Source organism: Streptomyces sp. NPDC046308 (assembly GCF_055588065.1).
This window is the reverse complement of record NZ_JBVJFB010000005.1, coordinates 1-54,410: the sequence shown is the minus strand read 5'-3', so window position 1 is coordinate 54,410 and position 54,410 is coordinate 1. Positions and strand designations below refer to the sequence as shown.

The 54,410-nt window shown below is 72.8% G+C and carries 54 protein-coding genes and 3 pseudogenes; 28 read left to right on the top strand and 29 right to left on the bottom strand.

The window, feature by feature from the left end; all coding sequences use genetic code 11:
- Window positions 1–134: 134 nt before the first annotated feature.
- Window positions 135–1,388, bottom strand: coding sequence for an MFS transporter (locus tag ACZ6JT_RS20825; RefSeq protein ID WP_469211677.1), 1,254 nt, complete (start codon window positions 1,386–1,388; stop codon window positions 135–137).
- Window positions 1,389–2,343: 955 nt separating this feature from the next.
- Here ACZ6JT_RS20825 and ACZ6JT_RS20820 point away from each other — a divergent pair.
- The 4 genes and pseudogenes from ACZ6JT_RS20820 to ACZ6JT_RS20805 all read left to right on the top strand — a co-directional run bounded on the left by ACZ6JT_RS20820 (window position 2,344) and on the right by ACZ6JT_RS20805 (window position 4,777).
- Entirely contained in the window at window positions 2,344–2,706 is a 363-nt protein-coding gene (locus tag ACZ6JT_RS20820) for a hypothetical protein (protein WP_469211675.1), read from the top strand.
- A pseudogene (locus ACZ6JT_RS20815) lies at window positions 2,703–3,146 on the top strand (carboxylesterase family protein); the annotation flags it as partial. The gene ACZ6JT_RS20820 and the pseudogene ACZ6JT_RS20815, both read left to right, overlap by 4 nt.
- Before the next feature lie 157 nt (window positions 3,147–3,303).
- Window positions 3,304–4,311 carry a LacI family DNA-binding transcriptional regulator gene (locus tag ACZ6JT_RS20810; protein ID WP_469211673.1) on the top strand — a complete coding sequence of 336 codons (1,008 nt, stop codon included), beginning with the start codon at window positions 3,304–3,306 and terminating at the stop codon, window positions 4,309–4,311.
- Between the two features lie 73 nt (window positions 4,312–4,384).
- Window positions 4,385–4,777 carry a VOC family protein gene (locus ACZ6JT_RS20805; protein ID WP_469211672.1) on the top strand — a complete coding sequence of 131 codons (393 nt, stop codon included), beginning with the start codon at window positions 4,385–4,387 and terminating at the stop codon, window positions 4,775–4,777.
- On the opposite strand, the gene ACZ6JT_RS20800 is transcribed toward ACZ6JT_RS20805, so the two are convergent.
- From ACZ6JT_RS20800 to ACZ6JT_RS20790, 3 genes are all read right to left on the bottom strand, one after another.
- A complete protein-coding gene (locus ACZ6JT_RS20800; protein WP_469211670.1) occupies window positions 4,774–4,905 on the bottom strand; it encodes a hypothetical protein in 132 nt (43 codons plus the stop codon). The two genes, ACZ6JT_RS20805 and ACZ6JT_RS20800, sit on opposite strands and share 4 nt — an antisense overlap.
- 379 nt (window positions 4,906–5,284) lie before the next feature.
- Window positions 5,285–5,458: a hypothetical protein gene (locus ACZ6JT_RS20795; protein WP_469211668.1), complete on the bottom strand. Its 174-nt coding sequence runs from the start codon at window positions 5,456–5,458 to the stop codon at window positions 5,285–5,287.
- A 218-nt stretch (window positions 5,459–5,676) separates the two neighbouring features.
- Window positions 5,677–6,630 carry an alpha/beta hydrolase fold domain-containing protein gene (locus ACZ6JT_RS20790; protein ID WP_469211666.1) on the bottom strand — a complete coding sequence of 318 codons (954 nt, stop codon included), beginning with the start codon at window positions 6,628–6,630 and terminating at the stop codon, window positions 5,677–5,679.
- Between the two features lie 330 nt (window positions 6,631–6,960).
- On the opposite strand from ACZ6JT_RS20790, the pseudogene ACZ6JT_RS20785 reads away from it, so the two are divergent.
- Both ACZ6JT_RS20785 and ACZ6JT_RS20780 read left to right on the top strand, forming a co-directional pair.
- Window positions 6,961–7,143: pseudogene (locus tag ACZ6JT_RS20785) on the top strand (ATP-binding protein); the annotation flags it as partial.
- 13 nt (window positions 7,144–7,156) lie between these two features.
- A complete protein-coding gene (locus tag ACZ6JT_RS20780; protein WP_469211664.1) occupies window positions 7,157–7,378 on the top strand; it encodes a hypothetical protein in 222 nt (73 codons plus the stop codon).
- Here the strand turns inward: ACZ6JT_RS20780 and ACZ6JT_RS20775 are convergent.
- The 4 genes from ACZ6JT_RS20775 to ACZ6JT_RS20760 all read right to left on the bottom strand — a co-directional run bounded on the left by ACZ6JT_RS20775 (window position 7,351) and on the right by ACZ6JT_RS20760 (window position 10,397).
- Entirely contained in the window at window positions 7,351–7,743 is a 393-nt protein-coding gene (locus tag ACZ6JT_RS20775) for a hypothetical protein (RefSeq protein WP_469211662.1), read from the bottom strand. The genes ACZ6JT_RS20780 and ACZ6JT_RS20775 overlap by 28 nt on opposite strands.
- Before the next feature lie 85 nt (window positions 7,744–7,828).
- On the bottom strand, window positions 7,829–8,884 hold the full coding sequence (locus tag ACZ6JT_RS20770; RefSeq protein ID WP_469211660.1) for an alcohol dehydrogenase catalytic domain-containing protein: 1,056 nt from the start codon (window positions 8,882–8,884) through the stop codon (window positions 7,829–7,831).
- A 48-nt stretch (window positions 8,885–8,932) separates the two neighbouring features.
- Complete coding sequence (locus ACZ6JT_RS20765; RefSeq protein WP_469211659.1) at window positions 8,933–9,787, bottom strand: DMT family transporter; 855 nt, start codon at window positions 9,785–9,787, stop codon at window positions 8,933–8,935.
- Window positions 9,788–9,944: 157 nt separating this feature from the next.
- A complete protein-coding gene (locus tag ACZ6JT_RS20760) occupies window positions 9,945–10,397 on the bottom strand; it encodes a DUF6069 family protein (RefSeq protein WP_469211658.1) in 453 nt (150 codons plus the stop codon).
- Window positions 10,398–10,651: 254 nt separating this feature from the next.
- Between ACZ6JT_RS20760 and ACZ6JT_RS20755 the strand changes: the two genes are divergently transcribed.
- Entirely contained in the window at window positions 10,652–11,647 is a 996-nt protein-coding gene (locus ACZ6JT_RS20755) for an Ig-like domain repeat protein (RefSeq protein WP_469211656.1), read from the top strand.
- A gap of 162 nt (window positions 11,648–11,809) precedes the next feature.
- On the opposite strand, the gene ACZ6JT_RS20750 is transcribed toward ACZ6JT_RS20755, so the two are convergent.
- Both ACZ6JT_RS20750 and ACZ6JT_RS20745 read right to left on the bottom strand, forming a co-directional pair.
- On the bottom strand, window positions 11,810–12,631 hold the full coding sequence (locus ACZ6JT_RS20750; RefSeq protein WP_469211654.1) for an ATP-grasp domain-containing protein: 822 nt from the start codon (window positions 12,629–12,631) through the stop codon (window positions 11,810–11,812).
- The gene (locus ACZ6JT_RS20745; RefSeq protein WP_469211652.1) at window positions 12,628–13,578 is read right to left on the bottom strand and encodes an ATP-grasp domain-containing protein; all 951 of its coding nucleotides are present in this window, start codon (window positions 13,576–13,578) and stop codon (window positions 12,628–12,630) included. Before ACZ6JT_RS20745 ends, ACZ6JT_RS20750 begins: the two co-directional genes overlap by 4 nt.
- A 150-nt stretch (window positions 13,579–13,728) precedes the next feature.
- On the opposite strand from ACZ6JT_RS20745, the gene ACZ6JT_RS20740 reads away from it, so the two are divergent.
- A complete protein-coding gene (locus ACZ6JT_RS20740; protein WP_469211651.1) occupies window positions 13,729–15,159 on the top strand; it encodes a HEAT repeat domain-containing protein in 1,431 nt (476 codons plus the stop codon).
- 9 nt (window positions 15,160–15,168) lie between these two features.
- Window positions 15,169–15,900 (top strand): DUF7873 family protein, encoded by a 732-nt coding sequence (locus ACZ6JT_RS20735; RefSeq protein WP_376618239.1) that lies wholly within the window; start codon window positions 15,169–15,171, stop codon window positions 15,898–15,900.
- 456 nt (window positions 15,901–16,356) lie between these two features.
- On the opposite strand, the gene ACZ6JT_RS20730 is transcribed toward ACZ6JT_RS20735, so the two are convergent.
- The 3 genes from ACZ6JT_RS20730 to ACZ6JT_RS20720 form a co-directional block, all read right to left on the bottom strand.
- Window positions 16,357–17,079, bottom strand: coding sequence for an anti-sigma factor family protein (locus ACZ6JT_RS20730; protein WP_469211649.1), 723 nt, complete (start codon window positions 17,077–17,079; stop codon window positions 16,357–16,359).
- On the bottom strand, window positions 17,076–17,687 hold the full coding sequence (locus tag ACZ6JT_RS20725; protein ID WP_469211647.1) for a sigma-70 family RNA polymerase sigma factor: 612 nt from the start codon (window positions 17,685–17,687) through the stop codon (window positions 17,076–17,078). The genes ACZ6JT_RS20730 and ACZ6JT_RS20725 overlap by 4 nt, the downstream gene beginning before the upstream one ends.
- An 83-nt stretch (window positions 17,688–17,770) precedes the next feature.
- Window positions 17,771–18,769 carry a DUF1996 domain-containing protein gene (locus tag ACZ6JT_RS20720; RefSeq protein WP_469211646.1) on the bottom strand — a complete coding sequence of 333 codons (999 nt, stop codon included), beginning with the start codon at window positions 18,767–18,769 and terminating at the stop codon, window positions 17,771–17,773.
- A 181-nt stretch (window positions 18,770–18,950) separates the two neighbouring features.
- Here ACZ6JT_RS20720 and ACZ6JT_RS20715 point away from each other — a divergent pair, with 181 nt between their 5' ends.
- From ACZ6JT_RS20715 to ACZ6JT_RS20705, 3 genes are all read left to right on the top strand, one after another.
- The gene (locus ACZ6JT_RS20715) at window positions 18,951–19,700 is read left to right on the top strand and encodes a DUF1838 family protein (RefSeq protein WP_469211644.1); all 750 of its coding nucleotides are present in this window, start codon (window positions 18,951–18,953) and stop codon (window positions 19,698–19,700) included.
- Window positions 19,701–20,096: 396 nt separating this feature from the next.
- Window positions 20,097–21,866: a S8 family peptidase gene (locus tag ACZ6JT_RS20710; RefSeq protein WP_469212536.1), complete on the top strand. Its 1,770-nt coding sequence runs from the start codon at window positions 20,097–20,099 to the stop codon at window positions 21,864–21,866.
- Window positions 21,867–22,100: 234 nt separating this feature from the next.
- Window positions 22,101–24,869 (top strand): helix-turn-helix transcriptional regulator, encoded by a 2,769-nt coding sequence (locus tag ACZ6JT_RS20705; protein ID WP_469211643.1) that lies wholly within the window; start codon window positions 22,101–22,103, stop codon window positions 24,867–24,869.
- 28 nt (window positions 24,870–24,897) lie between these two features.
- Here ACZ6JT_RS20705 and ACZ6JT_RS20700 read toward each other — a convergent pair whose 3' ends face one another.
- The 3 genes from ACZ6JT_RS20700 to ACZ6JT_RS20690 form a co-directional block, all read right to left on the bottom strand.
- Entirely contained in the window at window positions 24,898–25,815 is a 918-nt protein-coding gene (locus ACZ6JT_RS20700; protein ID WP_469211642.1) for a glycoside hydrolase family 19 protein, read from the bottom strand.
- A gap of 145 nt (window positions 25,816–25,960) precedes the next feature.
- Window positions 25,961–26,374, bottom strand: a complete 414-nt coding sequence (locus ACZ6JT_RS20695) for a rodlin (RefSeq protein ID WP_469211640.1) — start codon at window positions 26,372–26,374, stop codon at window positions 25,961–25,963.
- 173 nt (window positions 26,375–26,547) lie between these two features.
- Window positions 26,548–26,748 carry a DUF5302 domain-containing protein gene (locus ACZ6JT_RS20690; protein WP_469211637.1) on the bottom strand — a complete coding sequence of 67 codons (201 nt, stop codon included), beginning with the start codon at window positions 26,746–26,748 and terminating at the stop codon, window positions 26,548–26,550.
- A gap of 207 nt (window positions 26,749–26,955) precedes the next feature.
- Here ACZ6JT_RS20690 and ACZ6JT_RS20685 point away from each other — a divergent pair, with 207 nt between their 5' ends.
- Window positions 26,956–28,317, top strand: a complete 1,362-nt coding sequence (locus ACZ6JT_RS20685) for an FAD-dependent oxidoreductase (protein ID WP_469211636.1) — start codon at window positions 26,956–26,958, stop codon at window positions 28,315–28,317.
- 115 nt (window positions 28,318–28,432) lie between these two features.
- Here the strand turns inward: ACZ6JT_RS20685 and ACZ6JT_RS20680 are convergent, their stop codons facing one another.
- Together ACZ6JT_RS20680 and ACZ6JT_RS20675 are read right to left on the bottom strand one after the other, a co-directional pair.
- Window positions 28,433–28,951 carry a mycothiol transferase gene (locus tag ACZ6JT_RS20680; RefSeq protein ID WP_469211634.1) on the bottom strand — a complete coding sequence of 173 codons (519 nt, stop codon included), beginning with the start codon at window positions 28,949–28,951 and terminating at the stop codon, window positions 28,433–28,435.
- Between the two features lie 83 nt (window positions 28,952–29,034).
- A complete protein-coding gene (locus ACZ6JT_RS20675; RefSeq protein ID WP_469211632.1) occupies window positions 29,035–30,594 on the bottom strand; it encodes an MFS transporter in 1,560 nt (519 codons plus the stop codon).
- Window positions 30,595–30,747: 153 nt separating this feature from the next.
- Between ACZ6JT_RS20675 and ACZ6JT_RS20670 the strand changes: the two genes are divergently transcribed.
- The 3 genes from ACZ6JT_RS20670 to ACZ6JT_RS20660 all read left to right on the top strand — a co-directional run bounded on the left by ACZ6JT_RS20670 (window position 30,748) and on the right by ACZ6JT_RS20660 (window position 32,291).
- Complete coding sequence (locus tag ACZ6JT_RS20670) at window positions 30,748–31,188, top strand: MarR family winged helix-turn-helix transcriptional regulator (protein WP_362859372.1); 441 nt, start codon at window positions 30,748–30,750, stop codon at window positions 31,186–31,188.
- Between the two features lie 96 nt (window positions 31,189–31,284).
- The gene (locus ACZ6JT_RS20665; RefSeq protein WP_469211631.1) at window positions 31,285–31,656 is read left to right on the top strand and encodes a DUF4180 domain-containing protein; all 372 of its coding nucleotides are present in this window, start codon (window positions 31,285–31,287) and stop codon (window positions 31,654–31,656) included.
- Window positions 31,653–32,291 carry a HutD/Ves family protein gene (locus ACZ6JT_RS20660; RefSeq protein ID WP_469211629.1) on the top strand — a complete coding sequence of 213 codons (639 nt, stop codon included), beginning with the start codon at window positions 31,653–31,655 and terminating at the stop codon, window positions 32,289–32,291. Before ACZ6JT_RS20665 ends, ACZ6JT_RS20660 begins: the two co-directional genes overlap by 4 nt.
- Here the strand turns inward: ACZ6JT_RS20660 and ACZ6JT_RS20655 are convergent.
- Window positions 32,281–33,186: an EamA family transporter gene (locus tag ACZ6JT_RS20655; RefSeq protein WP_469211628.1), complete on the bottom strand. Its 906-nt coding sequence runs from the start codon at window positions 33,184–33,186 to the stop codon at window positions 32,281–32,283. The two genes, ACZ6JT_RS20660 and ACZ6JT_RS20655, sit on opposite strands and share 11 nt — an antisense overlap.
- Window positions 33,187–33,255: 69 nt before the next feature.
- Between ACZ6JT_RS20655 and ACZ6JT_RS20650 the strand changes: the two genes are divergently transcribed.
- A complete protein-coding gene (locus ACZ6JT_RS20650; RefSeq protein ID WP_469212534.1) occupies window positions 33,256–33,747 on the top strand; it encodes a MarR family winged helix-turn-helix transcriptional regulator in 492 nt (163 codons plus the stop codon).
- A gap of 27 nt (window positions 33,748–33,774) precedes the next feature.
- Here the strand turns inward: ACZ6JT_RS20650 and ACZ6JT_RS20645 are convergent, their stop codons facing one another.
- Window positions 33,775–35,589 (bottom strand): galactose oxidase-like domain-containing protein, encoded by a 1,815-nt coding sequence (locus ACZ6JT_RS20645; RefSeq protein ID WP_469211626.1) that lies wholly within the window; start codon window positions 35,587–35,589, stop codon window positions 33,775–33,777.
- A 216-nt stretch (window positions 35,590–35,805) separates the two neighbouring features.
- Between ACZ6JT_RS20645 and ACZ6JT_RS20640 the strand changes: the two genes are divergently transcribed.
- A complete protein-coding gene (locus ACZ6JT_RS20640; RefSeq protein ID WP_469211625.1) occupies window positions 35,806–36,459 on the top strand; it encodes a DUF4360 domain-containing protein in 654 nt (217 codons plus the stop codon).
- A gap of 113 nt (window positions 36,460–36,572) precedes the next feature.
- Here ACZ6JT_RS20640 and ACZ6JT_RS20635 read toward each other — a convergent pair whose 3' ends face one another.
- Window positions 36,573–37,616: a LacI family DNA-binding transcriptional regulator gene (locus ACZ6JT_RS20635; protein ID WP_469211623.1), complete on the bottom strand. Its 1,044-nt coding sequence runs from the start codon at window positions 37,614–37,616 to the stop codon at window positions 36,573–36,575.
- Between the two features lie 211 nt (window positions 37,617–37,827).
- On the opposite strand from ACZ6JT_RS20635, the gene ACZ6JT_RS20630 reads away from it, so the two are divergent.
- Together ACZ6JT_RS20630 and ACZ6JT_RS20625 are read left to right on the top strand one after the other, a co-directional pair.
- A complete protein-coding gene (locus tag ACZ6JT_RS20630) occupies window positions 37,828–38,769 on the top strand; it encodes an SDR family NAD(P)-dependent oxidoreductase (protein WP_469211621.1) in 942 nt (313 codons plus the stop codon).
- Window positions 38,770–38,831: 62 nt separating this feature from the next.
- Window positions 38,832–39,413 (top strand): TetR/AcrR family transcriptional regulator, encoded by a 582-nt coding sequence (locus ACZ6JT_RS20625; protein WP_469211619.1) that lies wholly within the window; start codon window positions 38,832–38,834, stop codon window positions 39,411–39,413.
- A gap of 11 nt (window positions 39,414–39,424) precedes the next feature.
- Here the strand turns inward: ACZ6JT_RS20625 and ACZ6JT_RS20620 are convergent, their stop codons facing one another.
- Window positions 39,425–39,805, bottom strand: coding sequence for a winged helix-turn-helix transcriptional regulator (locus tag ACZ6JT_RS20620; RefSeq protein WP_376619960.1), 381 nt, complete (start codon window positions 39,803–39,805; stop codon window positions 39,425–39,427).
- Window positions 39,806–39,947: 142 nt separating this feature from the next.
- Between ACZ6JT_RS20620 and ACZ6JT_RS20615 the strand changes: the two genes are divergently transcribed.
- Complete coding sequence (locus ACZ6JT_RS20615) at window positions 39,948–40,355, top strand: RidA family protein (protein ID WP_469211617.1); 408 nt, start codon at window positions 39,948–39,950, stop codon at window positions 40,353–40,355.
- 31 nt (window positions 40,356–40,386) lie between these two features.
- Here the strand turns inward: ACZ6JT_RS20615 and ACZ6JT_RS20610 are convergent, their stop codons facing one another.
- On the bottom strand, window positions 40,387–40,977 hold the full coding sequence (locus tag ACZ6JT_RS20610; protein WP_469211615.1) for a TetR/AcrR family transcriptional regulator: 591 nt from the start codon (window positions 40,975–40,977) through the stop codon (window positions 40,387–40,389).
- A 199-nt stretch (window positions 40,978–41,176) separates the two neighbouring features.
- Here ACZ6JT_RS20610 and ACZ6JT_RS20605 point away from each other — a divergent pair, with 199 nt between their 5' ends.
- Complete coding sequence (locus ACZ6JT_RS20605; RefSeq protein WP_469211613.1) at window positions 41,177–42,118, top strand: alpha/beta hydrolase family protein; 942 nt, start codon at window positions 41,177–41,179, stop codon at window positions 42,116–42,118.
- Window positions 42,119–42,188: 70 nt separating this feature from the next.
- Here the strand turns inward: ACZ6JT_RS20605 and ACZ6JT_RS20600 are convergent.
- Window positions 42,189–42,302 (bottom strand): annotated as a pseudogene (locus tag ACZ6JT_RS20600) (IS5/IS1182 family transposase); the annotation flags it as partial.
- A 206-nt stretch (window positions 42,303–42,508) separates the two neighbouring features.
- Between ACZ6JT_RS20600 and ACZ6JT_RS20595 the strand changes: the two are divergent.
- Window positions 42,509–43,234, top strand: coding sequence for a peptidylprolyl isomerase (locus ACZ6JT_RS20595; RefSeq protein WP_469211611.1), 726 nt, complete (start codon window positions 42,509–42,511; stop codon window positions 43,232–43,234).
- 73 nt (window positions 43,235–43,307) lie between these two features.
- Entirely contained in the window at window positions 43,308–44,480 is a 1,173-nt protein-coding gene (locus ACZ6JT_RS20590; protein WP_469211609.1) for a UDP-N-acetylglucosamine--N-acetylmuramyl-(pentapeptide) pyrophosphoryl-undecaprenol N-acetylglucosamine transferase, read from the top strand.
- Here the strand turns inward: ACZ6JT_RS20590 and ACZ6JT_RS20585 are convergent.
- A complete protein-coding gene (locus tag ACZ6JT_RS20585) occupies window positions 44,455–45,504 on the bottom strand; it encodes an amino acid ABC transporter permease (RefSeq protein ID WP_469211608.1) in 1,050 nt (349 codons plus the stop codon). The genes ACZ6JT_RS20590 and ACZ6JT_RS20585 overlap by 26 nt on opposite strands.
- Window positions 45,505–46,220: 716 nt before the next feature.
- Here ACZ6JT_RS20585 and ACZ6JT_RS20580 point away from each other — a divergent pair.
- The 3 genes from ACZ6JT_RS20580 to ACZ6JT_RS20570 all read left to right on the top strand — a co-directional run bounded on the left by ACZ6JT_RS20580 (window position 46,221) and on the right by ACZ6JT_RS20570 (window position 49,277).
- Window positions 46,221–47,390: an LLM class flavin-dependent oxidoreductase gene (locus tag ACZ6JT_RS20580; RefSeq protein WP_469211607.1), complete on the top strand. Its 1,170-nt coding sequence runs from the start codon at window positions 46,221–46,223 to the stop codon at window positions 47,388–47,390.
- Between the two features lie 145 nt (window positions 47,391–47,535).
- The gene (locus ACZ6JT_RS20575; protein WP_469211606.1) at window positions 47,536–48,501 is read left to right on the top strand and encodes an ABC transporter substrate-binding protein; all 966 of its coding nucleotides are present in this window, start codon (window positions 47,536–47,538) and stop codon (window positions 48,499–48,501) included.
- 23 nt (window positions 48,502–48,524) lie between these two features.
- Window positions 48,525–49,277: an amino acid ABC transporter ATP-binding protein gene (locus ACZ6JT_RS20570; protein ID WP_469212532.1), complete on the top strand. Its 753-nt coding sequence runs from the start codon at window positions 48,525–48,527 to the stop codon at window positions 49,275–49,277.
- Window positions 49,278–49,298: 21 nt separating this feature from the next.
- On the opposite strand, the gene ACZ6JT_RS20565 is transcribed toward ACZ6JT_RS20570, so the two are convergent.
- Complete coding sequence (locus ACZ6JT_RS20565) at window positions 49,299–49,538, bottom strand: hypothetical protein (protein WP_469211604.1); 240 nt, start codon at window positions 49,536–49,538, stop codon at window positions 49,299–49,301.
- A gap of 135 nt (window positions 49,539–49,673) precedes the next feature.
- Here ACZ6JT_RS20565 and ACZ6JT_RS20560 point away from each other — a divergent pair, with 135 nt between their 5' ends.
- The gene (locus tag ACZ6JT_RS20560; RefSeq protein ID WP_469211603.1) at window positions 49,674–52,244 is read left to right on the top strand and encodes an NACHT domain-containing protein; all 2,571 of its coding nucleotides are present in this window, start codon (window positions 49,674–49,676) and stop codon (window positions 52,242–52,244) included.
- A gap of 71 nt (window positions 52,245–52,315) precedes the next feature.
- Here ACZ6JT_RS20560 and ACZ6JT_RS20555 read toward each other — a convergent pair whose 3' ends face one another.
- The 3 genes from ACZ6JT_RS20555 to ACZ6JT_RS20545 form a co-directional block, all read right to left on the bottom strand.
- Window positions 52,316–52,867, bottom strand: coding sequence for a rhodanese-like domain-containing protein (locus ACZ6JT_RS20555; protein WP_469211601.1), 552 nt, complete (start codon window positions 52,865–52,867; stop codon window positions 52,316–52,318).
- A 36-nt stretch (window positions 52,868–52,903) separates the two neighbouring features.
- Window positions 52,904–53,815: a formylglycine-generating enzyme family protein gene (locus ACZ6JT_RS20550; RefSeq protein ID WP_469212530.1), complete on the bottom strand. Its 912-nt coding sequence runs from the start codon at window positions 53,813–53,815 to the stop codon at window positions 52,904–52,906.
- Window positions 53,816–53,930: 115 nt separating this feature from the next.
- On the bottom strand, window positions 53,931–54,410 hold a 480-nt coding region (locus ACZ6JT_RS20545), incomplete at its 5' end, for an ABC transporter substrate-binding protein (protein ID WP_469211600.1).

Genomic DNA, 54,410 nt, shown 5'->3' with positions numbered 1-54,410 from the left:
CGGTCCCACGGGACGGGTCGGGCGTCCCGGGGGATGAGTCGTCCCGGGGTTCCGGGGTCCCGGGTCCCCGCGTCTCGGGTCCCGGCGTAGCGCGATCCCGGCGTTTCGCGGGAGTGGGCCCGGAGGAGGGGAGGTCAGAGCACGCCGCGGATCGGGAGGATGGCGAGAGCGCCGATCAGGGAGAGGGCTCCGCCGACCAGGAAGAGCGGGGTGTACCCGCCCAGCGTGGTGACGACGGCCGAGGCGACGAAGGGGGCGATGATCTGCGGTCCCGCGTTCGCGATGTTGAGGACGCCCATGTCGCGGGCGGCGTCCTCGGCCCTCGGGAGCACCAAGGTGACCAGTGCGGTGTCGACGGCCATGAAGCAGCCGAAGGCGAGGCCGTTGAGCGCGCTGAAGACGAGCATGCCGGGCCAGGTCGGGCTGACCACGGGGACCACCATGACCAGCCCGGCGAGGGCGGCCGACACGCCGACGAACACCTTGCGGCGGTCCAGGCGGTCGGAGAGCAGCCCGCCGAGCACGGTGGACAGGGCCATCGCGACCATCGACACCGGGGTGAGGACGGCCATCGCGGCGGGCGGGGTGAGTGCGGCCGGCAGCGTGATGTGGTCGTCGAGGATGTACAGCTGGTACCCGACGACGGCGAAGTAGCCGAGGACCATCAGGGCGCGGCCGATGAAGGCCCAACGGAAGTCGTGGTTGGCCAAGGCTGAGAGAACGGCGGCCAGTTGGGCGCGCTTGGGTGCGGCCGACGCTTCGGCGGTGGGCTCGGTGCGCGGCACGTCCCGGCAGAATCCGGTGAGCAGCAGAGCGGAGACGGCGACGATCGCGCCGAGGATCAGATAGCCGGTGAGCAGGTGCTCGGAGGTGTTCGAGGCGACGAGCACGCCGACCGTTCCGCCGATGGGCAGACCGAGCCCCACCAGCGCGGACGCGGTGCCGCGACGGGCGACGGGGATCCGGTCAGGCACGATTGCGGTGACCGCGGCCTGGTAGATGTTCATGGTCGCCTGGATCAGGCACCAGCCGATGCCGACGAGCAGCGCGGCGTTCACGCTGCCGAGCAGGCCCAGGAAGGCGAGCGAGGCCAGGCCGCCGCCCAGGATCCAGGGGTTGCGGCGGCCGCTGCGGTCGGAGAGGGCCCCGGCGACCGGGTTGAAGGCGGTGGCGAAGATCGCGCTGATGCCGCTGATCAGTCCCAGGACGGCGACCTTGTCAGCGGGGGCGATCTCGGCGATCTGGGTGGGGAGCAGGACGGAGCCGACACCCATGTAGACGGCCATGAGCGCGGAGTTGGCGACCAGCAGCAGGGGCAGCAGCCCCCGCTGGCGGGCGGGTTCCGGCTGCGGAGGTACGGGTGAATCGACAGCTTCGGGCGTGGCCATGACGACTCCTCGGGGGACGGAGCGGGGAGGTGGCGGTGCGTGGGGGAGGGGGGCGCCCGCGAGCGGAGGCTGGGCGCGGTGTCACCGGGGGTGGGGCGGACGACCGCGGTTTACTTGCTGTTGTTACACGTGTCACCAACTGCGTTGGAGACTGTGTAGCACCCATTTCCGGCCGCCGCCAGAGGCTGTGGCAGGCCGTTGCGCAGATCGTGACCGACGCCAGCGCCGTTTTGCGATGACGTGTAACCACCGCGTTGAGGCCACGGCGCAGGCCGGCGTGTCGAAAAACCCTCTTGCGCTTGCGGCGGCCGTCATACATGCGCAATATTCCGTCCCGCACCGCGACGCCCCACGCGGCGGCGGCCCGTACGGCTCACGCGGCGAGCGCGCCCACCAGGCGCAGCGAGCCGGCGGAACCTCGCGACGTGCCGCGCCAAGCCCACCTGGCCCGACAGGGCACCCCTTCCCGGCTACCGCCGGGCGCGCCCGTCGATCCGCCAGCCCCCGGAAGGCGCCCATCGTGCCGCGCGCGGCGCATCAGACAGAACACCGCCTGCTCGGACCGCCCTCCGGGCGGGGCGCCGGTTTCGTCTGGTCAGGCGGGGCATCCGTTTCCGGCTCCCGCCGAGAGTTACCCGTCGGCATCCCCTAGTTGCCGCTGGGAGGTGCCGGTGATGCAGCTTCGGTCGCCCGTCCGCCCTGCTCGCGGCGCACCCGATCTAAGGCCCATTGCTTGGACCGCCCTCCGGGGCGGGGGGCCGGGCCGGCGTGTTCCGGCGACGGGTCCTTTTCCGGCTACCGCCGGGAGGCGCCCCTCGTCATTACCCAGTTACCGCTAGGGGGTGCCGACCGTGCCGACTACGTCGTCCGTCGCCCTGCAACGCAGGGCGTCCGACGGAACATCCCGACTTGGGTCGCACTCCGGGCGGGATGCCGGGCTCGTTGATCCCGCCGCGTGATCCTGCACAGCTCGCCCTTCGGTCTGGACCTGCCCGCCCCGGACGCCTATCTCGAGCGCACCGCCGCGTACCTGGAGCTGGCCGGCGCCAAGGACCTGGCCAAACTGCGCACGCTGCCCTGGCAGGAGCTGATCGGGGCGGCCGGCGGTCTCTTCGCGCGGACGATGCGGTGGGGGTACTGGCCGACGCCCTTCCTGCCGGTCATTGACGGGGTCACCCTGATGACCCACCCGGCGCAGGCGCTGCTGGACGGAGCCGCCGTCGGCATCGACGTCATGATCGGCTGGACGAGGGAGGAGGCCAACTTCGAGTTCGCCCTCGACGAGGGGTACGCCGCCCCGCCACCCGCGAGCAGGTGACCGACCGGATCGCGGACACCCTCGGGAGCGACGCCGCCGCCGACGTGTACGCGGCGTACGAGCGCGCCCGGCCCGGGGCCCGTCCGGCGGACGTGCTGATGGACCTCATCACGGACGAGCTCTTCCGGGTGCCGGCCGTCCGGCTGGCCGAGGCGCGGGCCGCGGCGGGCAGTCCCGTCTGGGCGTACCCGTTCGACCTCCCCACCCCCGCCCACGACGGCCGGCTCGGCGCCGCGCACTGCCCCGAACTGCCCTTCGTCTTCGACAACTGCGACCAGTGGGCGCACGCGCCGTTCCTGGCCGGACTCGCTCCCGCCGTCCGTGACGGACTCGCGTACGCCATGCACCGGGCCTGGATCTCCTTCGTCCGCACCGGCGACCCGAACCATCCGGACCTGCCGCACTGGCGGCCCTACGAGACCGGCCGGCGCACGACGATGCGCTTCGACTCCGTCGTCACCGCGCTCGACGACCTGGCCGGCGCCTCCCGCGTTCTGCACGGCCCCGTGCGCACGTCCGCGCAAACCACCGCTCCCTTTAATAACTCGTGTAACCTGCAGAACGGAGCAAGTCGCACACGGAGCATCGAGGGACGTCATGGCCAGAGACACTCACGTCCCCGCGTCGATCACCAGCGCCGACGTGGGCCGCCTCGCCGGGGTGTCGCGCGCCACGGTCTCCTTCGTCCTCAACGACACCCAGGGCCACCGGGTGAGCGCCGGCACCCGGGCCCGGGTGCTCGACGCGGCCCGGCAGCTCGGCTACGTCCCGCACGCCGCCGCCCGGTCCCTGCGCGCCGGCCGCAGCAACCTCGTCCTGATGCCCGCGTCGATCTCCGCGATCGGCCGCCTCGTCAGCGACTGGGTCGACGACCTGCACAGCGAGCTCGAGCACATCGGCTACACGGCCGTGCTCCATGCGGGCCGCTTCGCCGACCCCGTCGTCGCCGCCCGCGCCTGGGCCGAGCTGCGCCCCGCGGCCGTCGTCGCCCTGGACGGCGACCGCTTCACCCGGCAGGCGGCGGAGCTGCTGGGACGCGCCGGGGTACGCGGGCTGCTGGCCTTCGCGTCCCGCCCCGTCGAGGGCGTGCACACCATCGGCTTCGACCACGGCCACATCGGCGCCGCCGCGGCCGAGCACCTCATCGAGCGCGGCCGGACCAGGATCGGCGTGGTCATGCCCCAGGAGAGGGGCCTCGGCACCCTCGCGCAGCCGCGCCTCGCGGGCGCCGAATCGGTGGCGGCCCGGCGCATGGCGACCGTCACCCCCGTGGAGCTGGCGTACACGCGGGAGTCCGCGAGGGACCTCGCCCGACGCTGGCCGAGCCTCGGGCTGGACGCCGTCTTCACGTACAACGACGAGTACGCGGCCCTGCTGCTCCACGCGTTCCGGGCCGAGGGCATCGCCGTACCGGACGAGGTCGCCGTCGTCGGCTGCGACGACCTCGTCCTCTCCGCGCTCCAGCAGCCCGCGCTCACCACGATCCGCCTGGACCTGCCGTCGGCGGCACGGATCGCGGACGCCGTGCACGAGCTGATCGAGACGGGGACGGCGGCGCCGGTTCCGGCGGTGGAAGCCGTCCTGGTCCCCCGCCTGACCTCGTGAGGGGGCGGGGGAGTTCGGGAACGCGCGCCGTCCCACGCGCCGGACACCGGACACCGGACACGAGGGAGTTGACGTGCCTCCGAGGCTGAAACTGACCGCGATCACGCTCGACTGCGCCGACCCTCTGGCGCTGGCCGCGTTCTACCAGCGCGCCACGGGGCTGGAGCCCCACCCCGCGTCCGACGGTGACTTCGCCGGACTCACTGGCGAGGACGGTCTCTTCATCGGCTTCCAGCGGGTCGAGGGTCACCGCGCGCCGACCTGGCCGGACCAAGCCGTCCCGCACCAGGCCCACTTCGACTTCGACGTCGACGACCTCGACGAGGCGGAGGCGCTGCTCCTGGAGCTGGGCGCGACCAAGCCGGACCACCAGCCGGGTGGGCAGCGGTGGCGCGTCTTCATCGACCCGGCAGGGCACCCCTTCTGCGTGTGCCCTTCCAGGCGTGATCCGGAAGGCACCCCCTAGCGGGCCGGCGGCTGCCGTTCGGACGGCCCGGTGGAGTCGCCGCGCGCTCCGCGTACGCGTTCCAGGGCGAGGGCGGGTTGGAAGAGCCACCAGACGAGCAGACCCGCGCCCGCGGCGGCGCCGGCCACCGTGTCGGTGAGCCAGTGCGCGTGGAGCCAGGTACGGCTCCCATCATGGCCAGGGTGACGGCGGTGCCCCCGTACCACCAGGTCCGCCGCCGGGCGGCCGGGACCAGGAGCACGCCGACCGTGACGACGAGGAGCGCCATCGTGGCCGCGGCCGGAAGGGAAGGAGCCGTGGTCGACGCGGACCAGGGGGTCCGTCGGGCGCGGCCGGTCCACCAGGTGCTTTAGTCCCTGGATGACGAGCATGTTGCCGCCGAGCTAGCCCACGAGTAGGAAACCGGCCGACACCCAGCGCCGGCGGACGAGCAGCACGCCGGCAGGGCGAGCGGGATGACGGCACCGAGCGGGCCGCCGAACCAGTTCAGGGCCGTGGCCGCAGCAGCTACGGCCCCTCGTGGGGGCCGCCCATCCAGACCAGCCAGCGTTCGTCCAGCCCCTGGAAGGGCGGATGCGTGACATCGGCGCGGACCACGAGTGCCGGGACCACGGCGGCCGCCAGGAGCAGGAGGGCCGCGACGAGGACTCCGCGGTCGCGGCGCGGGGGTGATCCGAGCACGGCGCGGCGGGCGGCTGCGCGGGGGCCGTCGGGTCTGTCGTCTCGGGGGAGATGACCGGAGGGACGGGCATGGCGGCGCCTCTCGGGGCCGCGGGAGTGCCCGCGGCCGTTGTGCGCTGGAGGGAGGGAGGGAGTGAGGGAAGGGGGGAGGGGAACGCGGGGGATGCAGCCGGGCCGTGCCCCCCCCCGCGGTGGAACACCGTGCGCGGGACCGGCCGTCAGGCCCCCGCGCCGAGGTGCCGGGCCAGGAAGGCCACGCTCTCCTCGACGATCGACGCGATGTCCGGGGAGCCGAGGAAGATGTGGTCGGCGCCGTCCACGGGCCGCAGGGTGACCTCGCCCCCGGCACCCCGCAGGGCCTCGGCGAGGAACTCGCTCTGGCTGTACGGGACCAGGCCGTCCCGGGTCCCGTGCACCAACAGGAACGGCGGCGGGGTCGCGTCCGCCGCGTACGTCACCGGGCTCGCGGCTCGGGCCGCCTCCGGGTTCGCCGCCACGGAGCTGCCCAGCAGGGCCTCGTAGGGATCGGGGAACTCGATCCCGGACGGCATGGCCGGCATCGGGTGCGCGGCCAGGGCGACCAGGTCGGAGACCCCGTACCAGTCGACGACCGCGAGGACCCCGGTGTCGCCGGAGCCGACGCCGTGCGTGCCCTCCAGCGCTGCGGCCTGCGGGCTGTGGGGGCCGACCAGTCCGGCGAGCGCCGCAAGGTGGCCGCCCGCGGACTCGCCCCAGACACCGATCCGGTCCGGGTCGATGCCGAGGGTGTCGGCGAACGTGCGGACGTAGCGGATGGCGGCCTTCACGTCGTGCAGCTGGGCCGGGAAGGGCGCTTCGAGGCTGTGCCGGTAGTCGATGGAGACGAGCGCGAGCCCGGCCGCCAGTACCGCCCCGTGCAGGAGGGCGGCGGGCACGGTCGGCGGCGGGTAGCGGCGGTCGCCGTCCAGCCAGCCGCCGCCGTGGATCCAGACGACCGCCGCGAACGGTCCCTCGCCCGGCGGCACCTGGACGTCGAGCAGGCGCGGGCGGTAGCCGGGGGTGGTCGCGTACGTGATCCCGTCGAAGCGGCGCACGCCGTCCGCGCCCGTCACGGGCGGCACGGGTGACTGGTACGGCGGGGGCGGCCAGGTCATGTCGGCGATGTCGAACTCGGTGGGCGGGAATTGCGTCATTGCGGCCCTTCCAATGCGGCGGTCCCGGCAGGGCGGCGTGCAGGCTTCGCGTCGTATGTCCGACATGCTTGCGCGAGTCACCGGGAGAGGCGTAGCGTGTTACACGTGTAATCACGACTCTAGCGACGCATTTCCGCTGGCTACAAGCCCAGGGGTCGTCCGACTTCTGGGGCCGCTGCACGAGACGCGACAGCGGACGCGCCGCCTTCCCCTCCGCGAGCACGTCATGCTCACCACCACCGCCCGTTCCGCTCCTCCCGCGGTCCGGAGTTTCGTGCACTGGGTCGCCGACCCCGTCGCCGGGAGCGTTCCGCAGGTCAGGGCCTGAGTGTGCGCCACGCTCGAAGGCTGGCGGGTGCCGTGTGGGCGGCTGACGTCCTGTTGGTGGCCGTCAGCGAACTCGTCGGCAACGTCGTCCGGCATGCGGGAGCCGGCCGGATGCGGGTCGGGGTGGTCGTCGGCGGCGGCTGGCTCCGGCTGGAGGTCGCGGACCGGGGCGTGGGGCTGCCGCGGCTGCCGGCTCCGCGTGCCTCGGCGCCATCGGGGAGGCCGAACAGCGCTGGGCGAGCCGGTCGTCTCCGCGGCCGTCTGCGCCGCCCACCAGATGCTCCGGGCCCTGGACCTGGACGCCGTGGCCCCCGGGGCCGGCCACCTCCTGTCGGGCACGTACGCACGCGCGCCGCTGCCCGGGCAGCTCCAGGCCGTCTCCCGGGCGGCGGGCTACCGCATGGGCGGCGGCACCGTGTAGTTCGGGATCGACGGGTCCTTCGGGTCGAAAGGCGTCGGCTTCCAGCTCGCCGGCGGCGGACGGTCGGGCGCCGGCGGCGGGTTGGGGCCCCGGTTCGGGTTCTGCGGGATCCCCGACGGCCCCCCGGGGGTCCGCTGCGGGGCCGGTCCGCCGGTGGCCGAAGGCCTCGCGTCCGCGGCGGGCGTCGCGGACGGGGACGGGGACGGCGACGGCTGCGCGGTCGCCGGTTCCGACGGGGAGGGAGCCGGCGGGGCGCTCGCCCGGGTGGTGTCCGGGGCCGGGGCGCCGGGCTTCCCGGCGTCCGGTCCGGCCGCGCCGCCCGAGCAGCCGACCAGCACCAGGGCGCCCGCCAGCGCCACGGTCACGGCGCCCGCCACTCGGTTCCCGGAGCCCATGCCCACCGCCCGCCCTCGCCGTACGGTCCGTCCGTTCGGGTCGGGCGATCGTAGCTCAACCGGGCGTCGACGCCCCCGGCAGGATGATCGTGACCCCGCGCCCCGGCGACGTACCCATCGCGGCCAGCGCCGCCGGGGCCGCGTCCAGCGGGATCGTCGAGGTGACCAGCAGGTCCGGGCGCAGTGCCCCGCCCCGGACCAGTTCCATCATCGGCGGGTACGCGTGCGCCGCCATCCCGTGGCTCCCGAGGACCTCCAGCTCCCAGCCGATCACCCGCTCCATCGGCAGGACCGCCGCACCGGCCGCCGCCGGAAGCAACCCCACCTGCACGTGCCGCCCCCGGCGGCGCAGGCCGCCGACCGACGCGGCGGCCGTCGCCGGCGACCCCAGCGCGTCGAGCGAGAGGTGCGCGCCGCCGCCGGTCAGCTCCCGCACCGCCTGAGCGATGTCGGCGCAGGCCGCGGCGTCCACGCCGTGCACGGCGCCGAACTTCCGTGCCAGCTCCAGCGCCCCCGGCGCCGTGTCGACGGCGACCACCCGCGCCCCGGCCGCCGCCGCGATCATCACGGCGGAGAGCCCCACCCCGCCGCAGCCGTAAACGCTGACCCACTCGCCGGCCGCGACCCTGCCCTGCGCCACCACCGCCCGGAAGGCCGTCGCGAACCGGCAGCCGAGCCCGGCCGCCGTGGCGTACGAGAGTTCCTCGGGTACGGCCACCAGGTTCACGTCGGCATGGTCCAGGGCCACGTACTCGGCGAAGGACCCCCAGTGGGTGAACCCGGGCTGCGTCTGCCGCGCGCAGACCTGGTGGTCGCCCGCCGCGCACTCGGCGCAGCTTCCGCAGGCGGACACGAACGGCGCCGTGACGCGGTCGCCGACCCGCCAGTCGGAGACTCCGGCCCCCACCGCCTCGACCACGCCGGCCAGTTCGTGGCCGGGCACGTGCGGCAGCACGATGTCGGGGTCGTGTCCCATCCACCCGTGCCAGTCGCTGCGGCACAACCCGGTGGCCTCCACCCGCACCACCACCCCGCCCGCCGCCGGACGCGGCTGCGGCACCTCCCTGACCTCGGCCAGCTCGCCGTACCGCTCGAAGACCACCGCTCGCATGGATCCCGCTCCCACCCTCCGCTCGACTGACCGGCACGCTACCCGTCGTCAGGGCGCGCCGTCCCCGGCCCGGGCGAGGGCCAGCACTCCCGTGCCGATCAGGGCGATGCCCAGCAGTTGGGGGAGCAACCACCAGCCCGTCCGCAGGTGTTCCTCGTAGAGGACCACGCCCAGCGCGACGCTGATGCTCGCGTCGCCGAGGGTCAGCGCGGGCTGCGAGGCGACCAGCGGCCCGCCCTGCATGGCGTGTTCGAGCAGCAGCAGGGCGCAGATCCCGCTCGCGCCGAACGCGTACGTCTCCCAGGAGGTCAGGAACGCGCCGAGGCCGCCGTCGTCGAGGGCGTGCACGGAGGACTTCATCAGGGCGGCGGTCAGCGCGTAGCAGACGGCGGTGGCCGCGCCGAGGCAGCCGGCCCGCGCGCGGCCGGGCGGGCGGCGCAGTCCGGCCACGGCCAGCAGGGCCACGACGACCGCGCAGGCCGTCAGGGCCACCGCCCACCGCGCGGCCGGCACGTCCGTACGGTTGCCCTGGGGCGAGGAGGCCACCAGCGCGATCCCGAGCCCCGCCACCACCCCCGCCACGGCCAGCCACAAAGCCCCCGGCAGCCGCTGACGCGCCACCAGCGAGGCGATCAGCAGGGCCAGCGGCAGCTCCAGCACGAACAACGGCTGTACGAGGGAGAGCGCACCCGTGGCCAGCGCGACGGCCTGCCCGACCCCGGCCGCGATCACGGCCAGGATCCCGCCGACCCATACCGGCCGCCGCAGCAGGTCGAGGACCAGGCCGAAGCGGAAGCCGTCGCTCTGCGGCACGGTGAGCGCCGCCCGCCGCTGCAGCACGGTGGCGAGCGCGTTGCTCAGCGCCGCGAACAGCGCGAAGAGGACCGGCAGGACGACGCCCATCCCCCGATCCTCACCGCGCCCCACCGCGACCCCCGTCACGACACCGGCCCGGAGCCGCGCCACCGCGCGCATTCCCCCGTCCGGCCGCGTACGTCCGCCCCGCACCGGAGCCGTGAGGTTCACGGCTCCGGTGCGGGGTCGGACGGACGAGGCGGGCTCAACGCCGGCGACGGTGGAGCTCCAGGGCGGTGACGACGGCCACGCCGAGGGTGATGTGCATGAGGGCCAGGGCCGCGACGGTGCCGCCGTCGGCGTCCGACGACAGCGGGCCGGCGACCGACAACAGCGCCAGCCCGCCGCCCACGAACTGCGCGATCCGCAGGAACACCGGCTTCCACAGGGACAGCAGGAGGGCGGCGCCCATCCCGACGACCAGCGGGACGACGGATGCCCCGATGACGCCCCCGACCGTGATCGCGTGCTCTTCACCCGCGTCGACGACGACGAGCGAGGCACCGGCCAGCTCGGCGACGGCGAGAACGACCAGATTGACCACGGCCGCGCCGACCGCGGCGGCGGCCGGCACCTTCCACCAGGCGGGGCCGGAACGCTGAACCGAGGGGGCGGTGGGAACGGCGGGGCCGGAATTCGGAACGGCACTGCTCGGCATGAGATTCCTCCAACGTGAGAATTGCTGCGCCGCCGTACGGCCGGCGGCATGTGAAGAAGCCTCCGACCTCAACGTCACTTGAGGTCAAGCCCCCTGTCCCGGCCGGCTCCGGACCTCCCGGGAGGCCCAGGAGGCAGGACGGCCTTCCGAGTGGTTTCGCGGCGCGGCCGCGGTGGCGTACACCAGAGCGGCCGGCCGGCACTGTCAGAGTTCCGGTGTCCCCGGCCGGCCGACCGTGCATGCGAGGGTGCCGCGTGATCAACCTGTCCGTCCGATACCCAGCCCGAATCACCGGCTCCCGGACCCGCAGCGGGGATCCGGGCGCAGGGCGCAGGCGCAGAGGACTCCTCGCCACCGCGGCCGGCGCCGTCTTCCTTGCCGTGCTGCTCGGCGCTCCGGGGGCCCACGCCCGGGACTTCGGCCCGTCGGCCGACCATCCCGTCGGCCATGTGACGCGGTCGGTGGCGACGGGGGACGTCGTCGGGAACGGCACTCCGGCGCTCGTCGCCGCGCATGCGAGGGGGGACGGCATGGTGCTCGCGGGTACGGCCCCGGCGACCACCGTACTGGTCTCGTCGGTCAACCCGTCCGTCGTCGGCCAGACGGTGACCTTCACCGCGACGGTGACCGGTGACCAGGGCACCCCGACCGGGACGGTCCTCTTCAAGGACGGAGACACCAACCTGGGCCCCGACGCCCTCGACGGCACCGGCACGGCGTCACTGCCCATGAGCGACCTGGCCGTCGGCGTTCACCACATCACCGCCGTCTACGGCGGGAACACCACGTACGCGGCCTCCACCAGCGATACCCTCCTCCAGGTCGTGAACCCGCTGACTTGTGAGAACGCCGTCCCCACCGTCATCGGCACCAACCGTGCGGACCATCTCGTCGGCACCGAGGGCAACGACGTGATCTTCGCGCTGCGCGGCAGGGACACGGTCGACGGCCTCGGCGGCGACGACCTCATCTGCGGTGGGCAGGGCGGCGACGTCCTGGCCGGCGGCCCCGGGAACGACCGCATCGAGGGTGGCGCCGGCAACGACACGATCACGGGCGACAACGGCGACGACACCGTCTTCGGCGGCACCGGCAGGGACGGGCTCAGCGGCAACGCCGGTAACGACTCCTTGTTCGGCGAAGCAGGCGCCGACCGCCTCGACGGCGGCCCCGGTACCAACACCAACGACGGCGGCCCCGGCAGGAACACGTGCACCGCCCCCACCACCGGCCCCGGCTGCCAGCCCTGACCCGTAGGAGCCCGGCGGTCGAGGTCTCCACGAGCCGGCCTTCGCCGCCGGACGAGCGCGCCTGCGGCCTACGCGGGCGGCGCGGGGACTCCGGACGTCTGTCGTGCGGCTGTTCCCGGGGGCCGGCGGAGGGGGTTTTGGCGGGCGAAGCCGTCTCCGCTATCAGACGTGCGGGCGGCGGTGGGCCGCCGCTTTGCGCAGGGTCAGGGACGCGAGGGCCGCCGGGGCTTCGGGCTGGCCGCGGACGCCCGGGAAGGCGTTGACGTCGACGATCAGCGGGGTGCCGTCGCCGGTGTCGATGATGTCCACGCCGAAGACGTCCAGCGAGAACACCGCGCCCACCTCGCGGACCAGGCCGACCCATCCGGAGGGCAGTTCCTCCGGGGACAGCGGAAGGTCGGGGCCCCGCCCGCCGGGGGAGAGCTCGGAGCGGCGGCGGGCCGCGAAGACCTGCCCCCCGATCGCCCACAGTTTGTGGTCCCAGCCGCTGTTGGGCGCGTACTCCTGGACCACGACCGGCTCCCGCGGCCAGGCTCGCGCCAACTCGCGCAGCTCCGCGGTGTCGTCGGCGCGGGCGACGAGGTCGCCCTTGCGGTTGTGCCGGCTCTTGACCACCACCGGGGCGGCGAGGGGGGACCCGCAGGCCCACTGCGAGAAGGGCCCGACGGTACGGGTCGCGGCGAAGGGGAGACCGGCCCGCAGCGCGAGCCCGGCCATCTCCGTCCGGTCCTGGCACAGCGCGGTGGCCGCCGCGGAGTTCAGCACGGCGGCGCCCCGCCGCTCCAGCTCCCGCGCGAGCCCCACGGCGTGCGGGGTACCCGACTTGAGCAGGTACACATCGGCCGGCCGCCGGGGCACGGGTACGGGCGCGTCCCCGGCCGGGGTCGGATCGAGCGCTTCGACGACATGGTCCGTAGCCAGCAGCGCGGCGGCCCCCGCCAGCAGCGGATGCCCGGGATCCGGCGTGATCAGGCCGATCCTCATATGCTCTCGCCCGCCCTCGCCGACGCCTGCGCCGGAATCGAGACGGGCAGCGTCGGGAACGGCAGCGCCGCCGGTGCCGGTGTAGGCGTGGACGCGGGCTGCGGTGCGGTCGCCTGAGACGGCGCCGGGCGGCCGCCGCCCGTGCGCGCCAGCTCCAGCACCGCCCGGGCCACCCGCGCCGCCGCGTCCGGCACCTGACGGAAGCTCGGGAAGTCGTTCACGTCGACGACCACCGGCCCGTCCGGGCCCAGCAGGACGTCCACCCCGTACAGGTCCAGCCCGTAGACCGCCCCGACCTGCGCGGCGATCGCCGCCACCTCGGCCGCCAGGGGCACCCGGCGCTCCCGCACCGAGGGGTCCGGGTGCAGCGGGGAGCAGCGCTCGGTCGCGAACAGCTCGCCGCCGACCCCGTACACCTTGATGTCGGTGCCCGAATTGGGTACGTACGGCTGGGCGATCAGCATGCCCTCGCCCGCGAGCACGGGGAGCACCGTCTCCAGCTGCTCCGGCGAGGACACCAGGCGCACGGCCCGTCCGGAGCTGCCGTCGGCGGGCTTGACGACGAGCGGGTACTCCGCCGCCGGTACCTCCCTGAGCAGTTCGGGGCAGGCCACCGCGTACGTGGTCGGCAGCGGCAGCCCGCTGCCCCGCCCGATGGCGGCGGCCAGCGCCTTGTCCCGTACGCCCCGGATGGACCGGGCGTCGTTGACGGTGGTCATCCCGGCCGCCGCGGCGGCTTCGAGCAGGGTGAGCCCCGGGCCGCCCGAGACGGTCTTGAGCACCCAGGCGTCGTGCGCCCCCGTGTCCACGGCCTCGGACAGGCGCAGCAGCGAGCCGCCCGGCCGCACCACGTCCACCCGGTGCCCCCACGCCGTCAGCTGCCCGATCACCTCGTTCGGCATGCCGTCGTGGCGGTAGTGCTCCTCCACCAGGAAGCAGAGCCTCATCGACCTTCCCCATATTCCCCGGACGTCCGCCGATTCCGTCCGGCGAGTTGTGACGTCACAGGATGTCATGGACCGCAATGTGATGATCGGTCCGGCTGTGGGCTTCCTTGTTGTGCTGCCCGCTTCGGATCAACGGGAAAGGGATCGGGCATGGGCGACGATCGGTGGAGGGGGCTGCTGCACGGGCTCGTGGGGAACAGGGCCGCACCGGCGGACGTGCTGCTGCGGCTGCTCGGCCACGAAGACGAGCGGGTGCGACGAGCGGTTGCGCGGCGCGCGGCTCTCCCCCAGGAGGTGATCGAGGCCGTCCTGGTCCACCCGGACCGCCGCGTCCGGATCGCCTTCACCGAGAACGGCGGCGCCGACCCCGGCCAGCGCGCCCGGCTGGTCGAGGACCCGCACCCGTCGGTCCACCTCAGCCTCGCGATGGGCCCCACGGGCTACCGGCAGCGCTTCGCCCCGCTGCCCGACTGGGCCTACGAGCGGCTGCTGAGGCATCCCAAAGCCCTGGTGCGCCAGGAACTGGTCACGTGGGGCGGGCCGCCCGCCCACGTCCTGGCGGGACTCGCGGACCACGGGGACCCGCTGTTCCGGCGGGCGGCCTGCCGCGCCTGGGACCGGCTCCCGGACGAGGCCCGGGAGCGGCTCCTGCACGACGAGGACCCGGACGTGCGGCAGGCCGCGGCCCTGCAGGTCTGCCACGAGGACGAGGAGCGGACCGCCTGGCTGGTCGCTCGGTTGGGGGTGGGGGCGCAGGTGGGTGAGGTCCTTGCGAAGGGCCGGCTGACCCGGGAACTCGCCGAACGCGTCATCGCCGAGGGCGTACGGCTCGCGGCCATCGCGGGCAACCCCTGGCTCCCGCCCGACCTGGTGGCGCGGCTGGCCGTCGACCCGGACCCGCTGGTCCGCCTCCATGTCTCCGCCCGCCCCGAACTGAGCGAGTCCGAGCGCGTCGCCATCGACTTCACGGTCGGCGCCGAGGACCGGCTGCCCGTCCTCGACTGGGTGTGGGAGCGCCGCGACGACGCCGCGTTCCTTCGGGAGTGCGCCCATTCCTCGCACACCTGGCTGCGGCGCAGCGCCGCGCTCTGCCGCGGTCTGCCGTCCGACGCGGTCGAACTGCTGGCCGGGGACGAGGACTTCGCCGTACGCCTGCTGCTCGCCGAGTTCCATCCGGCGCCGCCGCCCGAGCTGCTCCTCGACCTGTACCTGCACGGCACCCACCGCGCCGTGGGCATGCTCGTCACCCGGCCGGGCTTCCCCGCCGCCGGGCTCGCCGCGCGCTTCGGCGACTCCCCTGACCCGGTGAGACGGCGCCTGGTGCTGCGCGACCCCGGGCTGGAGCCGGAGCTCCTGGACCGGCTCAGTCGGGCCCCGCAGACACGTGCGGACGCCGCCCGGGACCCCCGGCTCCCCGTCGCCCGGATCCGCGAACTGCTCGCCGACGCCGACCCGGAGGCCGCCACGGCAGCGCGGGCGGCCGCGGCCAACCCGGCGCTCCCCGCCGAGGACATGCGCCGCCTGCTGGAGCGGGCCGGGGTGCCGGAAATCCCGGTGAATGATCCGACAATCGACTGCTAGTTTGATCGCGTGCCGAAGCTGAATCAGATCATCGCAGTGGAAAAGGGCGTCAAGTCCAAGTCCCTCCAGGAGCTCACGCAGGCTCACCACGACGTCCAGAAGCCCGCCTTGCTGGCCGGCATCTCCCGGACCTACCAGCCCAAGGACGAGGAGGGCGAGCAGCTGCCGCCCGAGTCCACGCGGGTGCAGGTCAAGGCCGAGGACGTGCTGCGGGCGACCGCCGGGACCCTGACGCGGCTGTTCGACGTGACGGCCACCAAGGACTGGGCGAACCGCACCGCGGCCGCCGACGTCGTCGTGGACGGGACGGTCCTGCTGGCGCAGGTGCCCGTGCCGTACCTGCTCTTCCTCGAGAAGCAGCTGACGGACATGCACACCTTCGTACGGAAGCTGCCGGTGCTGGACGCCTCCGAGTCCTGGAACCTCGACCCGTCGACGGACTCCTGGAAGACGGACCCGGTGCGCACGATCCGCACCAAGAAGGTGCCCCGCAACCACGTCAAGGCCGAGGCCACCGAGAAGCACCCGGCGCAGGTCGAGGTCTACTACGAGGACGTCCCGGTCGGGTACTGGACGACCGTGAAGTTCTCCGGAGCGCTGCCCGCCCGCCGGGTCAACGAGCTGCTCGACCGCGTGGAGAAGCTCCAGCAGGCCGTCAAGTTCGCCCGCGAGGAGGCCAACAGCGCCGAGGTCACCGACCAGCGGGTCGGGGACGCGGTGTTCGGCTACCTCTTCAGGTAGCCCCGACATCTCCCTCCGCACGTCTGCGGGGGGTGCGCGAGAGCGCAAGCTGAAACTGAATGTCGAAGCTGAACAGGGGTGTCAGTTGGGGGTTCGAATCCCTCCCCCGGCATTGCGTGCCGGGGTGGCCCAAGCCGGTAGAGGCGGCCCCGTCAATCTCAGATTCTCGCTCCAGTCTCAGTATTCGCCGCCGAACACCGGATCGACCGAGCGTGGACGATCATCGATGGATGGGGGTTCAAGTCCCCTCTGTGCCTCTTTCATGGCGCGGTAGTTCAAAGGTAGAACACGTCGATCTAAGAATGATCCGCGACTCTTAAACGTGCCGGTGTGCGCAATTGGGTGGCACACAGGAGCCCGGGAGCTGGATATGCTCCCGGGCTCCGTCACATCCCGGCCCGCGTCAGCCGGAACCCGCCCCGGCCGCGCCGGAACCCGCCCCGGCCGCGGCTCCGGTCAGGCCGGTACCGACACGAACGTCCGGCCCGCCTCGTTCTCCACGAGGACCGCCTTGACGTTCGCCGGGTCCACCGCCGCCGAGCCGTCCAGCGACGCGCCCTTGCCCTCGCCGTTCTCCTGGCCGCCGACGACCCAGCTGCCCGCGGTGGTGCGCGTACCGTCCTTGGCGACCACCACCAGCCGGCACCGCTCGCCCTTCGGCACTCCCGTGACCGCCGCGTGCAGGCGCACCCACTTCGCCGCCGGCGTCATCTGCACGGTCATCCGCGCGCCCGTGCCCGGATCGGCCGCCGAGAGCACCTTCGTCCCGGCGGGCGGAGGCGAGGGATCCGCCGGCGCCGTCGGGGACGGCGGCACGGGCAGGGCGATGGAGTCGGGATCGCCGCCCAGCTGCGTTCCGGCCCAGAACACGGCCGCCAGGGACGCCGCCACGGCCAGTCCCGCGAGCCCCGCGCGCCGGCGCTGCGCACCGGCCCGTTCACCGCGCATCTGCCGCAGGGTGCGCTGGAGCAGCAGGTCCCCGCCCTGCGGCGGCCCGTCGAGGAACGCCTCCTCGGGCACCTCACCCAGTGCCGCTTCCATCTCGCGCAACGCGGCCACCTCCTCCCGGCACTGCACGCATCCGCTCATGTGTTCCTCGATCCGGCGGACCTCCTCGGCGTCCAGGACGCCGAGCACGTACGGGCCGAGCAGTTCCTCCTCGTGCCGCTGCCGGTTCATGCCACCACCTCACGCAGTCCGGCGGGCTGCTGGGGCGGCCTGCCCTGTCGTCTTCCGTCTCTGAAGTTGCTGTCACTCGAACGCTGGTCCCTGAAGACGTCGCGCAGGGCCTTGAGCGCGTAGTGCGCACGCGATTTGACCGTACCCGCCGGAATGCCGAGGGTGTCGGCCGCCTCCGCCACGCTGAGCTGCCGGTAGTACAACTCCTTCAGGACGTCACGGTGTTCCGGCGACAGCTGGTCGAGGGCCCCCAGGACCGTCATGCTGTCGACCACCGCGTCGGCGTGGTCCGCCTCCACCGGGGGAGTGGCCGACGCTCCGGAGACCTCCGGGGGCCGCGCAGCCTTGGCCCGGTAGCGGTCGGTGATGATGTTGCGGGCGACGGTGAGCAGCCAGCCGCGCACCGAACCCTTCCCGTTGACCAGGACCTCGGAATGCCGCCAGGCCCGGATGAGCGTCTCCTGGACGACGTCCTCGGCGGCGGCCCGGTCCCCGGTCAGCCGGGTGGCGTACGCGAGCAGGGCGTGACCGTGCTCCTCGTACACCGACTTGATCAGTGCCTCGTCGGTCGAGCCCCGCCGAGTTCGGGGCCACAGTGGTCCGGCCATCTCACCCTCTCCGTCTTCCTCGCTTGGGTGGTGCGGTCGGAACACGCCACAGGCGCCCGTCCGGTTCACGTGACCTGCGTCACTCAGATCCGGCAGGCGCGCCCCTCGTTGAGGCAGCCGACGACGACGGCCATCTGGCGGTCGGTCATCACGTTCACGAACATCGCGTGGTCGGTCTTCGGGCTGTGCCGCTGCTCGGGGAAGGAGTCGAGCGCCACCGGCACGCCCGCGGGGACCTCGTAGGCGAGGGACACGCGCAGTTCGGGCACCGGGAAGAAGTCCGGCGGGCAGACCCCGTTCGTGCCGGGGAAGCGCAGGTGCGAGCGGTGTCCGGCGCCGGCGGTGTCGATACCGTTCCAGCAGCTCGGGAACACCAGGGTACGGGTGACCCGCTCGCCCTCGGGGCAGCGCGGATAGCGGGTGGTCGGCCGGTCCGGCGAGCCGGAACACCCCCAGCGGGCCCGAACGTCGGCGTCACTGCCCGTCGTGTAGGCGACCGCGTCGCCCGTGATCCCGCGCAGGAAGCGCGGCATCGCCACCACCTTGCTCACCGGGCTGCCGCGGAACTCCACCAGGACCGAGACCTCCGGCAGGATCTCGCCCGCGTTCCCGTGCCCCGCCGAGTGCTCGTGGGGACGCGTGCCCGGCCGGTCGAGCCGCCGCAGGACGGGCCAGTAGTACGTGGACCGGTCGCCGCCCGCGCAGCTGGTGGCGGCCGCGTCCAGGGAGGCGTCGCTCGACATCGCGTCCGTGGACAGGTTCCCCACGTACGCGTGCGTGTGGTGGGCGCCGGCCCGCAGGCCCGGTGAGACCACCAGGTTGTCCTCGTTGTAGTGGCCCTGCTCGTTGCGGCCGCAGTCCACCACCACCGAGCCGGCGGATCCGTCGGCACCCGGGGCGGGAGCGGCGTTGGGGGCGCGCGGAACATCACGTATGTCCACGTAGTCGGAGGGTGCCGGACGCCCGGTCGGGGTCCCCTCGTGCGGACCGGCCGCTCGCGAGGCACCCAGCACCGCGGCGGTCAGTCCGCCCCCCAGGACCAGGCAGATGACGAGTGTGAGCAGTCGGCGTTCTTTCCCCATGGCGGTCACGGTCGCCGGTGGCGCGACCGCCGTCAACCTGGCATCCGGATGGCGGTCTCCGCCCGGTCCCGGGCCACCGGACCCACCCGTCCCCACCAGCCCCTCAAGCCCCTTGCAGGGGGCTCCGGTTGTCCTTGGGACCGCTTGCCCGGCCGGTCCGCGACCGCGCACAGTGAGCCGTATGACATCAGCCGCGACACCCGCCGAACTCCTGGAAGCCTTCGCCCGCACCCGCGCCTCGCTCGACGGCGACGAGGTCACGTTCTGGTGGACCGGTGACGTCCACTCCTGGGCCCCGGGGGAGCCCTACCGGCGCCTCTTCGGCTTCGAAGGGCTCAATGTCGCCCGCCTCGTCCCGGACGAGGAGATCGGCGGCTACCAGCTGCTCTCCAGGGAGGCCGCGTTCTACCTCGACCCCCGCACCCGGGAGATCACGGAGACCTGGGAGGGCAAGCCGGTGGTCCACGTCTGGAACGATCCGGCCAACCAGCGGTGGCGGCCGTTCCCGGTGCCCGTGACCGACCTGGGCGACCAGGTGTGCTTCAGCCTGGAGATCCCGCTCGCCTACCCCTCGCCCCTGCCGGTAGAGGAGTACCCGGACCAGTCCGCCGACGACACCTACCGGGCGCTGGAGCTCTTCCAGTTCTTCACCCCCCGGGCGGCGCTGGCCACCGACGCGGCGAGCGTCCCCTCCACGATGTCCTGGACGCGGATGTCGCCGTGGCTGCCCTGGATGGAACAGGGCGCGCGCCCCGGCGGCCTCACCTTCCACTGCCGCGGCCGCAAACTCGACGCGTACGCGCAGGTCCCCGAGCGCACCCGCGCGTACATCGCGGACCACCACCCCGAATTCGCCCACGCCCCGGAAAAGTGGAGCGAACCGAACGAAACCAGCTGGACCTACTACCGCAAACTCTTCCCGCCGAACTAGCTCCTCGCTCCCGCTCCCGGCCGCCGAGGGACCCCCGGGGGATGCGGCAGGGGGCGGACAAGGGTTTTCCCCGTATCGAGTTCATCGCCGCGTTGCCTACTGTCTGCCCACCGGCGATCTTCCCCTGACGGGGCGGTTCACACGCCAACCCCACATGGCGTGTAGGCCCCACCGTCCGGGGAAGCGCCGGGACCGCCGTCGTCCCCGCCTCGCCGTTGCGGCGGGACGACGTGGCGCGCGGCGGCGGCCGGGGCGAGACCGACCAACTCGCTTCCGGCTCCGCGGCCGCCGGAACCTCCCACACTGCACCGACCGGCCGCTCCGGCCCGCCCGGAAACGGCCCTCGAAGGGGAACACGTGCACGCTTCCAGACGTCGGCTCATATCCGTGGTGGCCATGTCCGTCACCCTGCTCGCCGGCTCCGCCACCGCCGCGGCCTCCGTGGCCGTGGCCGTCGAGAACCCCGGCGCGGCACCGGCCGCCACCGTCGCCGCCACGGCGCCCGTCCAGAACCTCATCGTCGGGTACAAGTCCTCGGCCACCGAGGCCAGCTCGAACACCGCGGCCGCCGACGACGCCGCCGCCAAGGGCAAGAAGGCCGGCAAGAAGGCGAAGTTCGACCGCCGCCTCGGCACCGGAGCGGCCCTGGTCAACCTCGGCGGAACCGTGGCCCCGGCCGACGCGGCCGACGTCATGGCCCAGTTCCGCGCCGACCCGGACGTCGCCTACGTGGAGCCGGACTCCCGCGCCTACGCCCAGGCCGTCACCCCGAACGACACCGAGTACGCCAAGCAGTGGGACCTCTTCGAGCCCACCGCCGGCATGAACGTTCCCGGTGCCTGGGACAAGACCACCGGCTCCGGCGTCACCGTCGCCGTGATCGACACCGGCTACGTCGCCCACTCGGACGTCGCCCCGAACATCGTCGCGGGCTACGACTTCATCTCCAGCGCCGCCGACGCCCGCGACGGCAACGGCCGCGACAACAACCCCGCCGACCAGGGCGACTGGAACGCCACCGACGGCGAGTGCGGCGTCGGCTCCAAGGCGAGCAACTCCTCCTGGCACGGCACCCACGTCGCGGGCACCATCGCCGCGGCCACGAACAACTCCAAGGGCGTCGCCGGCATCGCGTACGGCGCGAAGATCCAGCCCGTCCGCGTGCTCGGCAAGTGCGGCGGCGCCACCTCGGACATCGTCGACGCCATCACCTGGGCCTCCGGCGGCTCCGTGGCCGGTGTCCCGGCCAACGCCACCCCGGCCAAGGTCATCAACATGAGCCTCGGCGGCTCGGGCGCCTGCGGCACCAGCTACCAGAACGCCATCAACGCCGCCGTCGCCCGCGGTACGACCGTGGTCGTCGCGGCCGGCAACAGCAACGCGGACGCCGCGAACTTCTCGCCCGCCAGCTGCAACAACGTGATCAACGTCGCCTCCACCAACCGCGCCGGCGACCGCTCGTACTACTCCAACTACGGCGCGATCATCGACGTCGCCGCCCCGGGCGGTGAGACCCGCCGCGCCACCGACACGCCCGGCACCGTCACCACCCCCGAGAACGCCATCCTCTCCACGCTGAACGCGGGCACCACCACCCCCGGCGCCGAGAGCTACAAGCCCTACCAGGGCACCAGCATGGCCGCCCCGCACGTCGCGGGCCTCGCCGCCCTGCTGAAGTCGGCGAACTCCGCGCTGACCCCGGCGCAGATCGAGTCGGCGATCAAGACGAACGCCCGCCCGCTGGCCGGCACCTGCACCGGCGGCTGCGGCACCGGCCTCGCCGACGCCGCCGCGACCGTCGCCGCCGTCACCTCGACCCCGCCCACCCCGGGCTTCGAGAACGGCACGGACGTCACCATCGGTGACAACACCACCGTGGAGAGCCCGATCACCGTCAGCGGTGTGACCGGCAACGCCCCGGCCGCCCTCAAGGTCGGCGTGAACATCGTCCACACCTACATCGGTGACCTCAAGGTCGACCTGGTGGCCCCGGACGGCACGGTCTACACGCTCCACAACCGGGCCGGCGGCAGCACCGACAACATCAACCAGGTCTTCACCGTCAACGCCTCCTCCGAGGTCGCGAACGGCACCTGGAAGCTCCGCGTGAACGACAACGCCGGCGGCGACACCGGCAAGATCGACTCCTGGAACCTCGCGTTCTGAGTCGCTTCCCCTTCACGGGGAGTCCGTACCAACTCGGCCTGACGGGCCGATAGTACGGACCAATGGAATCCCCGGGCCTGCCGATACCGCGCGTATCGGCAGGCCTGCCGGGTTTTCCGTGCCGTGTGACTGAATTCTGCGTCACAATCCGGGTCCACCTGCCGCCCGACCTCGTATTCTCGCCTCTCACAGGAAAGGCACAGAAGCTGGGTACTGGAAGGCTGGTGGCTGTGCGTGGTGGCGGCGACGGGGAACGCTGACACGAGTGTCGGGCACGGTGAACTCATCAAGGCGGTCGACCATGCACTGACCACGCACGGCCGGGCCCTGCTCACCGGACCCGCCGGCGCGGGCAAGACCGAGATCGTGCGCGCCGTAGCGGCCGCGGCCGAATCCCGCGGCGAGAGCGTGCTCCGCCTCGCCCCCGAGGCCGCCGACCAGTGGATACCCGAAGCGTCCGCGGCCGCCCTCCTCGCCTCCGTCCCCGGCGCCGCCCTGGACCGGCTCTCCGGCCCCCAGCGCACCGCCATCGCCCTGCTGCGCCGGGAGGCCGACGCCCCCCGCGCCGGACGCGACCACATCGCGCTGCGGCTCGCCGTCGTCGAGGTGCTCCGCACCCTCGCCGCCCGCCAGCCCGTCCTGCTCGTCCTCGACAACGCCCAGTGGCTCGATGCCGAGAGCACCGACCTGCTCCGGTTCGCCCTGCGCCTCACCCCGCCCCGCGTCCGGGTCCTGGTCGCCGAATGCGTCCAGGGCGGAGCCTCCGTCGGCGAACCCCTCTGCGGCCCGGACGTCCCCGCGATACGCGTCCCCCCGCTCGGCGCCGACGAGGTCGCCGAACTCCTCGTCCGCCACTGCCTCCCCGCCCGTCTCGCCGGCCGCATCCACCAGGCCAGCGGCGGCAACCCGCGCCTCGCCCTCGCCCTCGGCCACTCCCTCGCGGAAGCCGCCGAGGCCCGCGACAGCAGTGCCCACCACGCCGACCCGCTGCCCGTCTCCGGACAGGCCCGCGAGGTGGCCCGCCGGCTCCTCGCCGGCGTCCCCGCCCAGGCCCGCCGCACCCTGCTCCTCGCCGCCCTCGCCTCCCGCCCCACCACCTCCCTGCTCCGCCGGGCCGGCCGCCCCGACGCCGAGGCCGAGCTGGCCGAGGCGGAACGAGCCGCGCTGGTCAGGGTGGGGGAGGACGGCACCGTGGAGTTCACCGCGGGCGCCCTCCTCACCGCCCTCGCCGCCGACGCGGGCTGGCCCGAACGGGCCGCCGGGCACGCGGCCCTGGCCGCCGCCGTCGACGACCCCGTCCAGGCCGTACGCCACCGGGCGCTGGCCGTGGACACCCCCGACCAGTGGCTCGCCGCGGAGATCACCGAGGCGGCCGCCGTCTGCCGCCGCCGGGGCCAGCGGGCCCTCGCCGCCGAACTCGGCCTGCTCGCCGCCGAACGCACGCCGGCCTGGCTGGCCGGCGAGGAACTGACCCGGCTCGTCACGGCCGCCGAGGACGCCGGCTGGGCCGGCCGGGCCGACCTCGCGCGCCGCGCCACCCGGGCCGTCCTGGCCCGCGACGCCTCGCCCGCCGACCGGGTACGGGCCCGGCTCGCCGTGATCGACGCCGCGGGGCAGGCCCTGGGCGCCCTCGACGAGACCTTCGCCTACGCCATGGACGAGGCGGCCGGGGACCCCTCGCTCCAGGCCGCCGTCCAGCTGCGGATCGCCTGGAAGCACAACCTCAGCGACGGCGACCCGGTCCGTTCCCGCGATGCGGCGGCCGAGGCCGGCCGGCTCGCCGCGCTCGGCGGCGACCAGACCGCCGAGGCCATGGCCCTGACCGTACGGGCCCGCATGGGCCGCATCCTCGGGGACACGGACGCCGAGGAGATCCTGGCCGAGGCACTCGCCCTGCCCGCGCCCGAGGTGCCGCTCGGCATGCGCAACGCCCCGCAGTACCTCGCCGTCCGGCACGCCCTCTTCGACGACCGCCTCGCCGACGCCCGCCGGCAGTCGATGGTCCTGCTCCCGGCGGTCCAGCGCACCGGCTCCGCCGAGGACGTCTTCGAGGTCCTGCGCAGCCTCACCGAGGTGGAGCTGCGCAGCGGCCGCTGCGAGGCCGCCTCCGCCCACGCCCGCCGGGCCCTGGAGCTGACGATCGAGGCGGGCCTGTCGCCCGGCCCCGCCTGGTACGTCGCCGCGATGGCCGAGGCCATGGGCGGCAGCTTCGCGCGCGCCGCCGGCTACGCCCGGCGCGGCATCCAGGCCTCACAGGAGGAGCAGGACCAGGTCTTCCTCTCGCGCAGCCTGCACGCGCTCGGCCTGGTCGAACTGGCCACCGGAGAGGCGGCGAAGGCGGTCGCCACCTTGCGTCGCGTCGCCGCCCTGGAGGCCGCCCAGCAGGTGGTGGACCCGTCCGTCCTGCGCTGGCACGGGGAGCTGGCCGAGGCGCTGATCGCCGCGGACGCGCCGGGCGAGGCCGCCGAACTCCTCGACCGCGTCCGTACGACCGCCCTGGGCCTCGGCCGCACCGGGGTGGTCGCCGCGCTCGACCGGGCCCGGGGCCTGTGCCTGTCCGCCCAGGGGGAGGCCGATGAGGCGGTCCACCTGCTGGAGGCTACCGCGCGGCGCTTCGCCGACCTGGAACTGCCGCTGGAGCGGGGCCGCACGCTGCTCGCCCTCGCCCGGGTGGAGCGCCGCCGGCGCCGCCGGGCCCCCGCCCGCGCGGCCCTGCGGGCGGCGGCCGAGGTGTTCGCCCTGGCCGGGGCGGCCCCCTGGGCCGAGCTGGCCAGGGAGCCGGCTCCCGGCGAGTCGGGCGGTGCGCAGGTGCAGGCGGCCGCGGTGCTGACCGAGGCCGAGTCGCGTCTGGCCCTGCTCGTCAGCCAGGGCGCGAGCAACCAGGAGGCGGCGGCGAAGCTGTTCCTCAGCGTCAAGACGGTGGAGGCCCGGCTGACCCGCATCTACCAGAAGCTCGACGTCCGCTCGCGGGCCCAGCTCGCGACCGCCCTGCGCACCCTCTGAGCGCGCCGCGGATCAGCAGGTCGGCGGATCAGCAGCCGAGGTTGTTGCCCGGGGTCACCCCCAGCAGCTGGGTGAAGCTCTGGTACTTCGAGATGCGGCTCTGGACCTGGGCCGGGTTGCCGCCGTTGCACTCCAGGGACCCGTTGATGGAGCGGATGGTCTCGCCGAAGCCCGCGCCGTTCACCATGGCGGCGTGCGCGGTCATCGTGCCCGGGCCGTTCTGCGTGTTCCAGTACCAGAGCGCCGTCTTCATGGCGACGGCCGGGTCCTGCTCCACGAGGTACGGGTTGGCGAGGAGGTTGATGCCCAGCGCGTCACCGGCCGCCTTGTAGTTGAAGTTCCAGCTGAGCTGGATGGGGCCGCGGCCGTAGTACGCCGCCTGCCCCGCCGGACAGCCGTAGGGCTGGCTCGCGTCGCAGTAGTGGGGGTAGTTGGCGGTGTTCTGCTCGACGATGTACACGAGTCCGCCCGTCTCGTGCGAGACGTTCGCGAGGAAGGCCGCGGCCTCGCGCCGCTTCACGGTGTCGTCGCCGGTGTGGGCGAATCCGGGGTAGGCGGACAGCGCCGCGACCAGGCCGTTGTACGTGTAGAAGGGGTTCCGGTTCGGGAACATCTGGTTGAACTGGGCCTCGGATACCACGAATCCGGAGGGGTTGCCGGGGTCGGGGTCCTGGCCCCCGCCGCCCCCGCAGGAGCCCTGGTCCGACCAGACGCCCCACTGCCCGGTGGTGCCGGGCGTCTCGCCCTGGGTCCACCACTTGGCCTGCCAGTTGTGGCCGGCGTACGAGGCGCTCATGCCGTTCGTGTAGACGGCGGACGAGGTCCAGGCTCCGGCGCAGGGAGCCGCCGCGGAGGCGGGGGACGAGGGGAGGGCGATGGCGAGGCCGACCGTGACGGCCGCGGCGGCGGCCAGGGCGAGGGCACGGCGGCGAAGCGTACGTATCACGCAACTGCTCCTTCAGTGGGGGGAATTGCCGTGGGGGCAACTGCGCCCACTGAAGCGAAAGTGGTCTGTACCTGTCAAGGTCTAGACCAAATGAAACGCGCCGGTGTCACGCGTGACGCGTGACACCGGCGCGAGACGGGGTCGATCAGCTGCCGGCGGAGAGGTTGCCGGAGAGGATCGGGATGTTGCTGAGGATGTGAGAGGCCGTCTCGTCACCCTTCGCCTGGGTGGAGTTCTCGGCGCACTGCTGGTTCTGCGGGTTCGACGCGACGGCGATGTCCTGGACGCCGATGTTGGCGATGATCGCGAACAGGGACTGGGCGTTGACCTTGGCCGGCAGGCCGATGCAGAGCTTGTTCAGGGAGCCCTGGACGGCGCTGAGCTGCGGGCTCATCTTGCCGTGGGTCTCCTGGTTGCCGTAGATCTGCGCGGCGTCGTTGCCGTTGACGGTGGTGACGCCCTCGTCGTTGCCGATGGCCATGGCCGGGGAGGCGAGTGCCGCACCCGCGCCGAGCACGGTGGCGGTGGCGGCGGCGGTGGCCATGAACTTCTTGAACATGTGGGGGATCCTTCTGTCGCACTGTCGCATGAGTAGCTGCCCTCGGCGGGACGAGCTGATCAACTGTCGGCAGTGCCAGGAGTTATCCTCCCTCACCCGTGTGGCCCAACGGCGGGCGGAGTCGCCCGGTCCCGCCGCCGCGGCGGCGAGACTGAGCTCCTCGGGGCCGAGGGTCAGCCGGTCTTGCGGCGGACCTTCTTGTTCTTGCCGCCGGGGCCGCTGCTGGCACCCTGGACCTTCGCCCGGCTCTGGTGCGCCTGCTGCGCGTGGGTGTTCGCCGCGTTGCGCTCCAGGGCCTCCCGGAACTTGCGCTTGGCCGCATCGGCCGGGGACTCGTCCTCCGGGGCCTGCGGGGTGTCTGTTTCGTCAGCCATTCGTCCTCCTGGGGTGATCAAGCCGCTTCAGTCTGTCAGCTGGCGTGTTCGCCGACCAGCGGGTTCACCTCGCCCCCAAGGGTAGCTTGGGGAGGTCATAAGTTTCGGTTATGGGGTCATAAAGCGAGACCGAGTGCTGGGTTAGGCTTACCTTCGTTTAGGGTTCCCCTTGATCCGCCTTGCCGTCGCTCGAAGGGAACCCCTGCCATGCCTCGCCCTCTGCGGGTAGCAATCGTCGGTGCCGGCCCCGCCGGAATCTACGCCGCCGACGCGCTGCTGAAGTCCGAGGCCGCCGTCGAGCCCGGTGTGTCCATCGACCTCTTCGAGCGGATGCCGGCGCCCTTCGGACTGATCCGGTACGGGGTCGCCCCCGACCACCCGCGCATCAAGGGCATCATCACCGCCCTGCACCAGGTGCTCGACAAGCCGCAGGTCCGCCTCTTCGGCAACGTCGACTACCCGAACGACATCAGCCTCGACGAGCTGCAGTCGTTCTACGACGCCGTGATCTTCTCCACCGGTGCCACGGCCGACCGCGCGCTCACCATCCCGGGCGTCGACCTCGACGGTTCCTACGGCGCCGCCGACTTCGTCTCCTGGTACGACGGCCACCCGGACGTCCCGCGCACCTGGCCGCTGGAGGCCGAGAAGGTCGCCGTGCTCGGCGTCGGCAACGTCGCCCTCGACGTCGCGCGGATCCTCGCGAAGACGGCCGACGAGCTGCTGCCGACCGAGATCCCGGCGAACGTCTACGACGGCCTCAAGGCCAACAAGGCGCTCGAGGTGCACGTCTTCGGGCGCCGCGGTCCCGCGCAGGCGAAGTTCAGCCCGATGGAGCTGCGGGAGCTGGACCACTCGCCCAACATCGAGGTCATCGTCAACCCCGAGGACATTGACTACGACGAGGGGTCGATAGCCACCCGCCGCGCCAACAAGCAGGCCGACATGGTCGCCAAGACCCTGGAGAACTGGGCGATCCGCGACATCGGCGAACGCCCGCACAAGCTGTTCCTGCACTTCTTCGAGTCGCCCGTGGAGGTGCTCGGCGAGGACGGCCGCGTGGTCGGCCTGCGGACCGAGCGGACCGAGCTCGACGGCACCGGCAACGTCAAGGGCACCGGCCGGTTCACCGACTGGGACGTCCAGTCCGTCTACCGGGCCGTCGGCTACCTCTCCGACGAGCTGCCCAAGCTCCCCTGGGACGTCGACTCCGGCACCGTCCCGGACGAGGGCGGCCGCGTGATGGAAGCCGGCGCCCACCTGCAGTCGACGTACGTCACCGGCTGGATCCGGCGCGGACCGGTCGGCCTGATCGGCCACACCAAGGGCGACGCGAACGAGACCGTCGCGAACCTGCTCGCCGACCACGCGGAGGGCCGCCTGAGTGCTCCGGCGACGCCCGCGCCGGAGGCCGTCGAGGCCTTCCTCGCCGAGCGCAGCGTCCGCTTCACCACGTGGGAGGGCTGGTACCGGCTGGACGCGGCCGAGAAGGCCCTCGGCGAGCCCCAGGGCCGCGAGCGCGTGAAGATCGTCGAGCGTGAGGACATGCTCGACGCGAGCGGGGCGTAGCGAGAGGGGCCGGGACCCGGACGGGGTCCCGGCCCCCATGCGTGGCGCCGTCCGGGCGACGGGACAGTGCCGGCCGGGCGGCGCCGCAGGGGCGGGCCGGGCGCCGGCACGGTCGTCAGGAGCCCAGGGTCCGCTCCAGCACGCCCCGTACGAAGGCCGCCTGCCCCGCGTGCTGGAGGTCGTCGGAGACCACGCTGACCAGGCGCACCCCGAGGGTGACCGGCGGGTCCCAGCGCTCGTCGACCACCCGGTCCAGATCGGCGGCGGCGAGCCCCCGGACGTAGCGCGCGGTCCGCTCGTGCACCGCGTCGAAGTACCCCAGCAGCAGCTCGCCCGAGTCGACCCGGACGGTGTAGACGTCCCGCGGCGAGTGCCCGTACCCGGTCGCCCCGGCGGGCAGCGGCAGCGCGAACCGGTCCGACCACCCCTCGGAGTCCCACACCTGCTCGGTGCCGGCCGCGTCGGCGATGTGGTCGTCCTGGATGCGGGTCAGGTGCCAGACCAGCCAGGTGATCGAGTTCGCCGCCGGGTCCACGCGCGCGTTGAGCGTCTCGGCGGGGACCCCGTCCACGACCTCGTGCACGATCTCCCCGATGCGTCCGAACCCGTCGGCGATGACGTCCGTTGCCTTCATGCACCCACCATGCAAGGCCCGGCGGTCCCCCCACCGTGAACGACACGCGGCAGGGGGACCGCCGGGCCGGCGGAGGGGGCGGGTCAGCGGACGGCTCCGGCGGCCTCCGGCTGCTCCGCGGCCCCGGCCTCCTCGGCTCCCTCGACCGTGTCGGACTTCGCCGACTTCGCGGCCTGCTCGGCCGCGCCGGTCTGCGCGGACGCCACCACCGTGCGGTGTCCGCCCCGCAGGCCGATCCAGCTGATCACCGCGACCAGCGCGAAGGCCACGGCCCCGATCCCGAAGGTGAGGGTGAAACCGGACTCGGCGGGCAGCGGGGGCACGCCCGCGGGCAGGTGCTCGATGGTCTTCGAGGCAAGGATCGTGGTCACCACGGCGCTGCCGATCGCACTGCCCGTGGAGCGGGAGATCGAGTTGATGCCGTTGGCGATGCCGCTCTGGTGGTGCGGGACGCTGGACATGATCACGGCGGGCATGGCCGCGTAGCCGAAGCTGACGGCCGCGCCGACGACCAGTCCGGCGCCGATCACCGAGATGCTGTGCCCGTGGTCCAGGACGAGCCAGGCGAAGCCGGCCGCACCGAGCGCGGCGGCCAGCCCCAGCGCCACGCGCGGACCGCGGTGGCGCACGATCTGCCCGCCCACGGGCGACGCGAGCAGCGAGACGATGGCGCCGGGCAGCAGGAACTGCACGGAGGCGCGCAGGATCGACGCGTCGAAGCCGTAGCCGGTGAGCGCCTCGGGCATCTGGACGAGGTACGAGACGCCCAGGAAGTTCGCGAACATCCCGAAGCCGACCAGGACGCCGGCCAGGTTGGCCATGAGGACCGGGCGGTGGACGAACATCTTCATGTCGACCAGCGGCTCGCGGACCTTGCGCTCGACGAGCACCCACACCGCGGTCATGACGGCGGCGCCGGCGAAGCTGCCCAGCGTACGGCCGGAGGTCCAGCCCCACTCGTGGCCCTGGGAGATCGGCAGCAGGAGCAGCAGCAGGGCGAGGCCGAGGGTCAGCGCGCCGAGGAAGTCGGTGCGCCCGCCGGTCTTGTGGCGGGTCGCCGGGACCAGGAAGACGACCGCGAGCAGGGCGAGCAGGGCGAAGCCGGTCGCCATCCAGAAGGCGTTGCGGTAGTCCGCGTCCGACCCGGAGGTGAGCAGCCCGGTCGCGACGAGCGCGAGGCCGCTGCCGAACGCGAGCGTGCCGCTGACCAGTGCCATCGCTCCCGGCAGCTTCTGCGGGCGGACCTCTTCGCGCAGCACCGAGAGGGCCAGCGGGAAGATCGCGGTGGCGGCGCCCTGGAGCACCCGGCCCAGGATCAGCAGGGGCAGTGACGACGCCAGCGCCGCGATGACGGAGCCGACGACCATGACGCCGAGCACGGCCACCAGCGTGGGCTTCTTGCCGTGCTGGTCGCCGAACCGGCCCAGGAGCGGGGTGAAGACGGCCGCCGACAGCAGGGTGGCGGTGGTCACCCAGCTCACGTTCGCGGTCGAGGTGCCGAGGTCGTCGCGGATGAGTCCCAGGATCGGGACCGGCAGGGTCTGCATCATCGACACGACCATGGCGGCGAGGCTCAGGGCGAAGACGATGACCGTCTCGTTCCGGGGCCCGGAGGCCGGGGCGGCGGGGGAGGGGGTGCTCATGGCTGGGGGGACCTTCTTCGTGTTTCGGAGCTGAAGAGCTTCGGAACGCAGATGTTTGACTTCCTCAAGTAACTCGACTGACGGTAGACGTCGATAGTTAAGGTGGTCAAGTAAACAATTGATAATGTCAAACATCCTGAGTACGCTCCAGGTATGAGCGACACCGCCACGCACACCCCCACCAAGCTCCAGTTGCTGGAACTGCTCGCGGCCATTGGCACCGCCCAATGGCGCGAGTTCGCGGCCGCCGCGGCCCAGCACGGCCTCACCTCCACCCAGGCGAGGGTCCTCGCCCAGCTCGACGGCCCCGTGCCCATGCGCGGCCTCGCCACCCTGCTGGTGTGCGACGCCTCGAACGTGACCGGCATCGTCGACCGCCTGGAGGCCCGCGAGCTGGTGCGCCGGGAGCCGGACCCCGCCGACCGGCGCGTCAAGAACGTGGTCGCCACGGACGCGGGCCGGGAGGTCATCCGCCGGGTCCGCGAGGAGATGCAGGACATGCACGGCGCGCTCGACACCCTCGACGAGGCCGAGAGCGCGACGCTGTACGCCCTGCTGGGGCGCCTGCGGCCCTCGATGGAGAAGGGCGCCTGAGACGCGTCGACCGAATCGCGTCGCCCGGATCGCGTTGTCCGGATCGAGCCCGAATCGCGTCGACGTCGTCAGCGTCCCGAACTAGCCTCGACCTCCATGAGCACCCTGCAGACGATCAATGACGTACCCGTCCTGATGTGCGCGGCCGAGGGCGAGGTCATCGCGGGCGAACGCGATGCCCTCGACTGCATCGGCGACGCCTCCTACCAGGGCGCGCAGTGGGTCGTCATCCCCGCCGAGCGGTTCGACGACGGGTTCTTCCGGTTGAGCACCCGGGTCGCCGGGGAGATCATCCAGAAGTTCGCCCAGTACCGGGTCGGCATCGTCGTCCTCGGCGACATCTCCCGCCACACGGCGTCGAGTTCGGCGTTGCGCGACTTCGTCCGCGAATGCAACCGCGGGCGCCAGGCGTGGTTCCTCGCCGACGCCGGGGAACTGGCCGCGCGGCTGACCGGGCCGACCGCGTGAGCGGCGGCGACGGGCTCCGCCTCCTGCGGGCGGCGGACCGCGGCGCGACCCCGTGGAAGAACGGCGGGGGAGTCACCCGCGAGATCGCCGCGCGACCCGAGGGTGCCGGCACCGGGGGCTTCGCCTGGCGGGTGAGCCTCGCGGAGGTCGCGGCCGACGGACCCTTCTCGTCCTTCCCCGGGGTCGACCGCACCCTCACGCTGGCCGAGGGCGCGGGCATGGACCTCGCGGTGGCCGGCGTCCGCCACCTCGTGGACGAGCCGTTCGCGCCCCGCGACTTCGCCGGGGACGAGCCGACGGACTGCCGGCTCCTCGACGGCCCGGTGGTCAACTTCAACGTGATGTACCGGCGGAGCGAGACCCGGGCGCAGACCGCCGTCGTACGGGGCGCGCTCGCGCTCGCCGTGCCGCCGGGGGAGACCCTGCTCGTGGTGGCTCTGGACGGTCCGGCCGTCCTCTACCGGTCCGGTGACGAAGGCTCCGGCTCGGGCCCCGGGGCCGGCCGCGTCGGGGAGCTGGCTCCGTACGACGCCGCCCTGCTGACGGGCGGGCCCGACCTGGTCCTGCGTACGGCCGGGCGCGCGGCGGTGGTCCGCTTCGGTCCCGCTCCGGCGGTGGACCCCGTCAACGGGTAGTCCCCGGGGCGTCGGCCCGCGCCCGCCCCGGAGCCCCCGGCCGCGGGCGCGGCGCCGCCGGGCGTCCCAGCAGCACTCCGGTCAGCGCGAGCGCCAGGCCGCAGAGTTGCAGCGGGCGGAGGGACTCGCCGGAGACGGCCGTGCCCAGCAGGACGCCCGTCACCGGATTGAGCAGGCCGAGCAGCCCGACGGCCGCGGCGGGCAGATGCCGCAGCCCGGCGAACCAGGCGGCGAAGGCCATCGCGGTCGCCACCACGGTCACGTAGCCGAAGCCGGCCAGCGCGGGGCCGTCCAGGTGCGGCGGGGCCCCCTCCACGGCGACCGCGAGGGGGAGCAGGAGCAGCCCGCCGCCCAGCAGCTGCCAGGCCGTCGACGAGAGCACGTCCACCCCGGCGCCCCACCGCTTGGCCAGGACGTAGCCGAGCGAGGCCATCCCCATGGCGGCGGCCGAGGCGAGTACGCCGAGGAGGTCGAGGGGTGCGCCCGGGGTCAGCAGCATCAGGCAGACGCCGCCGACCCCGACGCCCGCACCGGCCAGGTGTCGCGGGCCGGGCCGCTCGGCCAGCAGCGCCCAGGCGAACAGCATCATGACCAGCGGCGCCGTCGCCATGACGGTCGAGGCCACGCTGGTCGGCAGCCGCTGCGCGGCCACGTACACCAGCGCGAAGAAGCCGCCCATGTTGAGGACGCCGAGCAGCGGCGCCCGCCACCACCAGCTGCCGCTCGGCAGCCGCCGGCCCGCCGCGAGCAGCAGCAGCCCGGCCGGCAGGGCCCGGATGACGCCCCCGTAGAGCGGGTGGCCGTCGGGCAGGAACGCGCGGGTGACGAAATAGGTCGTGCCCCACGCCACCGGGGCCGCCGCCGTGACCAGTGACCACCGCAGATTGTCTTCCATGGAAGATACAATACCTTCCCAGGAAGCTAACGCTATGCTGTTCCCGTGAAACCCCAGCCCAAGGACCACGTGGCCCGCATCCAGGACGAGTGGGCCCGTGAACGGCCCGACGTCGACGTCAGTCCCCAGGGCGTGATCGGGCGGCTGCACCGGCTCGGCCTGCTCCTGACCGACCGCCTCGCCCTCGTCTACCGCAAGTACGGTCTCGGCGAAGGCGAGTTCGACGTCCTGGCCACCCTGCGCCGGGCGGGGGAGCCGTTCGAGCGGGCACCCGGAGAGCTCGCCGCGCACACCATGGTGACGACGGGTGCCATGAGCAAGCGGATCGACCGGCTCGAACGCGACGGGCTGGTCACCCGCCGCCGCTCGGCCGCCGACGGCCGGGGCCGGGTCGTCGCGCTCACACCGGCCGGACGGGACTTGATCGACCAGGCCTTCGCCGAGCACATGCGCAACGAGCGGAGCCTCCTGGACGGCCTCACGCCGCAGGAGGCCGCGCAGCTGGAGCAGCTCCTGACCACCTGGCTGGCGAAGGTCGAACCGCCGTTGCCGGGCGCCTGATCGCGCCGCCGCCGGGGCGGTGAGTGCTCAGTGCGAGCGCGGGCGGACGCCCAGCTTCACCCACTTCGCCGTGCTGGGCACGCCCTTCGCGTCGAGGAGGAAGAGCATGTAGTACCCGGGCGGGGCGTCGGCCGCGCTCGACGGGGTACGGAGCCCGATCGTGGAGCCCCGCACACCGGTGATCCGGAGGTCCAGGTGGCGTTGGCTGGTGTTCACCGAGTGCGTGACGGTGGTCGGCGCCAGTAGCACGGCGCGCTTGACGTCCTTGGCCGTAGAGCTCGTGACCTGGAAGGCCGTGTCGTGGCCGAGCTCGCCCGCCGGCGCCCGGTCGAGCGCCGGGCGCGCGCCCCGGTGCAGGTAGGCGGGCTCGTACAGCTCGATGCTGCCGTCCATCCCGTCCTTGATGTCGGGGTCGTTGGCGATCTGCTGGAGTTCGTCGCCGGTCACCATCATCCGCCCGTCCGGCAGGACCAGGGCGTTGGAGTGGTAGCCGCGGGGCAGCCGCTGGGCCGGGCCCAGCTTCCAGTGGCCGCGCGCGTCGCGCAGTTCGATCTGCCGGTACTTCAGGTCGGCCTTCGGGTTGAACGGTCCGTTGCCGTAGTCGCGGGTGTCCAGGGCGCCGTTCACCGTGAGCAGCGTGCCGTCCGGCAGGATCAGGGTGCCGTCCTGGGTGCGGCCGAAGGCCCTCGGCTCCTCGATGCTCCACCGGCCGCCGGACAGCCGGTACGTGAGCGGGTCGCGCGGGTCGCCGCCGAGCACCAGGACGGAGTCCGGGCCGCGGAAGCCGGCCGGCAGCGGCACGGCCGAACCGTAACCCCGGAAGTCGGCGGGCCGCCGGGGCAGGTCGGTGCGCACGTCCTTGACCGGGTCGAACAGCCACTGCTGGTCGGCGTCGCGACCGAGTCCGTAGATCATCCCGTCCCGCAGTGAGAAGAGGTGCGGATAGTCGTTGCGGAAGGGTGCCTCGGAGCGGAGCCGCTCCGCGGGGACGCTCACCGGGATGTCGAACGGGCGCCAGGGGACGGGGCGCCCCAGCGCGGGGAAGCGCTCCACGACCGGAGTGGGGGTGCCCGTACCGCGTTCGGACTGGCCGGACATGATGATCTGCCGGCCGTCCGCCCCGGTCACGACGGAGGGGTACCAGCGGCCGACGGCCATGTCGCGGTTGCGGAACCAGGTCTCGGTCCACGGGTCGAACACGAAGGAGAGCTTGGCGCCGCTGCCGCCCTTGCCGCCGACGTTGCCGCCGAAGACCCCGACCATGCCGTTGGGGAGGTAGGAGTGCCCGGCGCAGAAGAAGGGGGCCGGGCGCGGGGCGTAGGTGCCGTCGGGCATCAGCACCACCGGCGGCGGCACGTTCTTGAAGGCGCGGGCGCCGGTGCCCTTGGCGGGGTCCCAGAGGTAGGCCCGGCCGGCGTTCGTCCGCCCCACCGTGTTCGTCGGGCCGGTCTCCTTGGTGGGATCGGCCTCCACCCGCTCGAAGGAGAAGAGCAGCACCTTGCCCGTCGGCAGCTGGGCCACGTGGACACCGAAGTCGGGCGAGGGGAAGAACTCCGTGAAGCGGCCGGACCGCGCCGCGTCGAAACCGGAGTTGACCGTGCGCTGGGACTCCTCGAGCGAGGCCAGGCTCGCCGTGCGCTTCGACTGCGGATAGCCCTGCGTACCCTTGGCCGCCTGGCGCAGTCGGGCGTGTGCGCGGGCGTGCTCCTCGCCGAGCACGGCGGCCTCGTCGCCGGTGTGCCGGAGCGCGGCGAACACGGGTGCGTGTCCCGTCGCCGTGACGGCCAGGACGGTGGCGAGGGCCAACGCCGCCCGGGCGGCGGACCGTCGTACGCGGGACATGGGTCTCCTCACCGCAGGGCCTGAAGGATCTCGCCGATATTAGGACAAGCGGGACTTGATGGCCGGTGCGACTCGGTGCTTCGCGCCGCCTGCGGCCGTTCGGCGGACCGGTATGGGCTGGTTGATCGTTTCTCCGGTGAATCGTTTCGGCCATCGAGGTGAGACCGCGTACCCGTCGGCCCGCCGATGCCGCCGCCGAGGGCTATCCATGACGGTGTGATCAACTCGCTCCGTACCGGATTCACCGCAGCCGCCGTGACCGCAACGCTCGTCACGCTGACCCCCACGGCCGGGGCCTCCCCCTCGGCGCCCCTCGACCAGGTGACCGTGGACGTCGCCTCCGTCAACGGATCGGGCTGCCGCCCAGGCAGCGCCGCCGTCGCGGTGGCGCCGGACAACTCGGCCTTCACCGTCACCTACAGCGAGTACCTGGCCCAGGCCGGCGGTGGCGTCCCCGCCACCGAAGGCCGCAAGAACTGTCTCCTCTCCCTCCAGGTGCACGTCCCCCAGGGCTACACCTACGCCGTGGCGAAGGTCGACTACCGGGGCTTCGGCAGCCTGCAGGAAGGCGCGATCGGCACCCAGAAGGCCAGTTACTACTTCCAGGGCATGAGCCAGACCGCCCAGCGCACCCACAAGTTCAACGGCCGCTACGAGGACAACTGGCAGGCGACCGACACCACGGGCATCGAGGCCCTGGTGTTCGCGCCCTGCGGCGAGCAGCGCAACTTCAACATCAACACCGAACTGCGCGCCGAAGTGGGCACCTCCGACCCGGCGCAGACCAGCTTCATGGCCCTCGACTCGACGGACGGCGGCATCAACAGCATCTACCACTTCTCCTGGAAGCAGTGCCCCGTGCGCCGCTGATCCCGGACGCCCCTCCGCTCGGCCCGGCCGCCGGGACCCGCTGTGACGCGGGTCCCGGCGGCTCGACGCGTGGGAGCGGTCCCCGGCCGGCCGTGTCGGGCCGGTGGGCGGCGTCAGGCCGACGCGCGCCGGACCAGCGACGTCCCGGTGATCACCGGACCGACCGCGGCCCGCTCCTCGGGACTCCCGTCCAGGGTGCGCATCAACAGGTGCGCCATCATGCGCCCCATCCCCTCGACGTCCTGGCGCACGGTGGTCAGCGGCGGATCGGTGCCCTCCGCCACGGACTCGGCGTCGTCGAAGCCCACCAGCGCCACGTCCTGCGGAACCGCCCGGCCCCGCTCCCGCAGCACCCGTAGCGCGCCGGTGGCCATCAGGTCGTTCCCGGCGAAGACGGCGTCGATCCCGGGGTCGCGCTCCAGCAGTTCGGCCATCGCGCGGGCCCCGCCCGCCGGGGTGAAGTCCCCCTCGGCGAACAGGTCGGGGGCATCGGCCGGGAGCACGTCGCGGTAACCGCTCAGCCGGTCGGCGGCCGAGGTCTGGTCGAGCGGCCCGGCGATGTGCGCGATCCGCCGCCGGCCCTGCGCCAGCAGGTACCGTACGGCGTCCCGCGCGCCCCCGCGGTTGTCCGCGTCGACGTAGGCCACGCCCTCGTTCTCCCCGGGCCCGGCGGTCCAGCCGGGGCGGCCGCCGTAGACCGTGGGCATGCCGATGCGCCGGGTGATGGCGGGCAGCGGGTCGTCGGCGTGCAGGGAGAACGCGAGTGCCCCGTCGACGTGGCCGCCGGCCAGGTAGCGCTCGATGCGGTCGTAGTCGCTTTGGTCCTCCACCAGCAGCAGGACCAGCTGGGCGTCGTGGGCGGTCAGCTCCTTGCTGATGCCGCGGACCTGGTGGGAGAAGAAGGGGTCCGAGAATATCCGGACCTCCGGCTCGGCGATGATCACCGCGACGGCTCCGGTGCGGCGGGTGACCAGGGTGCGGGCCGCGGGGTTGGGGACGTACCCCAGGTCCCGGATCGCCTCGCGCACCTTCTCCACCAGATGCGCGCGGACCCCCTCTCCGCCGTTGACCACGCGGGAGGCGGTGGCCCGGGACACCCCGGCGAGCGCCGCGACGGCCTCCAGGGTGGGACGGTTCCCGGGATGCGGTTCGGGCACGGGTGTTCCTCCAAGGTGATCACGAACGGTGCACAGCAGGGTAACCGCTGCGCCCGACAGCCCGGACGCCCTCGCCGCGCACGGGCCGCAACTGCGGCGACGGCCTCCGGATGTCGATGGTCGACCCAAAAACGGATAGGTCATCCGAATTTCTGTTACCGTCACCCGGAAGTGGATTCACTATCCGGATGCGGGTGTGGGAGGACTGGGCATGAACGACATGAACGGCTGGAACGGGAACGGCAGGGGCAATGGCGTGGCCGTGGTGACGGCCGGCACCGGCGGCATCGGCCTGGAGACGGCGCTCGGGCTGGCTGCCGCCGGCCTCTCCGTCACCGTGGTCGGCCGGAACGCCGACCGCGGCGCCCAGGCGGTCCGCCGGATCGGCGAGGTCAACCCCGAACGCCCCGGCCGGTTCCTCCCCGCCGACCTCTCCTCCCTCGACGAAGTGCGCGACCTCGCCGGCCGGATCGCCGCGGAATGCGCCGCGGCGGGCGAGCCGCCGGCCGTGCTGGTCAACAACATCGGCGCGATGTACCCGAAGCGGCGTCACCTGGGTGGCGTCGAGGCCTCCTTCGTGGTCAACCACCTCTCGCCCTACCTCCTGACCGAACTGCTGCTGCCCACGTTCACGGCTGGCGGGTCCGGCAGGATCGTGAACGTGACGTCCGGTGCGGTCGTGGCCGCGAAGCGGGTGTTCGAAGCGGTGGAACCGCCCGGCGGCTACTACGGCTTCCACTGGTACGGACGTGCCAAGCTCGCCAACCTCGCGTACACCCTCGACCTGGCGGGGCGACTGGACGGCACGGGCGTATCGGTCTTCGCCGCCGACCCGGGAGGCGCCGCGACCGACATGACCGACGGCACCCTCTCCGACCCGCAGATCGTTTCGCCCGCCCTGCGGCTGCTGTGGCCGCTGGTGCGCCGCAGGTTCGCACGCTCGACCTCGGGTCCGGCGTCCGCTGCGGCCAGACCGTCGATCGTCGCGGCCACCGACCCGGCCCTGACGGGTCGTACGGGCGTCGTCATCGGATCCCGGGCGCGCCCGGTGCGGCCGTTCCGCCCGGCGACCGACCCCCGCCTGGCCGCGGCCGTGCGCCGGCTCGGCGAACGCCACGCGCCGCTCGCGGCCCCCCTCCCGGACTTGGGCTGACCAGGCCTCGGGCCGGGCGGGCGCGGGGCGGACCGGATGGCCCATCCGAATAGGATGGGCCCATGACGACGACGCCACTGCGCAAGGACGCGGCCCGCAACTGGGACCGGATCGTGGCCGTCGCCCGCGACCTGGTCGACCAGGGCGTCCCCCTGCAGCTCAACGACGTCGCCCGCCGCGCCGGACTCGGCGTCGGCACCGTCTACCGGCACTTCGCCACGCCGGAGGCGCTCCTCGAGACCGTGGCCACCCCGTGCCTCGAGTCCCTGGCGGCCCACGGCCGGGAGGCAGTGGAGGACACCGATCCCTGGCGCGCGCTGGAAGGCTTCCTGTTCCGCACGGTGGAGGCCCAGGTGACCGACGCCTCGCTGGCGCCGGTCACCGCTGCGACGACTGACGCCCTGTCACGGACCGCCGAGCTCAAGGGGGCCGTCTGGTCGGCCGGCAAGACCCTCCTCGAACGGGCCCGCGAAGCCGGCGTGGTCCGCGCCGACCTCGCCCCGGCCGACCTGGTACCGCTGATGTGCGGCATCGCGTACGCCGTGCACGTCCACGGCGGCGGCCCGGCGGAGCGGACCGACGCGGCGCACCGCTACCTGACCGCGCTGCTCGAGGGATTGAAGACCGCGCGCCCGAACTGCTGAGCTCCTCGTACTCAGGCGTCGAAGCGGCGGCGGGAGGCCTCGATGTGACCGAAATACCGGTGGGTCCAGTCGCACAGTCCGTCGATCGTCGCCCGCAGGGCCTGGCCCGGCTCGGTGAGGGTGTACTCGACCCGCGGCGGCACGGTGGGGTACACGGTCCGCTCGAGCAGCCCGTACCGCTCCAGCATCCGCAGGTTCTGGGTCAGCATCTTGTGGCTGATGCCCTCGACCTCGTCACGCAACGTGCTGAAGCGCAGGGTGCGTTCCCCCAGGGCTTCGATGATCAGGAGCGCCCACTTGTTGGCGACGTCCGAGAAGATCTCCCGCCCCAGCGAGTCCGCCCGCCTGAGGTCCGCCTCGTCGGGCGAGCCCGTGAGCTGCTTGGTCACCATCGGGTTCCCCAGTCACTGAAAAGTGCGTTCTTCCATGTCGGAGACCACTCTCCTACGGTTCCTGAGTAACCACAAGAGAGCGTGTGCGGGGCGGTTCGACGGAACGAGCTCACGCGCGCCCATGCCCATGGAGGCGGACAGCATGGCCATCACCCTGGTGAACCCCAAGGGACTGCCGGAGATCGACGCGTACCGGCAGGTGTCGGTCGCTACGGGGTCGAAGCTCGTCTTCGTCGCCGGACAGGTCGCCTGGCGGGCCGACGGCGTCACGGTCGGTGCAGGTGACCTCGCCGCCCAGGTCGAGCAGTGCTACCTCAACGTCGGCACCGCCCTCGCCGAGGTCGGGGCCTCCTTCGACGACGTGGCGAAGCTGACCCTCTACGTCGTCGACTGGACCCCCGACAAGATGCCCCTGCTGATGGAGGGGATCGCCCGGGCGGGCGCGAAGCTGGGCGCCGCACCGGTCCCGCCGGCCTCCATGCTGGGCGTCGCGGCACTGGACGTGCCCGAGCACCTGGTCGAGCTCGAAGCCACCGCCGTCATCGACTGACCGGCGACCCGGATCGGGCCGGGCGGCGGGGTCAGTTCGGCCGGCGGAGTCCCGCGACGAGGAGTGCGACCAGTCGGCGGGCGTCGTAGCGGGGGTCGCTCTCGGCGCCGATGCAGAGGTTTCCGATGCCGCGCATGAGCTGGTACGCGTCGAGGTCGGTGCGGATCTCGCCGGAGGCGGTGGCCGCGTCGAGCAGCTGCGCACACGCCGGCACGAGGCGTTCGAGGAAGTAGGCGTGCAGCGACTCGAAGCCGGTGCCGTCCCCCTGCATCGCCGCGGCGAGGCCGTGCTTGGTGACCAGGAAGTCGACGAAGAGGTCGACCCACCGCCCCAGCGCGGCATGGGGTGTCGGGCTGCTCGTCAGCAGGGCCGGGCCGGCTTCGGCGCAGGCGTCGACCTGGTGGCGGAAGACGGCGATGACGAGGTCCGCCCGGGTGGGGAAGTGGCGGTAGATCGTGCCGATCCCGACACCGGCCCGGGCCGCGATGTCACGTACCGGCGCTTCCACGCCCGCGGTGACGAACACGGCGGCCGCCGCCTCCAGCACGGTCTGCTGGTTGCGCCGGGCGTCCTTGCGCCGGGAGTTGGCTGAGCTCCCCGGGCTCTGGCCGCTGTCGTTCACCGCGGTACTCCTTCCGAACCTTCCGACACCGCTCTTGTAAAGCGGAACCGTGTTCCGTATCGTTACCGGAACACGGTTCCGTTTCATTCATGATGGCAGAACCGGCGGCGATTGACCATGCCGCCGTGCGCGCCCTCGCGCCCCGCGCCCTGCCGCATACCGGGACCGACCGCGAAAGCACCGAGCGAAAGGCACTCCCATGCCCGAATCCAAGACCGCGAACCCGCAGAAGACCGCAGGTGCGCCCACCACGGTCATATCCGCGAAGCCGATCGTCCTGCCCGCTCCCGGCCGCAGCGAGGACCTCCAGGTCCGTGTCTCCGCCCCCGCGACGGGCGGCGATCTGCCCGTCATCGTCCTCTCGCACGGCCACGGCTCGTCGATGAACGGCTACGCCCCACTGGCGGACTTCTGGGCCGCCCACGGCTTCGTGGTCCTGCAGCCCACCCACCTCGACTCCAGGACGCTCGGCCTCCCCGCCGACGACCCCCGTACGGCACGGATCTGGCGCCTGCGCGTCGAGGACCTGGGGCGCGTACTGGACGGACTGGACACCCTGGAAGCCTCCCTGCCCGGCCTCGCCGGGCGCCTCGACCGCGACCGCATCGCCGTGGCCGGCCACTCGTGGGGCGCCCAGACGGCGAGCACACTGCTGGGCGCACGCGTCCTCGACGCCGACGGTGTCCCCGGCGAGGACATGTCCGACCCCCGCGTCACGGCGGGCGTGCTGCTCGCCGTACCCGGCCTTGGCGACGACCTGACCCCCTTCGCCCTCGAGCACCTCCCCTTCATGAGGCCGTCCTTCGACACCATGACCACGCCGGCCCTCATCGTCGCCGGGGACCACGACGACTCCGCGCTGTCCACACGCGGCCCGGACTGGTTCACCGACGCCTACACCCACAGCCCGGCGGGCAAGAGCCTGCTCACGCTGTTCGGGGCCGAGCACTCGCTCGGAGGTGTCGCCGGGTACGAGGCCGCCGAGACCACCGACGAGAGCCCGGCACGCGTCGCGCTGATCCAGCGACTCACCACGGCCTTCCTGCGCAGCGCCCTCCACCCCGAGGACACCGCCTGGAAGGCGGCGGCCACCGCCCTGGCGGAAGACCCCCACCCGCTCGGAGAACTGCGAACCAGCTAGGTTCTGTCTCTTCGGTCCGTGTCGGGTCCAGACGAGGCTGCCGGCGCGGTGGAGTGGGCCTGGTAGGCGAGGGCGAGTTGGTGGGGTGCTTGCAGGCGATGGCTTCGACGGTGGGACGGTGGTCGGCCCACCGTCGTCCACGGACCGGATCGGCCGGCATCAGCGGCTCGATCCGGTCCCCCATCGCATCAGTGATCACTCATCGGACAGACACATCCGATGAACCGACCAACCCGGCAAAGAGACGAGCGCTAGGACTGGACGAAGCTCACCGCGTCGCAGCCGAAGCCCGCCGCGCTGGCCTCCTGTCGTTGGCCATTCCCGCCGACCCCACCACGCCCTAGACTGCGACCGCTCCGCAACCTGGCGATCATCAGGAGGGCGCACAACATGAACCGAGCACTGATCAGCACCTTTGCGGCCGTGACGTTAGTCGTGTCCGGAGGAAGTGCCGCCAGCGCATCCGACGGCGCTCCACCGCGCACCACGCACGGCCCGTGCCAGTACGCGCAGACCCCGGACGAGCCGCCCGCGCGTCCTGTTCCACTGCCGCCTGACCCACGGCGCACCCCCAGCCGTGGCACAGTGGACATGGCCGTTCCGACCAGCCAGGGCCCGCTCCCGCTGCGTCTGGACCGGGCCAAAGCACCGTGCACGGTCCAGAGTTTCCTGCACCTGGCGCAGCACGGGTTCTACGACCGGACGGTGTGCCACCGTCTGACGGCGTATCCGACGCTGAAGGTCCTGCAGTGCGGCGACCCGACCGGTACCGGTGAGGGAGGGCCCGGATACAAGTACAAGGACGAACTGCCGGTGGACTTGCCACCCGCACCGACCGATCCGACCGGTACGCGCCGCCTTTACGGGCGCGGCCTGCTGGCGATGGCCAACGCCGGACCGGACACGAACGGTTCACAGTTCTTCGTCGTCTACGGCGACTCCGCCCTGCGGCCGAACTACACGGTGTTCGGCACCGTCGGCCCCGACGGCCTGGCAACACTCGACAAAACCGCCGCCGGAGGCATCGTGGCGACCGCAGAGAACCCGGCACCGGTCGACGGCACACCCGTGCTGCGGACCGAGCTGCTCCGCGTCCGGCCGTCCTGCCGGCATTGACTCCCGCGGGCCCGCGCCGGATCCGCGCGCCCGGCCGGCGGGGCTCCGGTCTTCAGACAGTAGGGTTGCCCGGGTGGATACTCCTTCGCTCCCGCGTTCCTTCCGGCTGCTCGTGACAGGCGGGGGGACCGGCGGTCACACCTATCCGGCCCTGACGGCGGTCCGTACCCTCCAGGGCCGCCTCGCGGCGGCGGGCGGCACGCTGGACGTCCTGTGGATCGGTACCGCGGACGGCCTCGAGGCGCGCGTCGCTCCGGCGGAGGGCATCGCGTTCAGGACGGTGGCGACGGGCAAGATCCGCCGCTCGTCGAATCCCCTCAAGATGCTGTCCGCCGCGAACGTGAAGGACATGGCGCGGGTGCCGCTCGGTGTGGCGCAGGCGCGGTCGATCGTGTCCGAGTTCCGGCCGGACGTCGTGCTCGCGACGGGCGGGTACGTGGCGGTGCCGGCCGGGCTCGCCGCACGGCTGTGCAAGCGTCCGCTGGTCCTGCACGAGCAGACGGTCCGGCTGGGCCTGGCCAACCGGAAACTGGCGGGTTCGGCGACGCGGATCGCCGTGTCCTCCGACTCGTCGCTGGACCTGCTGCCCGCCGAGGTACGGGACCGGGCGGTCGTCACGGGGAACCCGGTGCGGCCCGAGGTGCTGACCGGACACCCGGACAAGGCGGTGCAGGCGCTGGCCCTGTACGGGTTCGACCGGCGGCTGCCGACGGTGTACGTCACCGGCGGCGCGCAGGGCGCGCAGCAGATCAACGGCGTCGTCCGGGATGTCCTGCCCTGGCTGCTGAGCCACGCGAACGTGATCCACCAGTGCGGCCCGGCGAACGTGGCCGAACTCCGCGACGCCGCCGCCCGCCTGGACCCCGTACTCGCCGGGCGCTACCACCTGACCGGTTTCGTCGGGCCGGAGCTGCCCGACGTGCTCGCGCTGGCCGATGTGGTGCTGTCGCGCAGCGGGGCCGGCACGATGGCGGAGCTGACCGCGCTCGGGAAGCCGGCCGTGTTCGTGCCGCTCGCCACGTCGGCCGGGAACGAGCAGGCGCACAACGCCCGCCACCTGGCCGACGCGGGAGCGGCCGTCGCCCTGCTCGGCGACGTCACCGCGCAGGCCCTCGGCGACGCGCTCGGCCCGCTGCTGACCGATCCCGGACGGCGGGCGGCGATGGCGGAGCGGGCCAGGGCGTACGGGAGGCCGGACGCCGCGGACCGGCTCGTGGACGTCATCCTGTCCGCGGCGGCCGGCTGATGCCGGGGGCGGTCAGTGTGTGGAGCCGGGCGCGCAGGGTGGTCAGCCGGACGCGCAGTCGCTGCGGTGGGGTGGGCGGCAGGCTGCGGGAACTGCCGCGCGCGTAGTACCGCTCGACGTAGTACTGGCCCCCGCTCAGCACGGTCGTGACCGCGATGTACCAGAGGGTGGCGACCATCAGCAGCGGGATCACCCGGTAGTTCTGGTTGTAGACCAGCTGGACCGAGTACAGCAGGTCGTGGACGGCCAGCACGCTGACGATGCTGGTGCCCTTGAGCGTGCCGATCAGCATGTTCCCGGCGGTCGGCACGATCGACCGCATCGCCTGGGGAACGACGATCCGGCGCAGGGTGCGCCGCCTGCTGAGGCCGAGCGCCTGTGCGGCCTCGGTCTGGCCGGGGTCCACCGAGAGGATGCCGCCGCGCACCACCTCGGCGGCGTACGCGGACTCGTGCAGGGTCAGGCCGATGACGGCGGTGAGGGTCGGGCCGAGCAGGTTCACCGTCTTGACGGTGAAGAGCTGGGGGCCGTACGGGATGCCGAGGCCGAGCGTGGGGTAGAGGGCACCGATGTTGAACCAGAACAGCAGCTGCACCAGCAGTGGCGTGGACCGGAAGATCCACACGTAGCCCCAACTCAGCGTCCGGAGGACCGGGTTGGCGGAGAGGCGCATCACGGCGAGTACGGTGCCGAGCAGGAAGCCGAGCACCATCACCGCACCGGTCAGCCACAGGGTGAGCAGCAGCCCGTCGAGTACGGCGGTGGTGGTGAAGTACCGTCCCACCACGTCCCATTGGAAGGCGTCGTTGCGGACGACGGAGACCAGCACCATCGCGAAGACCAGCAGGGCGGCGGCAGCGGACAGCCGGAGGCCGAGGCGCCGGCGCGGCACGATCGGCGGCAGCTCGGCCCCGGCGGCGCCGTGTGCCCGCGCGTGCTTCGCCGGCGGGTCGGCAGCCCGGGCGGGTGCGTTGGTGGTGTCGGATCCATGGACGACATCGGTGACATCGGGCGGGGTGGCCATGGGGAGGCTCTCCAGGGGGAGGGGGCGCGGGCGGGGAGGACCACCCGGCGGCGCGGCGCGCGGAAGCCCGGCACGGACTCCGCACAGGCTCCGCGCGCGTGCGGTGCCGCCGGGGAAACGGGTACTCGTGTCGTCACGCTCGCCGCGCCCCTCAACGCGGGCGGAGGGGCTTCCGTACGGGCGGAGCCGCTCCGTCGTCGATCGTATGTGCCCATGACCCGGCCGTGTCAACCACGCAGGGCCGGGCGGGCCGAGGCCGTCCGCCATCCGGGCCGTTGCTTGACGAAGAGCCGCATGTACTGCTCAAGTAGTCGCATGAATGCCCATCAGCGCCTGGTCTCGCGCGACTACATCGACTTCGGTCGGGTGTGGTCCGCGGCATGTTGCGCCTGATGCGGCAGCGGGCTGTCTGATCGGCCCTTCCCTCCCTCGGTGACCCCGTCGCGGGCCGAGATACCCCCTTGCGCCACCACCGGGCGGGGGCAGCAGCGAGCCGTCGCGCGCGCACGCTGCCCCGAGCCCGGCCGTGCGCTGCCGCCGCCCCGATCCTCCCCACGCCCCGCGTCGTCACGCCCGCACCCGCACCACCCGCATCCGCGTACCTCACGCCCTGACGTCGTGCCGTTCTGACGTCCCCTCATATGCCGCCGCAACAGGGGCTGTTCCGTCATGCCCGCGTGCGCGGTCTCCACCAGCGCCCTCCGAAAGGCCATCCCATGCCCGTGGAATTCCTCGGCATCGCCGCGACCAACGACGGCTCCGAAACCACCGCGCGATCCGGTGCCGCCTTCGACAAGGACTACACGCTCCGGCTCGCCCGTGCACACGAGGACCACGGCTGGGACCGCGTGCTCTTCGCCTACGGCTCCGGATCCCCGGACCCCGCGCCGGCCGCCGCGTACATCGCGAGCCGGCTGGACCGCCTCCAGCTCCTGCTCGCCCACCGGCCCAACGTCTCGTACCCCACCTACGCGGCCAAGACCTTCGCCACGCTGGACCAGATCAGCGACGGCCGCCTGACCGTCCACTTCATCACCGGTGGCAACGACCACGAGCAGGGCCGTGAGGGGGACACCCTCACCAAGGACGAGCGCTACGCCCGCACCCGCGAGTACATCCGGATCGTCAAGAAGATCTGGACCACCCGCGAGCCCTTCGACCACGAGGGCGAGCACTACCGCTTCCACGACTTCGTCAGCGACGTCTTCCCCGTCCAGCAGCCCCGTCCGGGCGTCTCGTTCGGCGGCTCCTCGCCCGCCGCGTACGCCGCAGGCGGCGCCGAGGCCGACATCTACTGCCTGTGGGGCGAGCCGCTAGCGAAGACCGCGGAGCAGATCGAGGCCGTGAAGGCCGCCGCGAAGGCGGCAGGTCGCACCGACGTACCGCGCATCCAGGTGGCGTTCCGCCCGATCATCGCCCCCACCGAGGAACTGGCTTGGGAGAAGGCCCACCGCACGGTGGGCGCCATCAGGCAGCGGCGGCGCGCCGGCCTCGTTCGGCACCACCGCAACGGAGTCCTGGAGGCCGCGGCGCCCCAGAACACCGGATCGCAGCGGCTGATCGCCATAGCCGAGGCGGGGGAGCGCTACGACCGGGCGCTGTGGACCCCGACCGCCGCCGCCACCGGCGGCGCGGGCAACTCCAACGCGCTGGTCGGCACACCGGAGACGGTCGCGCGGGCACTGCTGGACTACTACGACCTCGGCGTCGACGTGCTCTCGGCCCGCGGCTACGACCTGCTGGGCGACGCCGTCGACTTCGGCCGGCACGTGATCCCGCTCGTCCGTGAGGAGGTCGCGAAGCGCGACGCCGAGCGCGCGGCCGCGGACGAAGCCGCGGACGCGGCGGGCGACTCCCACCAGTCCCTCACGGCGGCGCGCGGATGACCTCGGCAGCCCGCGCGCCCCACCCAACGACCGTGCTCCCCCCGACGCCCCGCCCGACGACCGTGCCCCGCTCGACGACCGTGCCCCGCTCGACGACCGTGCCCGCCTCGGATCCACGCCCCCGCAACGGAAAGGCCCTCCCGCTGTGAACCTCCCCGGGAACGGGACCCGCACCCGCCTGCGCACCGCCGCAGCCCTCGCCCTGCTGCCCCTCCTGGCGCTGACCGCCTGCGGCGCCGGTGACGCCGGCGGGGCCCCGGCCGTGGCGGATGCCCAGGGGGCCTCCGCACCGGCCGACGACCCCGTCGCCGGCGTACGGACCGTGGACGCCGTCGCCGCCCTGCTGCCCGCAGACGTCCGCAAGGCGGGCACCCTCCGGGTCGGCAGCTCCGTCGGGGCCCCTCCCGCGGCGTTCTACCCGAACGGGCAGGACAAGCCGCCCGCCGGCCAGGACATCGACATCGCCGACGCGGTGGCCAAGGTCCTCGGCGTGAAGCTGGAGCGCCAGGACGCCTCCTTCGAGACGATCCTGCCCGCTCTCGGCAGCGGCAAGTACGACTTCGGAACGGGCAACTTCGGCGTCACCACCGAACGCCTGAAGACCATCGACTTCGTCACCTACATCAACGACGGGCAGGGGTTCGCGGTCAAGACGGGCAACACCACCCTGACCACGCAGGTCTCCGACCTCACCCAGCTGTGCGGACTGACCATCGGCACCGGCGCGGGCACGACCTTCGAGAAGACCCTCACCGCGCAGAAGGGCGTCTGCGCCGCGGCCGGCAAGAAGCCGTACGAGGTCAAGGTCTTCTCCGAGACCGGGGCGGTGACCACCGCGCTCCAGCAGGGCCGGATCGACGTGGTCATGTCGACGATCAACGGACTGCGCCACCAGGCCGCCCAGCCCGCCGCCCAGACCGCGTTCCTCGGCGAGTACCACCGCCTCGACGTCGGGTTCGCCTTCAAGAAGGGCTCCCCGCTCACTCCCGCCCTCCAGGCGGCGGTCAACGAGCTGATCCGCAACGGCACTTACGCGCGGATCCTGCAGAAGTGGGGCACCACCGCCTCCGCGATCGACACCTCGCAGATCAATCCGGCCGAGCACACGTGAGAGGAGAGCCCGTGAGCGACGTCATGGTCGACGTGCGAGGCGTCCACAAGAGCTTCGGGCCGCTGGAGGTGCTGCGCGGCGTCGACCTGGAGGTCCGCGCAGGTGAGGTCACCGTGATCCTCGGCCCCTCCGGCTCGGGGAAGTCCACGCTCCTGCGCACCATCAACCACCTGGAGAAGGTCAACCGCGGCTGGATCAGCGTGGACGGCGACCTCATCGGCTACCGCAGCGCACGCGGCAAGCTGTACGAGCTGAAGGAGAGGGAGGTCCTGAGGCAGCGCACCCGCATCGGTTTCGTCTTCCAGAACTTCAACCTCTTCCCGCACCTCACCGTGCTGGACAACCTCGTCGAGGCCCCGCTCTCCGCGCTGCGCCGCCCCCCGCAGGAGGCGGAGGCGACGGCCCGCCGGCTGCTGGACCGTGTGGGGCTCTCGGACAAGGCCGACGCCTATCCGCTCCAGCTGTCCGGCGGGCAGCAGCAGCGCGTGGCCATCGCCCGCGCGCTGGCCCTCGAACCGAAGGTGCTGCTGTTCGACGAGCCGACCTCGGCGCTCGACCCGGAACTGGTCGGCGAGGTCCTGGACGTCATCAAGGACCTGGCCCGCGCCGGAACCACCATGATCGTCGTGACGCACGAGATCGGCTTCGCCCGTGAGGTCGCCGACACCGTCGTGTTCATGGACGCCGGAGTCGTCGTCGAACAGGGACCGCCCGCGGCCGTACTGGACGACCCGCGGCACGCCCGTACCCGCGCCTTCCTGTCCAAGGTCCTCTGATCCAAGGCCCTCCGACCCGCGTCAGGACCTGCCCCGGCCGCCGCGGCCCAGTCGCCAGGACAGGTGGGCCCCGAGCAGTTCCGCGCGCTCTTCGGGCGCGGTGTCACGCAGGACCATACGCAGCGTCAGAAGATCGCGCAGGCCGCGCAGGAACTCGGCCTGCGCGTGCTGCCGGCCGCGGACGAGGCGGCCCAGCAGCGCGAGGACCACGGGCGCTGCGACAGCGGCGGCCAGCACGTGGTCGTGATCGATGATGGTCATCGCGGTTCTCCTCGGGTTCATGGCCGATCGGATCCGGGAATGGTCCGGCCGTGCCTGTCAGTCCATGGGAGCCTTTGCCATCGGTGTTCATCCGCGGGCGTGAACAAGGATGAACGGGAGATCCGTGGGGGAACGATGGCCGACGGGGAAGTACTGGCTCCGCAGCAGGCACTGGCGCGTCTCGGCACCCTGCTCAGGGACGCCCGGCAGGCCCGCAAGTGGGCGCTCAGGGAACTGGCGTCCCGGGCGGAGATCGCCGTGGGAACGATCAGCCAGGCCGAGCAGGGCAAGACCACGCCGAACTTCGTCACGCTCGACGCGCTCCTCACCGCTCTGGGCATCGAGGGAGAGGAACGCGCGGAGCTGGAGGGCCTGCGAGACCGGGCCGAACCCCGCACCCGCCCCGTCCGGGCCCGGGCGGAGTCGCAGAACCGCCTGCTCAACGACTACGTCGCCGCCGCCCGGGAGGTCGCCCGACACCACCCTCACCCCTTCTTCCTGCCCGGCGCCGCGCCGTCCCTGACCGACGTCCACTGGGGTCAGCAGGCCGTCCCGGTGGATCCGAACAGTCCCGAGGACGGGAACTCGGCGGCGTCGCTGCTCGGTGCCGGCCTCAGACCGCTGCCGGCCGCCGGGGCCCTGGCCGAGAAGCGGGTGTGCGTGATCACCGCCGGGCCGGGGGGCGGAAAGTCGAGCCTGCTGCGCGTCTGGCTGGAGGAAGGGCTCAACCGCTGGGCTGATGCCCAAGCGGCTGAGATGCCCGTCCTGGTACCTGCGGAGTCCCTGGTCAAGCACACGTTCAGCAAGGCTCTCGCCACGGCCGTGAACGAGCACCTCAGGCCGCACGGCCTCCTGGACGATTTCCCCGCGGAGTTCTTCGCCCACCCGCCGCGGGCCGGCGCGCGCTGGCTCGTACTGGTCGACGGCTTGGACGAGGTCACCAGCACGGCGGCACGCCATGACGTCGTGGGCGCCCTGGCCGCCCTGACGAAGAGTCACAACGCCCACTTGTTCCGCTTCGTCATCGCCGCCCGCCCGCTGCCCACCCGTGAGTTCCGCGCTCTCGGCCCGGACGTGGCCTGGTACCGCCTGCTGCCCTTCAGCCCCGAGGACGTGAAGCAGGTGGCCTGCCGCTGGTTCGGCGCCCTCGGGCTGCCCGAGCCGGCGCGGGCGGCCGAGCGCTTCACGCGGGATCCGGCGTTCCGGCGGATCGCCGACCTCGCCCGCACGCCCCTGATGGCCGCGATGCTCTGCCAACTCCACGTCGACTCACCCGACAGGGAGTTGCCCACCAGCCGCGGCATGATCTTTCAGCAGTTCACCGAGAGACTGCACGAGCGCCAGTGCGCCGCCGCGTCACCGGACACCCGTCAGCGCTACGCCGGCCTGGAGCGGCACGGGCCCGCCGTCCTCGGCCGAGCCGAGCACACCCTGGAGAAGCTTCCCGAGCTCATCGGCCTGCTGGCCGCCGAACGCCGCCGGGACGAGACGGTGTCGGCAGTCGACCTCCTGGAGTCGCAGCCCGCTGCCCAGCGGCCCGCCACGGTGCCCTCGGGCGAGTGGCGGACGTTCCTGGAGGCGAGCCTGCTGCGCAGCGGGCTGTTGACCGTCAGGGCGGGCAGGATCGTCTTCCTCCACCAGACGCTGCTCGAGTACTGCGCCGCCCGCCACGCGAGCCCCGAGGCACGCGCGACCGAACTGGCCCGTCTGCTCGTGAAGGGCTGGTCCCGGCACTGGGTGTTGCCCCAACTGGACGCCAGTGGGCGCGTGCCGGGGCGCCGGTACTGGAACCCGCCCGGCCGGGAGGAGGAGTCCTACTCCGGCTTCCTCCTCGACGACGGTGAGCACGACGCCACCGCGCTGACCAAGGAGCTGGAGCACCTTGCGAACCGGGGCGGACTGGACGGATGCAGATTCCTGGCCCAGCAGTACAGCTTGGGTACGGAGCTGCCGTCTTCCGTCACCCGCGCCGTCACCGACACCCTGCTGAGGCTGTGCCGCATCGGCCGTTTCGAGCTCTGGTGGGCCAAGACGGCGCGAAGCCTGAGCATCGCTGACGACTCGGCTCCCGAGATCGAGCGGATGTTCGCCCGGATCCTGTCCACCTTCGAGGTCGACGACCGGGTGGAGGCTGCCAGTACGCTGCTGTACCTGAGGGACAGGCGGGGCCTGGACGTTCTGACCGAACTGGCCCGCTCGCCCTACCTCTCCGGCGTGTGCGGACCGCCCGTCGCGGCCCGGCTGGCCAAGCTCGGCGACAAGAACGGCGCCGAGATACTGGCCGCTCAGGCCCGGGACAGCGACCTCAAGGCGGGCAAACGCCTCAAGGCCGCCGGATTCCTCGCGGAACTGGGCGACGACCGCGGAGTGGACCTCCTCACCCGGCTCGCCCACGACGAGGACGTACCCCACCGCCAGCGGGCCGAGGCAGCCCTCTGGCTCGCCGACCTCCACGACCACCTCGCCGAGAAACCGGCTCGGCCGAACGGCGAACCCCCGCCCGCGGCCCCCCTCGACGCCGTCGGCCACGAGATGCTGGTCGCCTTCGCGCAGGACCGTACCTGGCGCGGCTCCTCCCGGCTCAGGGCCGTCGAGCTCCTGGCCCGCGTGGACGACGGGCGGGCCCGCGAGGTGTACGCGGCGCTGTCGAACGACACCACCCTGCGCCGGTGGCACCGCCTGAGAGCACGCCGCGCCGCGGCCTGACGCCCGAACGCCCACGACCGACAGCGAGCCGTCGGCCCGGACGCTGCCTGAGCCCTCTCCACGGACGAGCCTCAGGTGTCCAGGGAGGCCTTCCCCTGGCGGTTGAAGGGGAGTCGGCCGAGTGCGACTGCCATCCCGCAGGTGTTGGTGAGGGCGGAGAAGACCAGGCCGGCCGCGATTCCCGCGGACAGCAACCGGAAGGCCGGGTGGACGAGGAAGCCGAGGGCCAGGCCGACCAGGACGACGGAGCCCGCAGTGAAGCGGACCTGGCGCTCCATGGCCCAGACCTTCCGCGCGCGGCCCTCCGGGTACTCGAGGCGGTGGCCCTCGGCCGCCCACGCGGTGGTGCCGCCGGTGAGGCTCGACGCGTCGATGCCGTGGGAGGCCAGGGTGGCGACGGCGTTCTCCGCCCGGGCGCCGGAGGCACACACCACCAGCAGGGGCTTGTGCGCGGCGGCCTCGCGGAGAGCCGGCAGCGCCCGCCCGATCCGGTCGAGGGGGATGTTGAGGGCGTCGGGCAGGTGGCCGGACGCGAACTCGCCCGGGGTGCGGACATCGACGACGGTCAGCTCGTGGTGGCGGGGGAACGCCTCGGTCACACTCAGGGCTGCGGAAACACTCATGGCGGATCGTGGTCCTTGGCAGAGGGGACGGTGGTGTCAGCTCGGCGGCCGCGCGCTGTCCGCGGCCACGCGGAATCCGATGTTGCCGGTGGAGCTGTCGGGAGTGTTGGAGCTGCGGGCTGCGACGCGGTAGCGGTTGCAGTACGAGTCGTGGCAGAGGTACGAGCCGCCGCGCATCACGCGGCTGGTGCCGGGCGCGAACCAGTCGGCGCACCATTCCCACACGTTGCCGACGGCGTTGTAGAGGCCGAAGCCGTTGGGGGGGAAGGACTCGGCCGGGGCCGTGCCCTCGTAGCCGTCCTCAGCGGTGTTGCGGGTGGGGAAGTCGCCCTGCCAGATGTTGCACATGTGCCGGCCGCGGGGGGTGAGGTCGTCGCCCCAGGGGTAGCGCCGCTGCCGGAGGCCGCCGCGGGCCGCGTACTCCCATTCGGCCTCGGTGGGCAGCCGGGTCCCCGACCAGGCGCAGTACGCCTGGGCGTCGTTCCAGGAGACGTGGATGACGGGGTGGTTCAGGCGAGCGGTGACGGACGAGCCGGAACCCTCGGGGTGGCGCCAGCTCGCACCGGGGACGGCCCGCCACCAGGGCACGGCCGCCACGGCGGGGGACACGGCGGCGACCTGGTCGGACAGGAGGCCGCCGAAGACGAAGGAGACACCGAACCGTTCGGCCTCGGTGACATGGCCGGTGGCCTCGACGAAAGCGGCGAACCGGGCGTTGGTCACCGTCGTCGGCGCGATGCGGAACGGGTCGACGCCGACCTCGCGCACCGGCCCTTCGCCGTCGGCCGGGAAGGCGTCCGGGTCGTCGGTTCCCATCAGGAAGCGCCCGCCCGGCAGGTCGATCAGCAGCCCGTCGGCCCGCTCCGCGGCGGCCGCCGGCGGTCGCGGAGCGGGGGAGAGCGTGACGGGGGTGACGTCACCGGAGCCGGGAGTGCAGCAGGAACTCATGACGGCTCCGTCGGTACGGGTGGTGGGGAGCGGCGTTCCGCCCGGGGTACCCAGGAGGGTGACGGGCTCTGCGGGAGCCGTGTTCGTCACCCTCCCGGGTCTTCCGGGCCGCGGGTTACTTGGCGCCGAGGCCGGCGTCGGAGACCTCGGGCTTGCCGGCGGCCTTGAGGACCTTGTTCAGGAGCGTCAGGTCGTAGATGCCGGCGAGGTCGGGCTGCTCGATGAGCTTGGCCTTGACCGCCCACTCCGACTGGGTCTTCAGCGTCGAGGCCAGCGGGTCGTCGGTGACCGCGATGCTGGGCCACGCCGGGTCGATGACCTTCGCGTCGAGGGCCTTGCCGCTCTCGGCCTCCAGCTTGGCGTTGGCGGAGGCCTTCGCCTTGTCCTGGTTGGCGTGGATCCAGTCGTTGGTCTTCACGGTGCCGCGCAGGACGGCCTCGACCACGTCCGGGTGCTCCTTGAGGAACTTCTGGGACACGATGATGTTGGTGATGACGAACTTCTTGTCGGGCCACAGGGCGGTCTCGTCGAGGAGGACGCTGCCGCCGTCGGAGACGAGCTTGGAGGCGGTGGGCTCGGGGACCCAGGCGCCGTC

Bases quoted from the DNA above. Each gene is read 5' to 3' on its own strand.
- ACZ6JT_RS20720 (WP_469211646.1), bottom strand. From the start codon at position 18,769: ATGGGGAAAGAACGCCGACTGCTCACACTCGTCATCTGCCTGGTCCTG.
- ACZ6JT_RS20745 (WP_469211652.1), bottom strand. From the start codon at position 13,578: ATGAGGCTCTGCTTCCTGGTGGAGGAGCACTACCGCCACGACGGCATG.
- ACZ6JT_RS20810 (WP_469211673.1), top strand. From the start codon at position 3,304: ATGGCCAGAGACACTCACGTCCCCGCGTCGATCACCAGCGCCGACGTG.
- ACZ6JT_RS20615 (WP_469211617.1), top strand. From the start codon at position 39,948: ATGGCCATCACCCTGGTGAACCCCAAGGGACTGCCGGAGATCGACGCG.
- ACZ6JT_RS20675 (WP_469211632.1), bottom strand. From the start codon at position 30,594: ATGAGCACCCCCTCCCCCGCCGCCCCGGCCTCCGGGCCCCGGAACGAG.
- ACZ6JT_RS20680 (WP_469211634.1), bottom strand. From the start codon at position 28,951: ATGAAGGCAACGGACGTCATCGCCGACGGGTTCGGACGCATCGGGGAG.
- ACZ6JT_RS20695 (WP_469211640.1), bottom strand. From the start codon at position 26,374: ATGTTCAAGAAGTTCATGGCCACCGCCGCCGCCACCGCCACCGTGCTC.
- ACZ6JT_RS20750 (WP_469211654.1), bottom strand. From the start codon at position 12,631: ATGAGGATCGGCCTGATCACGCCGGATCCCGGGCATCCGCTGCTGGCG.
- ACZ6JT_RS20580 (WP_469211607.1), top strand. From the start codon at position 46,221: ATGCCCGTGGAATTCCTCGGCATCGCCGCGACCAACGACGGCTCCGAA.
- ACZ6JT_RS20740 (WP_469211651.1), top strand. From the start codon at position 13,729: ATGGGCGACGATCGGTGGAGGGGGCTGCTGCACGGGCTCGTGGGGAAC.
- ACZ6JT_RS20790 (WP_469211666.1), bottom strand. From the start codon at position 6,630: ATGACGCAATTCCCGCCCACCGAGTTCGACATCGCCGACATGACCTGG.
- ACZ6JT_RS20685 (WP_469211636.1), top strand. From the start codon at position 26,956: ATGCCTCGCCCTCTGCGGGTAGCAATCGTCGGTGCCGGCCCCGCCGGA.
- ACZ6JT_RS20670 (WP_362859372.1), top strand. From the start codon at position 30,748: ATGAGCGACACCGCCACGCACACCCCCACCAAGCTCCAGTTGCTGGAA.
- ACZ6JT_RS20770 (WP_469211660.1), bottom strand. From the start codon at position 8,884: ATGCGAGCGGTGGTCTTCGAGCGGTACGGCGAGCTGGCCGAGGTCAGG.
- ACZ6JT_RS20595 (WP_469211611.1), top strand. From the start codon at position 42,509: ATGAACCGAGCACTGATCAGCACCTTTGCGGCCGTGACGTTAGTCGTG.
- ACZ6JT_RS20655 (WP_469211628.1), bottom strand. From the start codon at position 33,186: ATGGAAGACAATCTGCGGTGGTCACTGGTCACGGCGGCGGCCCCGGTG.
- ACZ6JT_RS20710 (WP_469212536.1), top strand. From the start codon at position 20,097: ATGTCCGTCACCCTGCTCGCCGGCTCCGCCACCGCCGCGGCCTCCGTG.
- ACZ6JT_RS20825 (WP_469211677.1), bottom strand. From the start codon at position 1,388: ATGGCCACGCCCGAAGCTGTCGATTCACCCGTACCTCCGCAGCCGGAA.
- ACZ6JT_RS20625 (WP_469211619.1), top strand. From the start codon at position 38,832: ATGACGACGACGCCACTGCGCAAGGACGCGGCCCGCAACTGGGACCGG.
- ACZ6JT_RS20665 (WP_469211631.1), top strand. From the start codon at position 31,285: ATGAGCACCCTGCAGACGATCAATGACGTACCCGTCCTGATGTGCGCG.
- ACZ6JT_RS20570 (WP_469212532.1), top strand. From the start codon at position 48,525: ATGGTCGACGTGCGAGGCGTCCACAAGAGCTTCGGGCCGCTGGAGGTG.
- ACZ6JT_RS20630 (WP_469211621.1), top strand. From the start codon at position 37,828: ATGAACGACATGAACGGCTGGAACGGGAACGGCAGGGGCAATGGCGTG.
- ACZ6JT_RS20725 (WP_469211647.1), bottom strand. From the start codon at position 17,687: ATGGCCGGACCACTGTGGCCCCGAACTCGGCGGGGCTCGACCGACGAG.
- ACZ6JT_RS20730 (WP_469211649.1), bottom strand. From the start codon at position 17,079: ATGAACCGGCAGCGGCACGAGGAGGAACTGCTCGGCCCGTACGTGCTC.
- ACZ6JT_RS20760 (WP_469211658.1), bottom strand. From the start codon at position 10,397: ATGCCGAGCAGTGCCGTTCCGAATTCCGGCCCCGCCGTTCCCACCGCC.
- ACZ6JT_RS20605 (WP_469211613.1), top strand. From the start codon at position 41,177: ATGCCCGAATCCAAGACCGCGAACCCGCAGAAGACCGCAGGTGCGCCC.
- ACZ6JT_RS20560 (WP_469211603.1), top strand. From the start codon at position 49,674: ATGGCCGACGGGGAAGTACTGGCTCCGCAGCAGGCACTGGCGCGTCTC.
- ACZ6JT_RS20620 (WP_376619960.1), bottom strand. From the start codon at position 39,805: ATGGTGACCAAGCAGCTCACGGGCTCGCCCGACGAGGCGGACCTCAGG.
- ACZ6JT_RS20550 (WP_469212530.1), bottom strand. From the start codon at position 53,815: ATGAGTTCCTGCTGCACTCCCGGCTCCGGTGACGTCACCCCCGTCACG.
- ACZ6JT_RS20555 (WP_469211601.1), bottom strand. From the start codon at position 52,867: ATGAGTGTTTCCGCAGCCCTGAGTGTGACCGAGGCGTTCCCCCGCCAC.
- ACZ6JT_RS20765 (WP_469211659.1), bottom strand. From the start codon at position 9,787: ATGGGCGTCGTCCTGCCGGTCCTCTTCGCGCTGTTCGCGGCGCTGAGC.
- ACZ6JT_RS20715 (WP_469211644.1), top strand. From the start codon at position 18,951: ATGACATCAGCCGCGACACCCGCCGAACTCCTGGAAGCCTTCGCCCGC.
- ACZ6JT_RS20690 (WP_469211637.1), bottom strand. From the start codon at position 26,748: ATGGCTGACGAAACAGACACCCCGCAGGCCCCGGAGGACGAGTCCCCG.
- ACZ6JT_RS20565 (WP_469211604.1), bottom strand. From the start codon at position 49,538: ATGACCATCATCGATCACGACCACGTGCTGGCCGCCGCTGTCGCAGCG.
- ACZ6JT_RS20645 (WP_469211626.1), bottom strand. From the start codon at position 35,589: ATGTCCCGCGTACGACGGTCCGCCGCCCGGGCGGCGTTGGCCCTCGCC.
- ACZ6JT_RS20585 (WP_469211608.1), bottom strand. From the start codon at position 45,504: ATGGCCACCCCGCCCGATGTCACCGATGTCGTCCATGGATCCGACACC.